This is a genomic window from Novosphingobium sp. 63-713, from assembly GCF_001898925.1.
In the GTDB taxonomy this organism is placed as follows: domain Bacteria; phylum Pseudomonadota; class Alphaproteobacteria; order Sphingomonadales; family Sphingomonadaceae; genus Novosphingobium.
In genome coordinates, this window is sequence record NZ_MKVS01000048.1 from 1 (window position 1) to 57,671 (window position 57,671).

Sequence of the window (57,671 nt, forward strand, 5' to 3'; positions counted from 1 at the left end):
TACTTCCGTCATGGCACTTCTCCTCCATTCTACCGGAGCAGATTAGATCGACTCCGCGGGGATGGAGAGCCGTCCACGACATCACTAGCAGACGGCTCGCTCCGATCGTCATTGAACTCCACCGAACGATGGTGCACTAACCTCGGTAACTGGAGGCCAATCTCTTGAACCATCAATCGCTTTCTAATTTCATCTGGTCTGTCGCAGACCTTCTGCGCGGCGACTACAAGCAGTCTGAATATGGGCGCGTCATCCTGCCTTTCACAGTCCTGCGCCGCCTTGATTGCGTACTGGCCCCTACCAAGGAAGACGTGCTGAAAGAGGCCGCGGCAGGCCGCCCCGATCCCTTCCTGATCCGTGCAGCACAGCATCAGTTCTTCAACCGCAGCCCGCTCGACCTGGCCAAGCTGGTGGGCGATCAGGATAACATCGGCACCAACCTCCTGTCCTACATCCAAGGCTTCTCGCCCGAGGTGCGCGACATCTTCGAACAGTTCGAGTTTGCCGCCCAAATCGACCGCCTTGCCAAGAACGGCCTGCTCTATCAGGTCACCGAACGCTTTGCCGGCATCGACCTCCACCCCGCCCGCGTCGACAACGGCCAGATGGGCCTCGCCTTCGAAGAGTTGATCCGCAAATTCGCTGAAATCAGCAATGAAACCGCCGGTGAACACTTCACCCCGCGCGAGGTGATCCGCCTCATGGTCAACCTCCTCTTCGTCGAGGATGACGAAGTGCTGACCAAGCCCAGCGTCGTGCGCTCAATCTATGACCCCACGGCGGGCACCGGCGGCATGCTCTCCATCGCCGAGGAATATCTGCGCGAACACAACCCCACTGCGCAACTCACAATGTGGGGACAGGAACTCAACCCTGAGTCCTATGCCATCTGCAAGGCCGACATGCTCATCAAGGGGCAGGACATCACCAAGATCGTGCAGGGCAATACTTTGTCCGACGATGGCCACCCCGCCGCCCGGTTTGACTACATGCTCTCCAACCCGCCCTTTGGCGTGGAATGGAAGAAGGTGCAGAAGGAAGTGCAGGACGAGCACCAGCGCCAAGGCCACAATGGCCGCTTTGGCCCCGGCCTGCCGCGCGTGTCGGATGGCTCGCTGCTGTTCCTCATGCATCTGCTGTCCAAAATGCGCCCATGGACGGAAGGCGGCTGCCGCTTTGGCATCGTGCTTAACGGCTCGCCGCTCTTCACCGGCGGCGCGGGCAGCGGCGAGAGCGAGATCCGCCGCTATGTGCTGGAAAACGACCTGCTTGAAGCCATCGTCGCGCTGCCTACCGACATGTTCTACAACACCGGCATCGCCACCTATGTCTGGATCCTGTCGAACAAGAAACCACCGGAGCGCAGCGGCAAGGTGCAATTGATCGACGCCAGCAGCTTTTGGCAGAAGATGCGCAAATCCCTCGGCTCCAAGCGCAAGGAGATGGGCGAGGCGCATATCGAGGACGTTACCCGCCTGTTCGGCCGCTTTGTCGAGGCTGAGCTGGCGACCGTGCTGGACGCCTCTGGCAAGGAAGTGTCGCGCCAGATCGTGGTTTCGGGCGATGCCGCGCCTGATGCGCCACAGGGGGGCAAGGTGAAGCTCGCGCCCCTCTCGCGCATCTTTCCGACGCAGGCCTTTGGCTATCGCACCATCACTGTCGAGCGCCCCCTGCGCGACGAGGCGGGCAAGCCGGTGCTGGGCCAGAAGGGCAAGGCCAAGGGCAAGATGCAGCCCGACAGCGCCCTGCGCGATACCGAGAACGTGCCGCTGGCCGAGGATGTCGAGGCCTATTTCAACCGCGAGGTTAAACCCCACGCGCCCGACGCGTGGATCGACCATGACAAGACCAAGGTGGGTTACGAGATCCCCTTCAACCGGCATTTCTATGTCTTTGAACCGCCCCGTCCGCTGGCCGAGATTGATGCCGAGCTGGCCGGTGTCACCGCGCGCATTCAGGCCATGCTGGCGGAGTTGGCCGCGTGAGCTTTCCCCCTTATGCCGAGTATAAGGACAGCGGCGTGGCATGGCTGGGCGCGGTGCCGGGGCATTGGGAGGTGATGCGCTTCAAGAACTCTATTGCCGATTGCCGCAATGGAATTTGGGGTGATGAAGCAATTGGTGATGAGAACGACATCATTTGCATTCGCGTCGCTGATTTCCATAGGGATGCCGGTTTGGTTGACATTTCTGATCCGACTTTTCGCAACGTTCGAGAACAGGATCGTCAAAGCAGATTGGTTGTCGACGGCGATCTACTGCTCGAAAAGTCGGGCGGCGGTGAGAAGCAGTTGGTGGGCGCGGTCGTAAGATACACCCATCCCGATCCAGCTATTTGTTCAAATTTCGTGGCACGTATGCGCCTTGCTGAAGGCATGTCATCATCGTTTTGGACCTATGCTCATGCAGCTGCTTATGCGGTTCGGCTGAACTATCAGTCGATCAAGCAAACGTCTGGCATTCAAAATCTAGATCAGACGCAGTATTTTGATGAACTGGCCGCATTCCCCCCTCTCGCCGAGCAGGAGGCGATTGCGGGGTTTTTGGATCGGGAGGTGGGCAAGATTGATAGCTTGGTGACCGAGCAGGAGCGCTTGATCGCGCTGCTGAAGGAAAAGCGCCAAGCGGTCATCTCCCACGCCGTCACCAAAGGCCTCAACCCCACCGCCCCCCTGAAAGACAGCGGCATCGAATGGCTCGGCCAAATCCCCGCCCATTGGGAGGTGGTTCGCCTTGGCAACCTCTATCAAGAGGCCGTGCGCACAGGCTCGGATGAGTTGCCGATCCTCAGTGTCTCGATCCATCGCGGCGTGTCCGACTACGAAATCCCCGATGAGGATATGGAACGCAACGTTGCCCGCAGCGAAGATCGCTCCAAGTACAAAAGGGTTCAGCCAAACGACCTTGTCTACAACATGATGCGCGCATGGCAGGGCGGCTTTGGAACGGTGCAAACGCATGGGCAAGTCAGCCCCGCCTATGTCGTCGCGCAGCCGACCCGTACCTTGCGGTCGGAGTATATCGAGGCCTTGTTGCGAACGCCTTGCGCGGTAGAGGAGATGCGCCGCCATTCCCGAGGCGTAACTGATTTCCGCCTTCGGCTCTATTGGGACGAGTTCAAAGACATCAAGGTGGCGTTGCCTCCGTCTGACGAAATTGACGCCATACTTGCGGCAGGTGCGGCGATCGTCGAACAGTTCACGGCACTGGAAGCGACATCCCAATCCGCCATCACCCTCTTGGCCGAACGCCGCGCCGCGCTGATCTCGGCGGCCGTCACCGGCAAAATCGATGTCCGCACCGTCGCCACACAATCCGCCGAAATGGAAACCGCATGACCCGCGCCACTGGCCGCAGCCTTGAACTGTATTACATCGACGGCCGCCCCGATGGCATGCTGACCGCCGAGATGTTCAACTGGACGGGGCATGTTCTTATGACCCCGCGCACCCAGATCGCCACCGCGCTGGCGCGGCCAGAAGCGAGCTATGCCGGGATCTACCTCTTGCTGGGCGAGCAGGACGGCGAACCGCTGGCCTATATTGGCGAGGGTGAGGACATTTCAGCCCGCATCCGTAGCCATGACGTGAAAAAGGACTGGTGGACAAGCGCCATCCTGATCACCGCCGCCGCCAACAAGCTGAACAAGGCCCATGTGCGCTATCTGGAAGCCCGCCTGATCGCCGAGGCCAAGAGCATCGGCCGCATGCCGCTGGAAAACAGCGTTGCCCCCAGCCTTCCCGGCTTGAGTGAGGCGGATCAGGGCAAGATGGAAGCCTTCCTCGAAAACCTGCTGGTGGTGCTGCCAGCCGTGCGGGTGGACATGTTCATCCAGCGGGCAAGGTCGGTGCCCAAGCCTGCTTTGGAGGCGCCAGTAGGGCCGCTGGCAGAGCCTGAGGCGCGGTTTGTGCTGGAAGCGAAGCGGGCTGGGCTGATCGCCCATGCCACGCTGCAAGGGGGCGAGTTTATCGTCGAAAGAGGCTCTATGGCGCGGTTGAACTGGGAAAGCGCGTGGGTGACGGGCTATGCCCAACTGCACGCCGAGTTGAAGCGCAGCGGTGTGATGGACGAAGCAGAGGGGCGTTGCGTCTTTGCCCAGAGTTATGCCTTCCAAAGCCCCAGCGCAGCGGCAGCAGTCATAGTGGGGCGTCCAGCCAACGGCACTACAGAATGGAAGCACGAGGCCAGCGGCATGACCTATCGTGACTGGGAAGCCAGCCGCATTGAAGCCGCGCAGATGGAGGAGCATCTGGCGCCTGCCTAGGTGCCGCAAATGCATTGAGTTCACCGAATGTCGAGAGGAATCTGTGTGGACAACGCTGATCCAGCCAACTCCGCTGCATATTGGGCAGTTATCGAACATCATCGGACGTGGATTGCCGGTGATGGCATACACTTTTTGCAGATCCACCGAGATCATGGCGGAACTATGCCGCTTAACATCGCGCAGAGAATTGCAAATGATTACGGCGTAATCCGCACAATTGGCTCTCATATGTCGGGCAATGACAAGCAGGCGCTCCCAAACCTCTTGAATCGGATTTCGCAGGCAGAGTGGCCAGATTGCCTTATTAAAAGAGCTGAAGTTTGCCTAAAAATTGCAAAAGAACATCGCGAGGTGCGCAAGGAGGAAGTTAATAAAAAGTCCCACGCGCCAGTGTCAGGTGTCACAAAAATCATGTGGTTCATCCGACCAAAAGGCTGGACGATGTTTGACCGTTTTGCGCGCATAGGCCTTATAGGCGGTCAGAATTCAGCCATGGCCTTTTACAAGCAATTGTCAAATAGCGGGTTCCTTGATTTGGCGTACGAAATAAATAACCTTTGCAGGTTTCATGGATTTAATGATCTTTGGGGCGAAAGAATAATAGATAAATTCCTCTTGGCGCGCGGTTCTTGGCCAAGTCGAGTGAATGGTTTCGACGGGGGACTTGCCGAAGCGAAGGTGGTGGGGAATTGGTATTTACACATGCAACACCCTGACGTCGAAAAGCGCCTTGTGTCGCTCGCAGCCGACGTTGCTCAAATTCTAAACGACACTTCACTGCCCATGAATTCTACCGATTTGAAATGAAGGCAATACGATGAGCCTGCACAAGGAAATCAGCTTCGAGGACGAGATCTGCGCCGATCTGGCGGCGGCTGGCTGGCTCTACGAAGTCGGCGCGGCGGCGCGTTATGACCGGGCCAGGGCGATCTTCGCGGAAGACCTGCAAAGCTGGCTGGAGGCGAGCCAGCCGCAGGTGTGGGAGGCTTTGAGCAAGGTCCATGGCCAAGCTGCGCTGGACGTCTTGAGCGACCGCATCCGCAAGTCGCTACAGGACCGTGGCACACTCGATGTGCTGCGCTATGGCGTCGAACTGATCGGGGTGAAGGGGCTAGTCAGCCTTGCGCAGTTTGCGCCAGCATCTGGCATGAACCCAGACATCGTCGCGCGCTATCAGGCCAACCGCCTGCGGGTCATGCGGCAGGTGCGCTATTCCAAGGCGAACGAGAACTGCATCGATCTCGTGCTGTTCCTGAATGGCCTGCCGGTTGCCACGGCGGAGTTGAAGACCAATTTTACCCAGACCGTGGGTGACGCCATCGACCAGTACAAGTTCGACCGCGCCCCCAAGGGCGAACCGCTGCTCAGCTTTGCCACTGGCGCTTTGGTCCATTTCGCCGTCAGCAACCGCGACGTGATGATGACCACCAAGCTGGAGGGCGGCGCAACGCGGTTCCTGCCGTTCAACCGGGGCAACAATGGCGGCGCGGGCAACCCGACGGACGGCACCGGCCACCCCACCGCTTATCTGTGGCAGGAGATCTGGCAGCGCGACAGTTGGCTCGAAATCCTTGGTCGTTACATGATCGCAAAGCGCGACAAGAAGAAGCAGATCAGCGGCATCATCTTCCCGCGCTATCACCAGTTGGACGGCACGCGCCGTTTGCGCGCCCAGATCCGTGCAGAAGGCGCTGGCGGCCGCTTTCTCATCCAGCACAGCGCGGGTTCGGGCAAGACCAACTCCATCGCGTGGACGGCCCACTTCCTCGCCGATTTGCATGATGGGGCCGACGCCAAAATTTTCTCGAGCGTGATCGTTGTGTCCGACCGCAACGTGATCGACGCCCAGTTGCAGGAAGCCTTGTTCGAGTTCGAGCGCACCAAGGGCGTGGTGGCCACCGTCACCAGCGACAGCGGCAGCAAGAGCGCTGCGCTGGCCGATGCGCTGGATAGCGGCAAGAAGATCATCGTCTGCACCATGCAGACTTTCCCCTTCGCCTTGGAAGCTGTGCGCGAACGCGCAGCAACCGACGGCAAGAAGTTCGCCGTCATCGCCGACGAAGCCCATAGCAGCCAGGCCGGTGAAACCGCCGCCAAGCTGAAGGCCGTGCTAACGCCTGAGGAGATCGAGGAAATCACCGACGGCGGCGAAATCAGCAGCGAGGACCTGCTGGCCGCCCAGATGGCAGCCCGCGCAGCCAAGGATGGCGTGACCTACGTCGCCTTCACCGCGACGCCAAAGACCAAGACGATGGAATTGTTCGGGCGTCGCCCCAATACCGACATGGCCGCCAGCGAGACTAACAAGCCTGCGCCCTTCCATGTCTACTCCATGCGGCAGGCCATCGAGGAGGGCTTCATCCTCGACGTCCTGAAGAACTACACACCCTACAAGCTCGCGTTCAAGCTGGCCAACGGCGGCGAGGAATGGGACGAGCGCGAAGTCGAGAAAAGTGCTGCCATGAAGGGCATCATGCGCTGGGTGCGCCTGCATCCCTACAACATTGCGCAGAAGGTACAGATCGTCGTCGAGCATTTCCGCGAGAACGTTGGCCCACTGTTGGGCGGCAAGGCCAAGGCGATGGTCGTGTTGGCCAGCCGCATTGAGGCCGTCCGCTGGCAGTTGGCCATCGACAGCTACATCAAGTCGCAAGGCTACCGCATGGCTACGCTGGTGGCTTTTTCCGGCGACGTGAATGACCCAGAAGGCGATGGAGAACCGCTGACTGAGACCAGCTCCAAGCTGAACCCCACGCTAAAGGGCCGTGACATTCGCGAGGCGTTCACCGATGAAGATGCCAAGATCCTGCTCGTGGCCAACAAGTTCCAGACGGGTTTTGATCAGCCGCTGTTGTGCGGCATGTATGTCGACCGGCGGCTGGCGGGTATTCAGGCGGTGCAGACCCTGTCGCGCCTGAACCGCGCCCACCCCGGCAAAGACACGACCTATGTCCTCGATTTCGTCAACAGCTCAGACGAGGTGCTGGAGGCTTTCCGCACCTACTACGACACCGCCGAGATTGCAGCCGCCACCGATCCCAATCTCATCTTCGACCTGCGCGCAAAACTCGACGCCTCTGGCCATTATGACAACCATGAGGTCGAGCGGCTGGTTCGGGTTGAACTCGACCCGCAGGCTACGCAGGGGCGGTTGATCGCCGCACTGGAACCTGTCGCGCAGCGTCTGCTGATCCAATACAAGGAGGCCTTCGCCCGCAGACAAGCGGCGCAGGCCCAGAAGGATCAGAAGGCCGCTGACGAAGCCAAGGATGAGGTCAATGTCCTGATCCTGTTCAAGAGCGACATGCAGAGTTTTGTCAGCCTCTACACCTTCCTGTCCCAGATATTCGACTATGGCAGCAGCGATGTCGAAAAGCGCTTCCTGTTCTACAAGCGCCTGATCCCGCTTCTGGAGTTTGGTCGGGAGCGTGAAGGGGTGGACCTCTCGGTTGTGAAACTGACTCACCATACTTTGAAAGACCTCGGCAAACGCAACATCAGCGTGGCAGGCGGAGATAAGCCGCAGTTGGCACCCATCACGGGGGTCGGCACGGGTGGCATACAAGACAAGCAGAAGGCTTTGCTGGCGGAAATCATCGCCAAGGTAAACGACCTGTTCGAGGGTGACCTGACCGATGATGACCAACTGATCTATGTGAACAATGTCATCAAAGGAAAGCTGCTCGAGTCCGAAACGCTGCGGGTGCAGGCTCAAAACAATTCAAAGGCCCAGTTTGCCGCCTCGCCCGCTTTGGCGAACGAGATCATGAACGCCATCATGGATGCGCTGACGGCCCACGAGACGATGAGCACCCAGGCGCTCAATAGCCCCCAGGTCCGTGAAGGACTAAAAGACATTCTGCTCGGGCCAGGGCAGTTATATGAGGCGTTGCGTAATGACACGACAGTCTGATGATGAGATTGTACCCGATCCGCTTGAGGCATTGATCCACCCAGCCAAGCCCTTACCAGAGACTCCGCTGATTGATTTGGTTCAGGCTTTAAGCTGGGTCACTTTTGGCAGCAATTTGTCTCACTCCGACATTTGTGATTTTGTTCTGAAAGACAAATCGCAATCAGGCGTTTCCAATGAGGAGAGGCTGAGCGCTTTTTTCAAGGCGGACATCGATGACGACAGCAATAAGCGCCCAGCTCATGTGGATGAATTGGCCAAACAGATATCGACCAATTGGCAGGATGTGTTGGAGGCTGTCCAAGCCGGGCGGATTGAGTTGCGAGGCCAGTATAGTGCCACATTTGATGCCGACGATGCATGCCTTGAACTTCCAACCGTCTTAACCCCAGATCAGCTTGCCACCTACTGTCAACTTGATGTGGCGGCAAACGCTCTGCGTCGCCACGTGGCCGGAACACCTGTGATTTTGCTTCCAGATGATCCTCTGGCATTTTCCAGGGAAGCAGTCGCGATTGATGGTCGTGACCTGCGCATGGCTGATGGATTTTTTATGATAAAAACTGAACGCCTGACGTTCATTAAAGAATTTTCTCCAAAACTCGGCCGCATTGGCGCCAAATTCAGAGGCGATGTTGATGCTGAATGTTTGGCCTGGCTGGAAACACAGATAAGGAATGATCCGAAAAACCTGAAAACCAAGGCGCAATTCTGTTGTGAAGCGTTGGAAAAATTTACCTGGCGACTGTCTGAGACGGCCTTCAATCGTCGGGTTTGGCCCGTTGCCGCATCACAGTTTGGCCGTAATCTCGCTGGTCGAAAGCGAAATCAAGACCGGTAAATCATGACTCCCACATAATCGCGACTCCTATTTTCAGCGTTCCCCAGTGTGCAAATCGGCCTCGTTCAATACTGAATGAGGCCGAACATGACGGACCATATCGATCCCCTCGCCTATTCCATCCGCGACGCATGCCTCGCCACCGGCTTGGGCAGAACCTACATCTACGAACTCATCAAACAAAAGAAGCTGCAAACCCGCAAGCTGGGCAAGCGCACGCTGATCCCGGCGGAAAGCCTGCGCCGTCTGATCGCAGGGGAGGATTGATCCCCATGCACCAGACAAACAAAACCCCGGCTGGCATTGCAGGCCAGACCAGGGCTTCGAGCGATAGCATTGCGGGCGTGTCGCATGTTTCCTTTAGCTTGGAAGCCCATCGGGCGCAATTTCTCATGCTGGCCTGTGCCGTGCGTCCAGAGATTGCCACCATGTTGGCCGCCGCTGTTTTCGGAGGTGGCCATGGCTGATTGGCTTGATGATGAATTGGCGCAGGCCGCCTGCGCTATTCGCCAGCCGCATCTTGACCGGCTGCGCGCCTTGGGCGTTCCGGCCAGCGCGATGCAGGCAAATTATCCCGCCTTTGGCGCGATGAGGGTGCAACCCCGATCTGGCGCGCTTTATGAGCCTTGTGAGGCGGGCAGGCCCGCGCTGATCGTGCCGGTGTGCGTTCCTATTCATGGCACCGGCCTGTTTGGCCAACCCATCACGCTATGGAAGCCGTTGGACCTCATCGCCTTTCGCGCTGATCATCCGGCAAGCTGGCGGTGGCGCATCGGCCAAGGCTGGGCTTTGGGCGCCGATGGGTTGGAGCATTGGGAAGGTCAGCCGATCCGCGCGGTGGCAACCCCGCTGGATTGGTTGCGCGCTGGGGGCGATGCCTTTTGCTTGCTGGATTGGGCCGATGACAGCCCGGCATGGCCGCTGCTGCGCTGCGTGGCGCACATTGTCGCCAGCGATGACCTGTTGGCGCAAAAGCTGGCCAAGGCCATTGACCGCAACGCGGCGCGCCCGCGCATCACGGTGGAGGCGCTGCGCCATGCCGCGTAACCTTGCCGATCTGGGCGGCAGCGATAATTTCGCCGCATGGCCCGACCCTGCCCCGCTGCTTGATGAATTGCCGCCGGTGCTTGCCTTTGCGCCTGCGCTCTTGCCCGGCCAGTTGCGCGATTGGGTGGTGGACATTGCCGAAAGGATGAATTGCCCGCTCGATCTGGTGGGCATTCCCGCGATGGTGGCCGCCGCCGGCCTGCTGGGGCGCCGCATCGGCATTCGCCCGCAACAGCGCACCACTTGGCTGGAGGTGTGCAACCTGTGGGGTGTGGTGGTGGCATCGCCGGGGCAATTGAAAAGCCCGGCGGCGGCGGAAGCCTTGGCCCCGATCAAGCGGCTGGAGGCGATAGCGGCCAAGGCCCATGGCGAGGCGATGGAGCGTCATGCGGTGGCCTGCGACCTGCACAAGCTGGTGTCCCGTGAAGCGGAAGGCGAGGCCAAGAAGCGCCTGAAAGAGGGCAACCAAGTCGCCGCCCTTGCCGCACTGGAAAATGCGCAAGCACCTGAACCACCCATCGCCCGCCGCTATCTGACCAATGATGCCACGGTGGAAAAGCTGGGCGAGATTTGCCGCGATAATCCCTTTGGCCTGATGGTTCACCGCGATGAGTTGCTGACCCTGTTTGTTGATCTGGACCACCCGGACAAGGCCACCGCGCGGGGATTTTTCCTGACCGGGTGGGGCGGACAGGACAGCTACACCTTTGACCGCATCGGGCGCGGGACGGTGCGCATCCCGGCGGTGAATTTCTCGCTGTTCGGCACAACGCAGCCCGCTAGGCTGGCGGGATATTTGCGCGAAAGCCTGCGCCGCATGGATGACGGCATGGCGCAGCGGCTCCAGCTTTTGGCATGGCCCGACTTGTCACCCCATTTTCAGGAGGTGGACCGCTATCCTGACCAAGCGGCGCGCGAGACTGCCTTTGCCTGTTTCGAGGAATTGGCCCGGCTGAACGTGAATGAGATAGGGGCGCAGCGCGATGAGTATAGCGGCGATGGTGCCGTGCCATATCTGCATTTCACCCCCGATGCCCAAGCGCTATTCAGCCAATGGTGGGCGGGGCTGGAGGCCAAGGTTCGCGGCGGGCAATTGCCGCCCGCCTTGTGCGCCCATCTGTCGAAATACCGGGGGCTGATCCCCCGGCTGGCCTTGATCTGTCATCTGGCCGGTGATGGGCTGGGGCCAGTCTCTCTGGAGGCCACGGCCCAAGCCTTGCAATGGGCCGACTATCTGGAGAGCCACGCGCGGCGGGCTTATGCCAGCCTTGCGCTGACCAACGCCGAGGCCGCACGCGCGATCTGGCGCCATATTGCCAAGGGCGATTTGGCCGATGGTTTCACCCTGCGCGATATTCGCCGCAAGGGCTGGGCCGGGCTGGGCAACAATGCACTGATCGAGGGCGGGCTGGAAAGGTTGGCCGATGCCGATTGGCTTGGCGCCGATGATGCCCCGGCCCAGCGCCAAGGCGGCAGGCCATCGCTGCGCTATCGCATCAACCCCAAGGCGTTGCAGCGGTGCCGCCCATGAAAGGGAGCCGACAAAACTGACGGAACTCCCTCACCTGCCGGTTTCGTCGGTTTTGTCAGTGACCCTTGGGGGCATTTTCAGATTTCAAACAGGCCAAAGGATATTGCTATGCCCAGAGGCAAGAAGGCTAAGCCCGAACCGAATGAGCCACGCAATGATGCCATGAGCGTGGCCAAGCAAAAGGATGAGAAGGACAGCATTGCGATTGCCAAGACAATGCTGGGGCTGCGCGATTATGCCGATGCCTTTCGCGATGTGGGCGACAAGGCCGCCGAGGGCGATCTGGAAATGGCCAGCCGGATGCTGACGTCACAGGCTTTGACGCTCGATTCCATCTTTGCCGAAACCGCGCGGCGCATGGCGCAAAACATGGGGGAGCATTTACCCGTCATGGAAATCTATGCCCGCATCGCCATGAAGGCGCAGACCAACAGTCGCGCCACGCTGGAGGCTTTGGCCAAGCTGCACCAACCGCGTGAACAGACCGTGCGCCACGTTCACGTGAATGAGGGCGGGCAGGCGGTGATTGCCGATCATTTCCACCGCCACGCAGGCCAGCCGACCGGGGAAGCAGAAAATGGACCATCAAGCGAACAACCCCATGCACCCGATAGAACCAGTGGAGGCGCGGCTGGCCAAGGCGCCGCGTTGCCAAGCCCGGACGCGGGCGGGAACGGCTTGCCAATCGCCAGCGGTGAAGCGCGCGCAACGGTGCCGGATGCACGGCGGGGGCAAGAATAACCAAGGCCGGGGCAGCGGCGCCCCTGCTGGCAATCACAACGACTTGAAGCACGGCGCAAGGTCTGCGGACACGCGGCGCATTCAGGCGATGATCCGCCAATGTGCTAAGATCATGGGGGATGATCTGGACCTGCCTTGATGCTGATTTGACCACCCTCGTTCGCCTGCAACCGGAGGTTTTGGGGGCATGATTGGGGGTATCACCCAGAAATCCTCCACCAAATATGACAGAAATCCGCCATTTCTAGCCCACTTTTCGATCCCCTCATCCGCACCATTTTCCTCCTTTCAAATCGCGGAAACCCCAGCGCTAAAACGAGGGGTAGTTGTCGGCCATGTCATTATGCGCCAGCGGCGGAATGTGATTCGACCGGAACCGGACATATTTGATCCATCGGCTGCAGCAGCTCTGGATATACTTTTCAAAAGAAGAGAGACAATCTGAGCAATGATCACCCGTGTGCGAAAGGGTACGATATTCTTCGCCATCAATGAATTGCCAGCCTTCGGGAAGGCCGTCTTCGTACAGATCATAAAAATGGTTATAGTTTGCGCGGCAATATACTGTCTTTCCACAAAAATCGCAGACACAAAACACCAAGACGCGCCTGACCATAGATTGCTCCATCCGTATATATCATGGAAATCGTCCCTCCCGATTCGTGAAAATCTTAATATGCACTCACCAGCCTGGTAAATACTTAGTCGATGAAATGAGTGCGCATATCCTTACCCATGATAATTCATTTTTTTGCTGTTAACCTTGACAGTCAACCGATCGCCAATACCCGAGCACCGCCGAACGCATGGCAAAAGGCCCGCCCCGCGTGATGCGGGACGGGCCTTTGTCCTAAACCGAAGCCGTCAGATCAGAAGTTGATCGCAGCATCGATGCCGAAGGTGCGCGGCGCGTTGAAGTTGCCGTAGTCACCCAGGATGTTGTTGACGCTGCCCGTGGTGGTGCTGGTGGTAGGCGCACCGGGCAGGCTGTTCGAGGGGTCGCGGCGGAACACATACTGCGTGTTGAACATGTTGCGCGACCACAGCGTGACCGTCAGCTTCTGGCCGGAGTCGCTGACCGGGATATCGGCCAGAGCGACGCGACCGTTGAACACCAGCGAGGCGTCATTGTGGGTCGCGAACTGGTCGAAGGCCTGCGTCGACTGCGAGTAGTTCGCGTCGATATGCAGCTTGGCCAGAGCGCCCGCGCCGCCCAGCGGAACTTCATAGTCAGCCGAGGCCGAAGCCGCGTTGCGGGGCGTATAGACGATGTAGAACTTCTGATACACGCCGGTTTCCGGGATATAGATCTTCGGAATGTCGGTGTAGGTATAGGCATAAGAAGCGTTCAGCGTCAGGCCGGGCGCCACGCGGGCGGTGATGTCGGCTTCGATACCGCGGATCTTGGTGATGCCGGGCGCGTTCAGCGTCTTGAGGATATTGATGTTGGTGGGTGTCGCCGTCGAGCTGTCGGTCTGGATCGAGCTGACGTCAACCTGGCTGTTCTTGCGGTCCATGATGTAACCGGCCAGGTTCACGCGAACCTTGCGGTCGAACAGGTCGGTCTTGAGACCCAGTTCATAGGCGGTCACGTCTTCCGGGTTGAACGGCAGATAGTTGGCGGTACGCGACGAGGCGCCGCCGGCGCGATAGCCGGTCGAGAACTTGGCATAGGCGTGAGCGTTCGAGGTCACGTCCCAGGCCAGCGTCGCCATCGGGTTGAAACGGTTCCAGCTCTTGTTGAGCGGGGTATAGCCGTTGTTGTTGGCGACCGTGGTGTTCACATCATAGTTCACGTTGCGGAACATGTGCAGCACGCCGGTCTTCTTGTCGTTGGTGTAACGACCACCGACCGTCAGATGCAGCGCATCGGTAAGATGATAGGTGCCCTGACCATAGACGGCATAGGACTTCGACCAGACTTCCGAAGCGCGGTCGATCGAGGCGAAGGGGTTGGTGAACACGTTCGAGTTCACGGTGTAGCCGGTCACAGCGCCCGAGCTGTCCGTGGTCCAGGTGTTCGAGTTAGGCGTGGCGGCATTGTCGCTCACATGCTCGTTGAAGTAGAACAGGCCGCCGACATAGTCGAGCTTACCAATGCTGCCCACAGCCTGGAATTCCTGGCTGAACTGGGCCTGCCACAGATTGGCGAGGCTGTAGCGGCTGAAACCGCCGTTGGCGGTGTAAACCGGAACGCGGTGGGCGCCGCCCGAGTTGTCCCACTGGGTCGCCGTCACCTGACGCCATGCGGTGATCGAGCGGATTTCCAGATCCGGCGAGACCTTCCACTTGAGCGAGTTGGTGTAGCCGCGCGTGGTGTCGACCGAGGCCTGCTGCGGCACGCCGATGTCGGCGGTGCTCATGCGGCTGGAACCGTTGATGGTGATGAGGCTGGGCAGAGACTTCACCGTACCGGTGAGGCCGGTATAGTTGGTGCCCGGCAGCGAGCAGGCGGGAACCGCCGACTGAAGACCGGCAACGCATCCGTTCGGGTTATAGTTCAGCAGCTGGCTGTAGAACGGGGTGTTCTTGTCCTGGCTGACGTCGAACGAGAAATCGTTGGTGATGTTGGCGGCGGGCTTCCAACGCACAGCGGCGCGCAGGCCCTTGCGGTCATAATAGCCCCAGCCCAGCTGACCCGGCATCGGGTTCTTGGTGATGGGCTCCTGATACTGCATCACGCCATCGAGCTTGACCGAGAAATTGTGGAATTCGGGCAGGTCGAGGTGGAGTTCGGCATTGTGCGAACCATAGTTGCCGATGCCGCCCTGAATGCGACCGCCGAACTTGCCCGAGGGAGCCTTGGCCACGATCGAAAGCGCGCCGCCTTCGGTGTTACGGCCAAACAGCGTACCCTGCGGACCCTTGAGGACTTCGATGCGCTCCAGATCGAACAGCGCGGCGTTCACGCCATGCTGACGGCCCAGATACACGCCGTCGATATAGATGCCGACGCCCTGTTCACGGGCGGGCTGGTTGGCGTCCAGCGGAACGATGCCGCGGATACCGATGGTCAGCGCCGAAACGCGCGCTTCAAACGGAGCCACGCGCAGCGAAGGCACCGCGCCGTCGCCCAGGTCGAACAGGCTCTGGACGTGACGCTTCTTGATTTCCTCGGCATTCACCACGCTGATCGAGATCGGCGTCTTTTGCAGGTTGGTTTCGCGCTTGGTCGCGGTCACCACGATGTCGGTCAGGCCCGAGGTGTCACCCGTGGGCGGGGCGGCGTCCTCGGCGGCGAAAGCCGGAGCGGACAACGCAAGCAGGCTCGCCGCAGCGAGGAAACGAGAAGCAGAGAACATATAACCCCCATCAAAGGCATGGCCAGCGGGAGGAAAGGGAGAGGAATTCCCATCCGGCCATTTGGTATTAAGGTGCAGACTGAGGCCGCCAATAGGTTGAGGGGGTTGCACTTTTTTGACGGGATTATGACACATCCATGACAAGGCCGAGTGATGCCCAAATGACACACAGCGCCCCGGCAAAGGGTGGCGAATCGGCGGAAATGCGCGACTTTCAAGGCGCCGCACCGGCACCGCCATGCCGATTTTCGCCCCGCTTCTTCACCTTTGGCGCGGAAAAATGACGATGGGTTAATCGCGAAAATTCCCCGCTCCACCCCTGTTTTGGCAATTTTTCGCCCCGGTTTCGCAGGCTTGGCGGAATGAAAAGGTGGCGGCGCCCAAAGCCTGAATCGGTATTAACCACCGGATGTAACCAAATACGGCAAATTCTATCTTCAATCCCTGCGTGCTATATATGTCAGGCTCGGGAACCAAGCGCCGATTCCCGGGTAGTGCGGATCAAATGGTCCACGGGGGAGGATAGCCATGCGCCGCCTTGCTTGTGTTGCAACTTCCGGGCTTGCCGCGCTGCTCGCATTCGGGTGGGCGCCCTTGTGCGCCCAAGCGGGCATATTGCACCAGGCTCTGCGCGGCGCGCATCTCTCTACCGATATTGTCAGCGAATCGGCCATGACCGCGCTGGCGCACAATGGCACCGAAACGCCGCTCAACCGGCGGATGGATGTGGCGGTCATCACGCTGGAGCGCCCTGTGCTGCACCCCACACTACAGGGGCGCGCGCTGTTGGGGCTGGATTTTCAGCATGCCGGGATCAAGGTGATCGACGCCAATGACTGGGCGGACAATCCGCAGGACCATTTCAGCCTGTCTCTGACGCGTGAGATCTTTGTGGGCGCGCATCTGGCCTATCCGCTGGCGCTGGCGGCCTTGCCGATGGGCACGCGGCTGTTTGCGGGCGCGGGGGCCTTGCGCACGCAATTGTATGACCGCGCCGTGATCGGCCCTGCCCTGCGCAACCGCGACCGGATGATGGAGGGATGGCGCCTGTCGGCAGGGGCCGATGCGCCGATGGGGCCGGGCCATCTGCGGCTGGAATATCGCCTTTCGCGCAGCAGCGACACCGCGCCGGGAGAAGTCGCCGCGCTGGCTGGCAGCGCGCGCGACCGTCTTATGCTCAGTTACAGCGCCAATTTTTAGGCGACCATTTCTAGGCCACTTGCGCGCTGCTCTGCCGGATCGCGTTTTCGATGCCCGCCGGGATGGCCGGATCGTCGATGGTTGGCGGACAGGTCCATGCCTCGCCATTGGCGATCTTGCGCAGCAGATTGCGCAGGATCTTGCCCGAACGCGTCTTGGGCAGCGCCCCCACCACATAGGCGGTCTTGAGCGCGGCCACGGCGCCCAACTCGCCCCGCACCCCCGCAATCACCCGCGCGGGCAGGCTGGCGTCGGCATCAAACCCGGCGCGCGGCACGACAAAGGCGATCGGCACCATGCCCTTGATCGCATCATCCGCCCCGATCACCGCGCATTCGGCCACGCCGTCCTGCGCGGCCACGATCTGCTCCATCTGCCCGGTGGACAGACGATGGCCCGCAACATTGATGATGTCGTCGGTGCGGCCCATGATATGAACGAAGCCATCGGCGTCGATATAGCCCGCATCGCCCGTTTCATACCATCCGGGGAAAGCGGCAAAGTTCTTTTCCCAGCCCGCCTTGTTGTTCCACAATGTGCGGAAGGCGCCCGGCGGCAAAGGCTCGCGCACGGCGACAAAGCCCGACTGATCGCGGCCCAGTTCCTTGCCATCGTCGCCCAGAATCGCAAATTCATAGCCCGGCACCGGAAAGCCCGCGCTGCCCGCGCGCCGCCGCGTGTCGCCAAGGGCATGGCAGGTCGCCACCCCCGGCCAGCCCAGTTCGGTCTGCCACCAATGGTCGATCACCGGCAGGGCGGAATGTTCCTCAAGCCAATGGATCGTATCGGGATCGGCCCGCTCGCCCGCCAGAAACACCGCCTGCAAAGGCCCGATGCCGATCTCGCGCAGGAAGGAGGCCGAGGGGTCCTCCTTGCGGATGGCGCGGATCGCGGTGGGGGCGGTGAAGAAAATCTTGACCCCGTGGCGCTGGATCGTGCGCCAGAAGGTGCCGGCGTCGGGCGTGCCCACCGGCTTGCCCTCGAACAGGACCGTCGTGGCCCCGACCAGCAGCGGCGCATAGACGATATAGGAATGGCCCACGACCCAGCCCACATCGCTGGCCGCCCAGAACACATCGCCCGGCCCCACGCCGTAAATGTTGGCCATGCTCCATGTGAGAGCAACCGCATGGCCGCCATTCTCGCGCACCACGCCCTTGGGGGTGCCGGTGGTGCCGCTGGTATAGAGGATGTAGAGCGGATCATCGGCCGCCATTTCGGCAGGCGGGGGCACGGGATCGGCGGAGGTTTCCCCGATCATCGCGGCCCAGTCGATGTCGCGCGGGGCGATGAGGTCGGCGGCCAGTACATCGCGCTGAAACAGCACCACATGGTCGGGCTGATGGTTTGATGTGCGCAGCGCCTCGTCCACCATCGGCTTATAGGCAATCTTGCGGCTGCCCTCGACGCCCCCGCTGGCGGTCAGGATCAGGCGGGGGGTGGCGTCATCGATGCGCTTGGCCAGTTCATGCGCGGCAAAACCGCCGAACACCACTGAATGCACCGCGCCCAACCGCGCGCAGGCCAGCATGGCGAACATCGTCTGGGGGATCATCGGCATATAGAGGATCACGCGATCCCCGCGCTCCACCCCAAGGCGGGCCAGCATCGCGGCCACGCGGCCCACTTCATCGGCCAGACGGGCATAGCTGTAGGTTTCAACCGTATCGGTGACCGGGCTGTCATAGATGATGGCGGCGGCATCACCGCGCCCGGCGGCAACATGGCGGTCAATCGCGTTGACGGCCGTGTTCAAGGATCCGTCAGGAAACCAGCCGCGCGCATCGTCCCATGCGCGCGACGGCTCCTTGCTCCATTCAACAGCCCCGGCAGCGCGGCTCCAGAAAGCTTCGCGGTTTTCGATGCTTTCTTGCCAGGCTGAAGTATAAAGCTCGCTCATGGCCATCCTCATGTTTATGAATTCTGGCCATGACTATCGCCTTATCGGATGGTTTTCGATAGAACGACCAAAGTCGGATCGCCTTCGAAAGCCTCGGGGGTAAAGCCCTTGTCGCGCTCGACCTCGATGGCGGCATGGTTGTCGCGGCTCTCGATCGAGATCACGCGGCGCACGCCCCGGCGCTCGGCTTCGCGCGCCAGCAGGTCGAGCAAAGCCCAGCCCACGCCGCGCCCGCGATAATCGGCATGGACCGAAACCGCCACTTCGCCCGTGTCGAGCTGGTTGTCGCAGGCCAGCAGGCCCGAACCGACCAGTTCGCCCGTGGTGTGTTCAAAGGCGATATAGCTTTCGCTGCGGAAATGATCGGCGTGAATCAAGGGGTCGAGCTGATCATGGCTGACATGCTCACCAGCCGCGAAGAAGCGGAAGCGACGGTCCTGTTCGGACACCGCGTCGAAAAAGGCCGAAAGCGCGGCTTCATCGGCCTCGGTGGCGGGGCGCACGTCCAGCACCACGCCATCGCGGGTGGTGAGCTGGTGGCTGATGGCGGCATCGGTGGTCATGGCAAGTCTCCTTGAGAGGCAGGATGGACGCGCCTTTGGGCGCAAAAGCAAAGTCGCGCCTTGATTTGGGCCAAATAGGCCAGATCAGGACGCGACTTTCAAGGGAGTAAGACCTAAGTATTATTCATCGATGATGCGGCGGAAAGTCTCGGGCAGGAAGAACAGGCCAAAGAAGAAGGTGGCCGCCGCCACGATCACCGGATACCAGAAGCCATAGTAGATATCCCCATTGGCCGCGACCATGGCAAAGCCGATGGCAGGCAGCAGACCGCCCAGCCAGCCATTGCCGATATGATAGGGCAGCGACATGGACGAGTAGCGGATCCGGCTGGGGAAGAGTTCGACCAGCATGGCCGCGATCGGGCCATAGACCATGGTGACCAGCAGGACGAGATAGAACAGGATCGCCACCACCTTGGGCTTGTCGATCTGGTCCGGGTCGGCCTTGGTGGGATAGCCCACCTTGGTCAGTTCACCCACAACCGCAGGCTTGGCTTCGACCGCAGGCTTGCCGCCCTCGGCCGCCTTGGCGGGCGTTGCCGGTTTGCCGACCAGCGCGGTGGTGAAGTCGGCAATCGCCTTCTTCTTGTCCTCGCCCGAAATCTGGGCAGGATCGGGGGCGATGATGGTCTTGCCGCCAATCGAAACGCTGGCCACCGAACCCGAAGGCGCGGCCACGTTTTCGTAATTGATCGCCGCCTTGGCCAGAGCGTTCTTCACGATATCGCAGCTGGTGGCGTCAAACTTGTTGGCGCCCACAGGGTCGAATTGCGAGGAACATTCGCCCGGATAGGCCATGACCTTGACCGGGGCATTGGCCTGCGCATGGGCCAGAGCCGGATTGGCCGCCTCGGTCAGCGCATGGAACACGGGGAACATGGTGAGAGCGGCCAGCGCGCAGCCGGTCAGGATGATGGGCTTGCGGCCGATCTTGTCCGAAAGCATGCCGAAGATCAGGAAGAAAGGCGTGGCCAGCAACAGCGCGGTAATGATCAGCGTGTTGGCGGTCAGGCCGTCAACCTTGAGCATTTTTTCAAGGAAATACATCGCATAGAGCTGGCCCGTGTACCAGACGACAGCCTGACCCGCGATGGCGCCGAAGAAAGCGATCAGCACGATCTTGAGGTTCGACCACTTGCCGAATGCGTCCTTGAGCGGAGCCTTCGAGCCGCTGCCTTCCGACTTGATCTTCTGGAACACCGGGCTTTCATGCAGCTTCAGGCGCAGCCACAGGCCCAGCACCAGGAACAGGCCCGAGATCAGATAGGGAATGCGCCAGCCCCATTGCTTGAAGGCTTCCTCGCCCACGCCCGTCACAGGCGAGCGCACGGTGATGACGATCAGCAGCGCCATGGCAAGACCGGCAGTGGCCGTGATCTGGATCCAGCTCGTGTAAAGCCCGCGCTTTCCGGCAGGCGCATGTTCGGCAACATAGGTGGCCGCGCCCCCATATTCGCCGCCCAGCGCCAGCCCCTGAAACATGCGCAGCACCACCAGCATGATGGGCGCCGCCACGCCAACCTGCTTATAGGTGGGCAGACAGCCGACGAGGAAGGTCGACAGGCCCATCACCGTGAGCGTGATGATGAAAGTATAGCGGCGCCCGAACAGATCGCCGATATGGCCAAACACCAGCGCCCCGAACGGGCGCACGATAAAGCCTGCCGCGAACACCAGCAGCGCCATGATAAAGGACGTGGTCTGATTGAGGCCGGTCAGGAACTGGGCCGCGATGATCGCGGTCAGCAGGCCGTAGAGATAGAAATCATACCATTCGAAAACCGTGCCCAGCGAGCTGGCGGTAATCACCAGTTTCTCGTCATGGGTGGCGACATGATGCTTTGGCAGTCTGGCTAGATCCTCTGCCGTTTCATGCAATACAGACATGACAGGCGCTCCCGTTATGGGTCTTTTGACCCGTTATGATTTGATTAGATCAGAAATTATAGCGTGCGGCAAACTCGAGCCGGTCAATGTTGCCTTTCTGGCCATTGACCAGTTCGCGCTGGCCGTGGCGATATTCGATGCCAAGGTCGATGGCCTTGACCGGCGAATAGAACAGGTTGACCGCGCCCGACCACGCCTTCTTGTTATAGGCGGCAATCGCGGTGGGGCTGAGCGAACCGTCATAGTCGGCGCTCTGCATCGACCCGATGACATTGACGCGCAGGGTGGGCGTGATGGCGATGCGCGCGGCGGCCAGCGCGGCAAACACCCGGACATCGGCCAGGCTGTTGGTGGCCGCGACATAGACCGCATCGGGGGCAAAATTCAGGCCCACATAGCGCCCGATGTTCTGGCCATAGGTGGCCGAGAAACGCAGGTCGCTGGTGCGCTTTTCATTGAGAAAGATCTTGCCCGCAACCGATCCGCCAAAGCCCGCGCGGGTGATCCCCGCCCCGGCGGCCTCGGTGCGCACCTGACGGCCCAGCGCGGCAAAGCTGATCTCGCCACGCCGCGTCATGTAATTCAGGCGGGCGGAAAAATCGGGCAGATGGTCAGTGCCGTTTTCCACCAGCGCGGCAGACCCTGCATTGGCCGTCGCGCTCTCGGGGTTTTCAACCGAAACGTGCAGCGTGGCCGCCTTGGAGAGCGGGGTGGAATAGCGCACCAGAGGCTGGCGCACGAAAACGGTGCCTTCGGTCGCGCCCACGAAATCGGTCGATTCGGGCAGGACGGCGGTGTTCTGGAACGTGGTCCAGTCCTGACCAAAGGTCCATTTGTCGAGCTGCACAAAGGCGCGGCGCAACGCCAGCGTATAGCCATTGGTGGTGCGCTGGCTGCCGCCGCCGGTCACATTGGCGGCTGCGCTGGCCGTGGTCTGGAAATCGGTTTCCAGATAGCCGCGCACCGTATGACCCGCCACCGTCGTGTCGAGGTTGAGCCAGATCCGCGTCTGCTTGGCCGAAAAATCGGTGTCGGTGCTCGACCGGCTGGTGGGTGTCACCACCGGGATCGCCTGAGGCAGATAGAAGTCGCGGCCCAGCGTGTTGGTGGCCACGGTGCCGCCGTCGAAATGGCTGTAATCGGCGTTGAACTTCAGGAAGCCGCCGATACGGATGTTCGTTGCGCCAACCCGCATCCCCTCGGGGGTCGGCTTCTTTTCCACCGCGGCCACGCGCTCACCGGTGGCCTTGGCCTCCTGCGCGGCGCTCTGGGCCACCTGCGTGGCGGTGTTGGCCTGGGTGGCCACGGCCTGGACGGCCTCGCCCTGCTGCTGGCGGGTGGCGGCGGCATCGGCCCGCAACTGGCTCACCTCGGCCTCCAGCTTTTCCAGCCGGGCCAGCAGGGCAGCCTCACGCGCGCTCAGCGCAGGGGCCGCCTTGGCCATCGCACCCACCGGCGCCGCCAGCGCGGACGCGCCCAGCAGAACCGCCATCGCGCGCGCCTTTCCCGAAAAAAGCGTCATCAATCCTCTCCATCCTTTTGGCCGTCCCTTCTTGCGGGGGACAGTCCGATCCGTGATGGAAAGATCACTCGTAACAGCCGTTACGATCTATCCCGACCAAGGTTTATTTGCCGACCTTGCATGTACGACCTTGGTAAGGGCTACGACTTGGACCATATTGGCCTAGTATTGTTCCAAAGAATGGGCTGCGCGAGGGGCTCCCTCACGTTACGTCCATCGGAACGAATTTTGAGAGGAGTGCTGAAACGTGGGCGAAGCCATCTATCCCGTCCCCGCCGAATGGGCCGAAAATGCCCTGATCGACGACGCGCGCTATACCGCCATGTATCAGCAGTCGGTGAGCGATCCCGACGCTTTCTGGGCGACCGAAGCGCAGCGCATCGACTGGATCAAGCCGTTCACCAAGGTCAAGAACACATCCTATCACGCGGGCGATTTCGGCATCCGCTGGTTCGAGGACGGCACGCTCAACCTGTCGGCCAATGCGCTGGATCGCCATCTGGCCACGCGCGGCGACCAGATCGCCATCCTGTGGGAACCCGACAGCCCGGATGAGGCCGAACGCCGCATCACCTATCGCGAGCTGCACGAAATGGTGTGCCGCTTTGCCAATGTCCTGAAGGATCAGGGCGTGGCGCGCGGCGACCGGGTGACGATCTACCTGCCCATGGTGCCCGAAGCGGCGGTGGCGATGCTGGCCTGCGCCCGTGTCGGCGCGATCCATTCCATCGTGTTTGCAGGCTTCAGCCCCGAGGCGCTGGCCGGCCGCGTCGAGGATTGCGGCAGCCGCATCGTCATCACGGCGGATGAAGGTCTGCGCGGGGGCAAGAAGGTTCCGCTCAAGAAAAACGTCGATGCCGCCGCCGCCCATGCGCCGGGCATTGAAAAGGTGATCGTGCTCAAGCGCACCGGGGGCGATGTGCCCATGGTGGCGGGCCGCGACATCGACTGGCACACGGCCTGCGCCGCCGCCTCGCCGGAAAACACCCCTGAGGAAATGAACGCCGAAGACCCGCTGTTCATCCTCTACACCTCCGGCTCCACCGGCAAGCCCAAGGGTGTGCTGCACACCACCGGCGGCTATTCGGTGTGGGTTTCGGCCACGCATCAATATGTCTTCGATTATCGCCCCGGCCAGATCTACTGGTGCGCGGCGGACGTGGGCTGGGTGACGGGCCATTCGTACCTGATCTATGGCCCGCTGCTCAACGGCGGCACCACGCTGATGTTCGAAGGCGTGCCCAATTATCCCGATCCCAGCCGCTTCTGGCAGGTGGTGGACAAGTATGAGGTCGAGATCTTCTACGGCGCCCCCACGGCCCTGCGCGCCCTGATGCGCGAAGGCGACGAATGGGTGAAGAAGACCAGCCGCCAGTCGCTGCGCGTCCTTGGCTCGGTGGGCGAACCGATCAACCCCGAAGCGTGGGAATGGTATCACAAGGTCGTGGGCGAAGGCCGCTGCCCCATCGTGGACACCTGGTGGCAGACCGAGACGGGCGGGACGATGATCACCCCCCTGCCCGGCGCCACGGCTTTGAAGCCCGGCTCGGCCTCGCGCCCCTTCTTTGGCGTGCAGCCGCTGCTGCTCGACAATGACGGCACGATCATGGAAGGTCCCGGCGACGGTTGCCTCGTCATTGCGGACTCATGGCCGGGCCAGATGCGTGGCGTCTGGGGCGATGCGGAACGCTTCTTCCAGACCTATTTCACCACCTTTGCCGGTTATTACTTCACCGGCGACGGCTGCCGCCGCGACGAGGACGGCTATTACTGGATTACCGGCCGTATCGACGACGTCATCAACGTCTCGGGCCACCGTATGGGCACGGCGGAAATCGAATCCGCATTGGTCGCCCATGAGCATGTGGCCGAGGCCGCCGTGGTGGGCATGCCGCATGAGATCAAGGGTCAGGGCATCTATGCCTATGTCACCTGCAACGCGGACGTCGAACCCGACGAGGCGCTGCGCAAGGAGCTGATCGCATGGGTGCGCCGCGAAATCGGCCCCATCGCCACACCCGACGTGATCCAATTCGCTCCCGGCCTGCCCAAGACCCGCTCGGGCAAGATCATGCGCCGCATCCTGCGCAAGATCGCGGAAAATGACGTCGGCAATCTGGGCGACACCAGCACGCTGGCCGATCCTTCCGTGGTCGATCACCTGCTGGCCAACCGCCCGCAACTGGCCAACGCATAAGGCAAGCCGCTGCAATAAGGAACGGGCCGCCAACGAAAGTTGACGGCCCGTTCATTTTTGGTGCGCGCAAACGCCGCAAGGGCTTGCCGCATGGGCCTGCGGGTCTATCATAAGGCGCAGAACCGACAGCCCGGCCTTGGTGGCGAGTCGGCAGCATCATTGCCTGAAAGCCTGCCTCACGTGACCCAGACCGTCCTTATTGCCGATGACCACCCGCTCTTCCGCCAGGCGCTCAGCCTCGCCGTCAATCGGGTCCTGCCGCAGGCGCGCATCGTCGAGGCCGGAACACTGACCGCCGCCGCCCGCGCCGCCGCCGAGGCCGCCGACCTTGCGCTCATCACGCTGGATCTGAAAATGCCCGGTGCGGTGGGCTATTCGGGCATTGCGCTGCTCCACGCCGAAAAGCCCGATGTGCCGATCCTCGTCGTCTCCAGCGCCGAGGGCAGCGCCGCGCCGCAGGAAGCGCGCGCATTTGGCGCCATCGGCTTCCTCTCCAAGGACAGCGACCTGTCCGCCATCGAAGCCGCGATCGCCGACACGCTGGGCGCTGCCGCCCCCGCCGCGCCCGACGTCCATGGTGAACTCGACACCATCCGCCGCGAGGTCGCGGGCCTGACGCCGACGCAGCTCAAAGTGCTGCTGGCCGTGCTCGACGGGCAGTTGAACAAGCAGATCGCCCATAACCTCGGCATCGCGGAGGCCACCGTCAAAGCCCATATGACCGCGATCATGCGCAAGCTCGACGTGCGGAACCGGACCCAGGCGGCGCTGGTGGCGCGGTCTTTGGGGCTGGATTTGAAGGGGTAAGGTTTAAGGGGGTTAGAAGTTGCCTCCGGCGGGCAAAGGGACTCGGTCCCTTTGCAATCCCGTTAATGGGGTGATGGTTTACCGCTGGCGTTGTTTGGGTTTTTAAAGCCTGCGGCGCAGAGAAGTCAGAATTAGCCGCGCCGCAGGCTTTCACATTCCAAACAGCGCGTCCGACACCAGACGCCGAACCCTTGGCACAACGCAGACAGTAACGGGAGCGCGAGGGTCCAGACCCTCGCATCTATCCTTCAAACCTTTTCAAACCCCCGCCAAAAACCCTTCGATCCCTGCCACATTCGCGGGCTTGGCCATCATCACCACGCCCATCGCCAAGGCCCGCTCACGGATCGCCGGATTGGTCTCGGCGGTGATCAGCATCGCGGGCAGCCCGCTTTGCTCGGCGCGCAGGCTTTCCACCACGCTCAGGCCATCCTCATCCGTATCCAGCCGATAATCGGCCAGCACCGCATCGACCGGCCCCTTGCGCAGGATGGCCCGGGCGGCATCGCCATCCTCGGCGCCGTGGGGATGGTGGCCCAGCGCGGTGAGCAGCGCGGCGGTCGCTTCGACGGTCAGCGGGTCATTGTCCAGCACCAGCACATTGAGCGCACGCGCATGGGCGGCCACGCTGCCGGGCGGAGGCGCGGCACTGGGCAGGCTCATCGTCACGGCATCCTGCGCAGCGGGCAGGGTCAGGCTGAAGCGGCTGCCGCGGCCCACTTGCGAGACGACCTCGATCCGCGCGCCCAGCAGGCGCGCGATCCGCCGCGAAAGCGCCAGCCCCAGCCCCAGCCCTTCGGCCTCGACCTCGCCAAGGCGGGTGAATTCACCAAAGATCGCCTCGCGCTGCTGCGGCGGGATGCCGACGCCGGTGTCGATGACATCGATGCGCAGTTCCTCGCCCTGCGCCGCCCCCTGTTCTCCCCCCTGCGCCTCATGCCGCCAGCGCGCGCCCACCAGCACTCCGCCATCGAGCGTATAGCGCAGGGCATTGGTGAGGAAGTTCTGGAGGAGCGAGCGCAACAGGCCCGGATCGGTGCGCAGCACCATCGGCCGCGCGCTCATCCGCGCCAGACGCAGTTCCAGCCCCTTCTGTTCGGCCATCGGGCGGAAATTCTCGACCAGATCGCGCAGGAAAGGCGCCAGCAACAGCGGCTCCGGCCGGGCCTGCACCCCGCCCGCATCCAACTTGGAAATGTCGAGCAGCGCGCGCAGCAGATCCTCCGCCGCGATGATCGCATTGTCCACCCGCCCCACCAGCACCCGCGAATGTTCGGGCACATCGCGCGCCAAAGCCGCCGTAAACAGGCGCGCGGCGTGCAATGGCTGCAACAGATCATGGCTCGCCGCGGCCAGAAATCGGGTCTTGTCCCGGTCGGCCTGCGCCAGACGCTGGTTCGCCTCGGACAATTCATGCGTCCGCTCGGCCACGCGGCTCTCCATCCCCGCCAGCGTGCGCTTCAATTCGGCGCGCACCTGCGCCTCGGCGGTGATGTCGATAAAGCTGGTGACATAGCCGCCGCCCGGCATCGGCCCGCCCACCATCTTGATGACCTGACCATCGGGGCGATAGCGCTCGAACGTGTATTCCTGGGCGCGGCCCAAATGGCGCAGGCGTTTTTCCACCTCATGCTCGACATCGGCCCCCGCGCCGAAATCGCCGCGCCGCGCATTGTGGCGAATGAGATCGGCCACCGGCGCGCCCACATAGAGCAGCCCCACCGGATAATCGAACAATTGCTCATAGCGTGTATTCCACGCCACCAGCTTCTGCTCACCATCGACCACGCTGATGCCCGCCTCGATGTTCTCAAAGGTGGCCGCCAGCAATTGCCGCGAAAAGGTCAGCGACTGCCCGCGCTCGTCCAGCAGGCGCGTTACGGCGGCAAGGCTCATCGTACCCCCCGCCATCGCGCTGGCCACCAGCGCGCGCGCGCTGCTGGCCCCCACCACGGCGGCGATCAGCTTGCGCGCGCGCTGGGCCGAGCGGCCGTCGATGGCCATGCCCCGCCGTGCATCGGCAAATTCGCGCTCGGCGCGTTCGTGGCCGATGAAACTGGCGGTCAGGTCTTTCAGGTCCGACAGGTCCGACACCTGCCGCTGCCACCCCATCAGCGAGGGCAGCGGATTGCCCGCCCCCCGCCGTGCCGAAACGGCCACAAACATCGCCAGATTGACCCCCAGCGACCACAGCACCCCATGCACCAGCGGCGGCGCATGGCCGATGCCCAGCAGCCGCAACGGATCGAGCGGCCCCGCCGCCAGCCACACCCGCCAGCCTTCAGGCAGGATCGGCGGCAGCGCCAGCGTGTAGAGCCACAGCACCAGCCCCGCGCCAAGGCTGGCCCGCGCGGCCATGCCGTCGCGGTTGCCGCCAAACACGGCCAGGATCATATGCGGCGTAAACTGCGCCATCGCGGCAAAGGCCACCAGCCCGATCGAGGCCAGCGTCTGGCGCGGAGAAACCAGTTCGGCCCAAGTCAACGCCAGCGCGATGACCCCCACGATCGAGGCCCGCCGCACCAGCAGCATCCGCCGCCCCAGCACGCCCGCTTCGGCACCAACCCCCACCCCGCCGCGCAGCAGCGAGGGAAAGATGAGATCATTCGACACCATCGCGGCCAGCGCGGTGGCGTCGGTAATGACCATGGCGGCCGCTGCGCTGATCCCGCCGATCAGGGCCGCCGCCGCAATCACCCCATGCCCCGAGGCCAGCGGCAGATAAAGCACGTAAAAATCAGGCGCCACCCCATGCCCCAGCGCGATAATCCCCGCCCATGCAATCGGCACGACCAGCAGCACCATCGCCAGCACATAGGCCACCACGCCCCAGCGCGCGCGCGGCAGATCATCGACATCGCGCGCCTCGACCAACGCCATGTAGAACTGGCGCGGCAGGACGAGGATCGCGCAGGCCGAAATCAGCGCGATCACCCCGGTTTCCAGTGAAATATCCTCGGCGCGGAAATGGCGGGCCAGTTGGGCCAGCCCCTGCTCCGCGCGCGCGCCATCGGCCTGCATGACGATGCCGATTGCCAGCGCGGCGACCACGAAAAGCGCCAGCAGCTTGATCCCCGATTCGAGCGCAATGGCATAGACCATGCCCTCCGACCGGCCCGAACGTTCAAACCGCCGCGCGCCGAACAGGATCGCAAACAGCGCCAGCAGCCCCGCCGCGCCCAGCATCGTGGGCGCGACAACCGGGTCGCCATTGCCGGTGATGATCGCCATGGCCGTGCCGATGGATCGCAATTGCAGCGCCATATAGGGCACGCTGCCCGCCAGCGCGATCACCGTGACCAGCCGCGCCACCACCACATCATGGCCGAAACGCGCGGCGATAAAGTCGGACGGGGTGGTCGCCTGTGTCTCGCGCAGGGTGGCCGAAAGGCGGCGCAGAAAACCGGGCGCCAGCGCCAGCAAGGCAATCGGCGCGAGGTAAATGGGCAGGAAATTCCACCCCTCGCGCACCACGCTGCCCACCGCGCCATAGATGGTCCAGCTGGAGCAATAGACCCCCAGCGCCAGCGTGTAGGCCCCAAGCCTGAGCCGTTTCAGCCCCGGTTGCGCCAATCGCAGCCGCCCGCGCGGCCTTTCGCCATAGGCCTCGGCCAGCGTGGCCACCGCAAAGAGCAGGCCGATCCAGCCCAATGCAAACAGCGCCGCCGTGCCCAAACCCATGACCAATCCCCCTATGGGCCGGTGTTAGCCCATGGAGGCGGGTGAAGCCAAGCGTCGATAGGGCCAGGCGCGGACTCAGGCCGCCTGCGTCATCTCCAGCGCGCCCGCAATCGCGGCAAGAAACTGGTCGGTGGCGTTTTCCCATGTAAAGCCCGCGCCGAACGCCGCCGCCCCGCCCCGCGACAGGCCCAGCGCGCGCGCCACCGCCGCGTCCAGATCATCGTCCAGCGCGGCGACAGGTTCGGGGGCCATCCCGCCCTCGCCCCGCCCATCCGTGCCCAGAATATCGAGCGGTCCGGCCACCGGATAGGCCGCCACCGGCACCCCGCAGGCCAGCGCCTCGATGATGACCAGCCCGAATGTGTCGGTGCGGCTGGGAAAGACAAAGCAATCGGCGGCGCGATAGGCCGCGGCCAGCGCCGCGCCGCTCCTGGGGCCGAGGAAATGCACATGGGGGTATCGCCGCTGCATCTCGGCCAGCGCCGGGCCATCGCCCACCACCACCTTGCTGCCGGGCGTGCTCAGTTCGCAGAACGCCTCAAGGTTCTTTTCCGGCGCCACCCGGCCCACGTTCAGCAGGATCGGGCGCGGCAGATCGGCCATATCCGCCGCCACCGGCCCATCGGCGGTGAACTGGGAATGGTCGATCCCCCGGCTCCAGCGCCGCGTCTGGGTCAATCCGCGCGCGGCCAGTTCCACGTCAAGGCTGGGCGTAGCCACCATGATCGCGCGCGATGCGCCATGGAAACGCTGCATCACCGGCCAGAACCATTCCGCCGACAGCCCCGAACGCAGCGCCAGATATTCGGGAAAGCGCGTGTGAAAGGCGCTGGTATAGGGCACCCCCCGCGCCCGGCACCATCCGCGCGCGGCCCAGCCGATCGGGCCTTCGGTGGCGATATGCACGATGTCGGGGCGATAGGTATCGAGCATCCGCCGCGCATTGAAACGCGGCGCCACGGCCAGCCGGATCTGGGCATAGCCGGGCATCGGCATGGTCAGGAACCGGTCGGGGGTAATCATCTCTACCTCCGCCCCGCGCCCGCGCAAATGCTCGACCGTCGCGGCCAGCGTGCGCACCACGCCGTTGACCTGCGGGAACCACGCATCGCTGGCGATAGCGATCCGGGGGGCGATCCGGAGAGCGGTCACGCAGGCACGCCCACCGGCATCGCCTCTTGGGCCACCGGGGCCTTATCGGCGGCATTCTTCTTCAATTCGGCCAGCCAGTCGATGATGCTCATCTGGCCCGCGAAATCCTCGACCAGCGCGGTGCAGCTTTCCACCCAGTCGCCGTCATTATAATAGGTGATCGCGCCGAACTGGCGGATTTCGGCCGAATGGATATGGCCGCATACCACGCCATCGACCCCCCGCTCGGCGGCGGCATGGGCGACGGCCTCTTCATAGCGGGTGATGAACTGGACCGCGTTCTTCACCCGCTTTTTGAGGTAAGCCGAGAGTGACCAATAGGGCAGATGCATCCGCCGCCGCACCGCGTTGAACGTGGTGTTGACCCGCAGCATCAGCTCATAGGCCTTGTCGCCCAGAAACGCGAGCCAGCGGTGATAAAGCACGATGGCGTCAAACGCATCGCCATGCACCACCAGCAAGCGGCGCCCATCGGCCGTGGTGTGGATCGCATCGAGCAGCAGTTCCACCCCGCCAAAGGTCAGGCCCGCATAGGGGCGCAGCATCTCGTCATGGTTGCCGCAGATGAAGACCACCCGCGTGCCGCGATGGGCCATCTTCAAAATGCGGCGCAGCACCTCATTATGCGCGTCCGGCCAGTACCAGCCCTTTTTCAGCCGCCAGCCGTCGATAATGTCGCCCACCAGATAGAGCGTCTCGGTTTCCACCGAGCGCAGGAAGCTGACCAGCATATCGGCATTGCAGCCGCGCGTGCCCAAATGAACGTCGGAAATCCACACCGTGCGATAGCGCCGCTTGGGCCGCAGCCCCTTGGGATCGGGCGGTTCGGGCAAATCGAGCCATGAGGCGATCCCGCCCTTGGCCGAAACGACCGGCCCGTCAACGCCCAGCGCGCCGGGATTGCCCCCCTCGCCAAACAGAAAAGCGGTCTGGGCCGGATCGAGCCCCGAAGCAAAAGCAGCGCGCGCCATGGCATTTCCCCGATAGAACCCGTTGCGCGCGGATTATATCAGGCAAATTGCACCGCCATGACGGGGCCAAGTCAGAACTGTGACAGAGCCGCGATTAGGGCAGATCAGCCGCAGTTTCCACGCTCAACCGATGCGGGGTCAGGCCCATCATCTCGGCCAGCACCCGCAGATCCTTGGCGCAAGCATCGGTATAGAGCGGGGCCATGGCGTGAGTCGTCGCCAGCACCAGCTTGCGCCCGGAAATCGTCAGCGAGGAGGCCTCCAGCACCTCGCCCGCCCCCGCGCAGAAGCGCCGCGCCAGCCGCGTGGCCATGCCCCAGATCACCGCCTCGCGCAGATCCTGCAACGGAGCCAGCCGGGGCAGCTCGGTCGGGATCTCGGCCTGACCGCTGTTGGCCAGCACGGCCATCGCGATCATCGCGCGCCCGGCCTCGTCCACGCCCAGCCAGCGTTTGCGCAGCGCCCATTGCGCGGCCTGTTCGGCGCGCAGATTGGGCTCCGAGCGCAAGGAGGCCAGCGCCAGCATCACCGCCGCGCGACGCAGATTGTCCGGCCCGGCATAGCCCAGCCGCGCGGTCCAGCGCGCCACCAGCTCGCCCGCCGAGGACAGGCCCGGCTGCTGCATCTCCACAAAGGCGATGACACCCGCCAGCAAGGGGTCCTGCCCCGCTGTTTTCGCGCCCATCGCGCCCGCCAGCAAACCTTCGCGCAGGCCCCAGCCCGAGAACACCACGCGCGAGGGATGCAATTCCTTGACCAATTGCCCCAGCAAGGCCCCCGCATCGGCAAGGCTGGCCAGACGCGAGGCCGAAACACCGTTGATCGGGCTCAGCGCATTGCCCCGCGCCGTCTTGGACTGGAGCGCACGCACCGCCGAGAGCACTTCCTCGGGCGAGAGTTCATAGGCATGGGGATCGTCGATCGGCCAGTTCACCTGCTCCATGGCGAAGCGGGCAAAGGCGCGCAGCGACCCGCCCACCAGATAGAGCACCTGCCCCGAATGGGCGTCCCAGTCCTGACCTTTCAGCATACGGTGGATGCGGCGGGCGAATTTATCGTTCCCATCCGCCCGCAGCGCCGCCAGACGCAAAGTGCCCAAAGGCAGCGTCACGCCATGGGTGCAGCGCCCGCCGCCCTTGGCATCGCCCTCGATATCAATCAGTTCGAGCGAACCGCCGCCCAGATCCGCGACAATCCCGCAGGCGCCCGGAAAGGCCGAGAGCACGCCGCGCGCGCTGGCCACGGCCTCTTCCTCGCCCGACAGCAGCCGGGGCGAGAGGCCAAGGGCGGCCACCTGTTCAAGAAATGCGCCGCCATTGGCCGCATCGCGCGCCGCCGCCGTCGCCACGGTCTGAACATCGTCCACCCCGCGCAATTTCAGCACGATGGCAAAGCGCGCCAGCGCCGCCAGCGCCGTGGCCATGCCCTTGGCCGAGAGCATCCCGCTTTCGGCCACGCCCTTGCCCAGGCGCGCGGTGACCTTTTCATTGAACAGCACCACCGGCGCGCGCACCGGCCCGCCATAGATGACCAGACGCACGGTGTTCGAGCCGATGTCGATGATCGCGCGCTGATCCTGCGCGGACGGAAAAGAAGCGGGGAGGCGAATCATAGCGTTCCGTTTTACGCCCGGCCCCGGCGCAGCGCCAGTTTGGGCACCTTGCGCCCAGACCCCAGCGATGCCCCGCGCCCCGACAGCGAAGGATTGGTCATGAAATAGCGATGCGCGTTAAAGGGCTGCTCACCCAGTTCCGCGCGGGTGTAATGGCCATCGGCGCCCAGCAGCCAGCTTTGCTCGCTGTCCAGCAGGTTGGCCATCATGACCTGATCGAGCACCTGATCGTGCACGGTCTTGTTACGGATCGGCACCAGCACCTCGACGCGGCGGTCAAGGTTGCGGCTCATGCCGTCGGCGCTGGAAATGAACACGCGCGCGCGCGGATTGGGCAGCGCCGCCCCGCCCGCAAAGGCCCAGACGCGGGTATGCTCCAGAAAGCGCCCGATGATCGATTTGACCGTGATGTTTTCCGACAATCCCGGAATGCCGGGGCGCAGACAGCAGATGCCGCGCACCACCAGCCGCACCTCAACGCCTGCGCAGCTTGCCTCATAGAGCCGGTCGATGAGCTGGCTGTCGGTCAACGAGTTGAGCTTGCCCCAGATCTGCGCCGGTTTGCCCGCGCGGGCATTGGCAATCTCGCGCTCGATGCTGCCATAGAGCCGTTCGCGCAAAGACACCGGCGCGACCGCCAGCAACGCGGTGCGGCGCGGCTCGACATAGCCGGTGATGAAGTTGAAGATCTGATTGGCGTCGCGCCCGATCGCCTGGTCGGCGGTGAAATAGGACAGGTCGGTATAGATGCGGGCCGTGATCGGGTGGTAATTGCCGGTGCCGAAGTGGCAATAGGTGCGATAGACCTGCGCCCCGTCGCTGTCCTTTTCGCTGCGCACAACCATGCTGATCTTGGCGTGGGTTTTCCAGTCGACAAAGCCGTAGATCACCTGAACCCCGGCATTTTCAAGCTGGCTGGCCCAGTGCAGGTTCTGCTCCTCGTCAAAGCGGGCCTTGAGTTCCACCACAGCGGTGACCGACTTGCCCGCCTCGGCCGCGGCGCACAGCGCGTTGATGATCGAGGACTGCTTGCCCGCGCGATAGAGCGTCTGCTTGATCGCCACCACTTCCGGGTCGGCGGCGGCCTGACGCAGGAAGTCGATGACGACCTCAAAGCTCTCATAGGGATGGTGAACCACCAGATCCTTTTCGCGAATGGCCGAGAAAATATCGCCATCATGCTCAAGGATGCGTTCGGGATAGCGCGGCGAATAGGGCGCGAATTTCAGCTCGGGCCGCTTTTCATCGACGATGGCCGACAGGCCCGCCATGTCGATGGGGCCGTGGCTGCGGATGATGATCGCATGATCCAGCCGCAATTGATCGCGCAGCAATTGCTCGGCCTCGGGCAGGAAATCGCCCTGAAGCTGGAGCATGATGACGCTGCCCCGGCGGCGGCGCTGGATCGCGGTGCGGAAATAGCGCACCAGATCCTCGGCATCTTCCTCAATTTCAATGTCGCTGTCGCGCAGCACGCGGAACACGCCATGGCCCAGCACCTGAAAACCGGGGAACAGGCTTTCCGCATTAAGCCAGATGACATCGGCGATCGAGACATAGGCCGCCTCATCATCGCCCGGAATGCGCACATAGCGCGGCAGGGCGGCGGGGATCAGCACCATTTCCATCACCTGCGCGCCATCGGCAATGCGTGTCAGGCTCATCATCACGCCCATGCCGCCATTGGTGACGAAGGGGAAAGGATGCGCCGGGTCGATGGCCTGCGGCGTGATGACGGGCAGGATGCGATCAAGGAAGTAATCCTTGAGCCAACGCGACTGCACCGGATCAAGGCTGCGCCCGCCCCGGTCGCCCACCACATGAATGCCCTCGCCCTCCAGCGCCTCGCGCAGTTCGAGCCAGATCTCCTGCTGCATCGCCTCCAGCCGCATCACCTCGTCGCGGATCGCGGCCAACTGGCGCGGCGGGGTCAGCCCGTCGATGGAAACTTCGGCAATATGGCGGCGCACTTGTCCGGCGAGCCCCGCCACGCGCACCATCAGGAATTCATCCAGATTGTTGCCCGAAATCGAGAGAAACCGCAGCCGTTCGAGCAGCGGATATTCCATCCGCCGCGCCTCTTCCAGCACGCGCTGGTTAAAGGTCAGCCACGAGAGTTCGCGGTTGAAAAAGCGGTCGGGAATGGCCTTGATCGCGGCCAGATCGCTGCTGATGGGCGGGGTTTCGGCAACAGAAGCGGCAAGAGCGTCCATGATATTCCTCGACAAGGTGGGCAGGCACAGGCCCGCCCTCCCGACATAAGGTTACACTAGGATGACAGGGGAATGCCGCAAGGGCAATAATGCCCCTTTATCCCCGCCCGCGATAGGAAGCGACGCCTTGCTCTGGCACCCACAGCCCCTCGGGCGCCGCGCCCGATTGCCAGAACACGTCGATGGGGATGCCCCCGCGCGGATACCAATAGCCCCCGATGCGCAGCCATTTCGGGCGCATTTCATCAAACAGGCGCTGGCCGATGCCCACCGTCACGTCCTCGTGGAAACCGGCATGATTGCGGAACGAGCCAAGAAACAGTTTCAGCGACTTGCTCTCCACAATCGTCTGATCAGGGGCATAGTCGATGACGATATGGGCAAAGTCCGGTTGCCCCGTAACGGGGCACAAAGACGTAAACTCGGGCGCGGCAAAGCGCGTCAGATAGAGGCTGCCCACGCGCGGATTGGGCACATAATCGAGCACCGCCTCGTCGGGCGATGCGGGCAGGCCGGTGTTCTGGCCAAGGAATTTGGGGGCAAGCGGCGCGTCATGGGAATTGCTCATGCCACCCCCATGCCACCGCCGCGCGCCCGAGACAAGCGGGCAGGCGGACAGGTGCGACTGGGAGCCGCCATTCCGAGTTAAGGCTTTGAACAGATCCGTATAGGTGCAAGCCCCAGCTAGGGTTAGCCCTCGCCCCGGCTTATCCCTCGGCTAACCCGTTTGGAGCGACAATGGGGCAATGCGCAAACTGTTCAGATCCGGCCGGACTCCATGGGCCGCGCCAATCCGCCTGAGCGCATTGGCGGGGGCAATGGTGGCGTCCGTTCCGCTGGGCGCCGCAGGCGCACAGGCGCAATCGCTCGACGTTTTTGGTACGCCCCCGGCCCCCACGGCCACGGCCAGCAGCGCATCCACGCCCAAGGGCCCGCAAATCGTTCCCGTGTTCAAGGACCCGGTCGGCAAAATCCCCGTCACCTGGACACCCCGCCCCAGCCCATCGCCCAAACGCAGCGAGCCCCCGCCCACGGCGGCTCCGCGTGTTCAGGCCAAAGCGAACACCCCCGCCGAAACGCCCCGCCTGCGCATCGCCCATGCGGCGCCCCCGGTCGCACGCGCCGCGCCGGTTGCACCTGCTTCGGCCGCAGTTCCGGTTGCCCCCGCTCCAGTAGCCAAAGCCACGCCCGTGGCCACGCCCGCTCCGGCTATTCAGGCGTCGCCCGCCCCGCCGCGCGCCGCCGCCCCACGTCCGGCGGCCCCGGTTTCGGCGGGCTCGCCATGGCGTGACAGGCTCTATCCGATCGGCATCGGGGTCGGGCTGACTCTGGAACTGGGCGCGTTGTGGCTGATCCTGCGCTGGCGGGCGAGGCGGAAAGGGCGGGAGCAGGGCGACGCCACGCCCGAACCCAGCCCCGTCAAGCGCCCCGCCCCATCCGCCCCCCCGGTCGACGAGGACCATGCCGCCACCATCGCGCGCATGTTCGATGAGGCCGTGGAGGCGGAGGCAGCGCAAGGCCCCGCGCCGACCGCAGACCGCCCGCTCGCATCCCCCTTTCTCGCGACCCATGCCGATGCACAGACCGCGCCCGAGTCGCCCATCACCAGAGCCCCGCCCCCAGAAATCCCGCGCCAGCCCGCCCACGCGGCCGCCCACGCCTTTCCCGCCGATGGCCCCGCGCCCGAAGCCATCACAATCGCGCCAAGGCCGGAGCCCGAGACAACGCCGCCACCGCGCGGCGTGTTCAAGCCATCGCCCCTGTTCAACCGCATCCAGTCCGCCGAACCGGCCAGACCCGTGCCCATCGCCCCGCCCGATCCGCTGGCCATCGGTTTTGAGGCGCTGCGATTGAGCACCAGCGCATCGCGGATCGAATTGCGGTTCCGCATCACGCTGCGCAACGATGGCGCAGGGCCGCTCGGCCCGATTCGGGTGGACAGTTGCATGAGCACACCCGAGGGCGATCTGCCCCATACCGCGCTGGCGCACAGTCTGGCCACGCTGATGCCGGGCGAAGAGGCCGCGATTGCCGAGGAATGGCGCGTGCCGCTGGCCAAACTGCCTGCTTTGCGGCTTGGCGCAATGCGTTTGCTGGTCGGGGCGGCGCGAATCTTTGCCACGGTCGAGGGCGCGGCGGCCCATCCTTTTCAGGACCGCACATTTTTGATCGGCTTGCCGGAGGAAGGGGGGCGGCTGGTGCCGATTCCGCTGGATGGCGGGGCGCATTTATACGACAATCTGCTGGTGCAAAGCATTGCACACGAGTAGGGATAGAGCAGCCTTTCGCACTTGCAATATAATGCTTTAGTTCAATACAAACTTCATAGCAGCGCGTTTCCCGACAAAACCGTTTGCGTCGATCACAATTCGAGCCTAGATTTTTCGCTTTCGCAGCGAAGGAGGAGCGCCGGCGAATGGAAAGCCTGGTGACAACCCAGTGGCTGGCTGATGATATGGAGGCGTGCGATCTGCGCATCGTCGACGCCAGCAGCCACCTGCCCGACGCGGGGCGCAACGCGAAGGATGAATATGAAACCGGGCATATCCCCGGTGCGGTGTTCATGGATCTGGCCGATCTGGCCGATCCGGGGGCGCGGATCGAAAACACCCTGCCCGGCCCGGAACGTTTCGCCAGCCGGATGCAGTCGCTTGGCCTTGGCGACGGCAGCCGCATCGTGCTTTACGACGATTCAGCCATCCACAGTGCGGCGCGCGCATGGTTCATGCTCAAACTGTTCGGGGCGCAGAATGTGGCGATCCTGGATGGTGGCCTTGCCAAATGGCATGCCGAGGCGCGTAAGGTGGAGGAAGGCGACAAGAAATTGCGCCACCGCCATTACACCGCATGGCAGGCCTCCGAAAAGCTGCGCGACAAGCTCTCCGTGCTGGCCAATATCGGCACGCGGGCGGAACAGGTGGTCGATGCACGCGGCGCCGCGCGTTTCGCGGGCAGCGCGCCCGAGCCGCGCCCCGGCATGGCGGCGGGCCATATTCCCGGCGCTTTCAATGTGCCCTATACGCTGATGTATCGGCCCGACGGCACGTTCAAGGACGCCAAGGGCATCCGCGAGGCATTTGAAAGCGCGGGCGTCGATCTGTCCCGCCCGATCATCGCCTCCTGCGGCAGCGGGATCACCGCCTGCGTGCTGATTTTCGCGCTGCATCTGATCGGCAAGGAAGATGTCGCGCTCTATGACGGCAGCTGGGCCGAATGGGGCGCCGACCCCGCCATGCCCAAGGAAACCGGCCCGGCGCAATATAACGCCGCCAGTCTGAAAACCGGGGCCTGACGATTTGGCCGCACCGGGCGTTTCGGTGCGGCAAATTGTCCCTATTGGCAAACTCAACTTTTCGCGGGGCAAAAAAACGGCCAAAGCAGCGCCATGGCCAAGAATATCGACACATCCTCCCTGCACACCGACACGCAACTGACGCTGGCGGGCCGCCGTCCGGAATGGACCGGCATCGAAAACCACCCCTCCGCCGTGGTGACGCCCGCCGTGTGGCGCGCCTCGACGCATCTCTATCCCGATATGGCGGCGCTGCGCGCGGGCCATGCCTATAATGAGGATGGGCGGTTCTATTACGGCCGTCGCGGCGCGCCGACGCAATGGGCGCTGGCCGAGGCGCTGACCCAGATCGAGCCGGGCGCGGCGGGCACGGTGCTTTATCCCAGCGGTCTGGCGGCGATTTCGGGCGTGCTGCTGGCGGTGTTGAAACCGGGCGATGTGCTGCTGATGACCGACAATGCCTATGAGCCGAGCCGGACGCTGGGCAATGGCATTCTGAAGACGATCGGCGTGGAAACGCGCTGGTTCGACCCGACCGATCTGGCCGGTTTCGAGGCCGCGATCTGCGAGCGCACCGCCGCCGTCCTGCTCGAATCGCCCGGCAGCCTGACCATCGACGTGCAGGACGTGCCCGCCATCGCCGCGATCTGCCGCGACCGGGGCATCATCAGCATCATCGACAACACATGGGCCAGCCCGCTCGGTTTTGCCCCCCTGCCCCATGGCGTCGACATCACGCTGATGGCACTGACCAAACACGCGGGCGGCCACAGCGACGTGATGATGGGCAGCGCCAGCGCCGGCCCCGAATGGTATGACCGGCTGCGCCGCCACGCCCAACAGATGGGCACCGTGGTCAGCCCCGATGACGCGGCACTGGTGCTGCGCGGATTGCGCACACTCTCGCTCCGGCTGGAACGCGAGACGGCCAGCGCGCTGACCGTTGCGCAATGGCTTTCAGCGCGCCCGGAAGTGGCGCGCGTGCTGTGCCCGATGCTGCCGGGCGCGCCGGGGCATGATCTGTGGCGCCGCGATTTCACCGGAGGCTGCGGGTTGTTCAGCTTTGTCCTGCGCGGGGGCAGCAGCGCGGCGCGCGATGCGCTGATCGATGCGCTCTCGCTCTTCGGGATCGGCTATTCATGGGGCGGGTTTGAAAGCCTCGCCACCCCGCTTGATCCTGCCCGCGTGCGTACGGCCAGCGCGTGGCCTTTGGCGGGGATGGAGGCGGAGGACCGCTTTGGCGTGCGGCTGTCGATCGGACTGGAGGATCCGCGTGATCTGATCGCGGATCTGGAGCAGGCTTTGGGGGTTTGGGCGGCCCAAGGGTAAGAATATGCCTCCGGCGGGCAAAGGGACTCGGTCCCTTTGCAATCCCATTATTGGGGGTTTTGATCGGAATGGTGGCGGCATAGGCAACGAAATAAAGCCTGCGGCGCGGCGGGGTTGCGCTGATAGGCGCCGCAGGCTTTAAAATTCAAACGCCGCGTCCGACACCCATCGGCCGAACCCAAAGCGCACCGCCGACATTAACGGGATTGCAAAGGGCCCCCGCCCTTTGCCCGCCGGAGGCAAAAACTCTCCCCTTTACTCCACCCACTCCCGCGCCAAAAACCGCCCCCCCGCCATCATCAGAACGGCGGCCAGCAGATAGAACCCCAGCCCCAGCAGGATCGCATGGCGCAGGGCATCATCGCCATAGGCGGGCGTCAGCATATCCGAGAGCTTGCCGATGGTGAGCGAGCCGAGGCCAACGCCGATCAGATTGTTAATCAAGAGAAAGCTGGCCGAGGCGGTGGCGCGCATCGGGGCGGGCACGAGATGCTGCACCGCCGTCAGCACCGGGCCGAGCCAGAGATAGACCAGCGCCTGAGGCAGGAGGAAAAGCCAGAAAGCGATCTGGGCCGAACCGGAATAGAGCCCGGCGGCAAACAGCGGCACGCCCAGCAGGAAGGACACCGCCGGCAGCCATCCATAGGCCGCGCGGCTGCGCCCGCCCAGCCAGTCGGCAAAGACGCCGCCCGCCATCACCCCTACTGTGCCGCCGATCAGCAGCAGCAGGCCGAAGAACTGCGAGGTCTGCACCAGATCCAGCCCGAACGAACGCCGCATCAGCGAGGGCAGCCAGAAGGCCAGCCCATAGCCCATCATCGAGCAGGACCCCGCGCCAAAGCCCAGCAGCCAGAAGCTGCGCTTGGCAGCGAGGATACGCAGAACGTCGAGCAGGGCTGGCGCCTTGACGCTCTCGGCTTTGGGCGGATCGCGCACCAGCAGGCCGAACAAAGGCGTGAACACCAGGCCCGCCAGCCCCACACCCAGAAAGGCCGCGCGCCAGTTGACCGCCGCCGCGACATAGCCGCCCAGCAGCACCCCCGCCGCCGAGCCCAGCGGAATGCCCAGCGAATAGACCGCCAGCGCCCGCGCCCGTTGATTGGCCGGAAAGGTGTCGGAAATCAATGCATAAGAGGGCGCAACGCCCCCCGCCTCGCCCACGCCCACGCCAAGGCGGCACACAAACATGGCCCAAAAGCCCGAGACCACGCCGCACAGAGCGGTAAAGGCGCTCCACACCGCCAACGAGGCCGCGATCACCCGCGTCCGGCCCCGCCGGTCCGCCAGCCAGGCCAGCGGCAGACCCATCGTGGAATAGAGCAGCGCAAAGGCAAAACCGCCCAGCGCGCCCAGTTGTGTATCGGTCAGATGCAGATCGGCCTTGATCGGCCCGGCCAGAATGCCAAGGATCTGGCGGTCAATGAAATTGAACGTATAGACCACCAGCAGCATGGCCAGCACAAATATCGGCTTTTGCGTGGCCGGGTTTTTCCGGGTCGCGGGGTCGGACATGTTTCTCTCCCAAGGGGCCTTGCGCATGTCCGGTAAACCTTGCGGGGTAAACCTTGCGCTTTGGGCCTGCTTGGGCATAATAGTGAAAAATGAATCACGCTTCAAATTAGAAAGCGGCAAGAGCGATGTCTGATACGAAAAACACCCCGGCGCCCACCCCCGTTCCCGGCGCGAACAAGGTGCCCAAGACCGAACGCGGGCGGCGCACCTTGCGCGCGCTGCTCAATGCCGCGGCCGAGGAATTTGGCGAAAAGGGCTTTCACGACGCCGCCATCAGCCAGATCACCGCGCGCGCAGGCGTGGCCACGGGCAGCTTTTACGTCTATTTCGACAGCAAGGAAGCGATTTTTCAGGCCCTTGTGCGCGATCTTTCGGGGCAGGTGAAGGATTTCGTCGCCCCGCGCATTGCCGCCGCCCCGGACCAGATCGCCGCCGAACAGGCAGGCCAACTCGCCTATCTGGAATTCGTACGCCAGCATAAAGAGATCTATCGCATCATCGACGAATCCGAATTCGTCGATCCGGCCGCCTACCGCGAACATTACACCAAATCGGCCACCCGCATCGCCTCCCGCCTGCAATCGGCGATGGAGCGCGGCGAGATCAGCGATGGCGATTGCGAGGTGCGGGCTTGGGCGCTGATGGGCATCAACGTGTTCCTCGGCCTGCGCTACGGCGTGTGGGGCGATGAGGCGCCCGAGGATGTCGTGCGCGAGGCGGGGCGCTTCATCACCGAGGGCCTCGCGCGGCGGGAGGAAAAGCCATGAACGACCATGTCACCCGCCACTGGCGCAGCGCCGAGGGGCTGAACCTGTTTGCCCGCGATTATGCCGGGGCGGGCGGCGAGGCGCGCCTGCCGGTGGTCTGCCTGCATGGCCTGACCCGCAATTCGCGCGATTTCGAAAATGTCTCGCCATGGATCGCGGCGCGGCAAAGGCGGGTGCTGGCGCTGGACATGCGCGGGCGCGGCCATTCCGAGCGCGACCCGGCGGAAAATTATGACATCGCCACCTATGTTGCGGATATTACCGCGCTGTTGACGCAATTGGGGATCGGCCGGGCGATCTTTGTCGGCACCTCGATGGGCGGGCTGATTACGGTGGAGCTGGGCACGCTCTATCCCGAACTGGTGGCGGGGGCAGTGATCAATGACATCGGGCCCCAGCTTTCGATGGTGGGGCTGGGCCGGATCGCGGGCTATGTGGGCCAGGGCAAACCTCTGCCCGACTGGCAGGCCGCCGCCGACGCCTGCGCGGCGATGAACGCCGATGTGTTTGCCCATTACGGTCCCGCCGACTGGATGGCCATGGCCCGCCGACTGTTCCGCGAGGAAGGCGGACAGGTCATCGCCGATTACGACCCCGGCATCGCCCGCGCGCTGGCCCGCATCGTGGCCGATCCCGATCCATGGGGCAAATGGCACCGCTTTGCCGATGCGCGGCCCGTGCTGGTGCTGCGCGGGACGGTGACGGATCTGCTGGACGAGGATGTGGCGCAGGCGATGGTGGCGGGCAAGCCGCGCGCTGTTCTGGCCCCGGTGGCGGGCGTGGGCCATGCGCCGATGATGGATGAGCCGGATGCGCGGGAGGCGATGGGGCGGTTTTTTGATCAGGTGGATTAAGGGGTAAATGCGAGGGTCTAGACCCTCTCGCTCCCGTTACTGTCTTCGTTGCGCTATAAGTTCGGCGTTTTGTGTCGGACGCGGCCTTAGAAAAATTAAAGCCTGCGGCGCCATTAAACAGCGCCGCAGGCTTTATTTTTCATGTTCGAGACACCAAGTCGGTCCATCCGGCACCACCCCATTATCGGGATTGCAAAGGGACTGAGTCCCTTTGCCCGCCGGAGGCATCCCTTCCCTTCTCCTTAGAAGTTCACCGTAGCCGTCGCAAACACCTGCCGCGGATTGCCCCAATAGGTGGTCAGCACGCCTTCCTTGCCCAGCGTGGGGATGAGCGCGCCGCTCGGGGTAGAGCCCAGCACCCCGGTGGTGGCATTGGCCGCGACATAGGTGTAGCCCGAGGTCTTGTAGCGCTTGTCGGCCAGGTTCTTGCCATAGACGCCCAGCGTCCAGCGGCCGCCCGGCGCGCGATAGACGAGGCTGGCGTCGAAGAGCGCATAGGCAGGCTGGTCGAGATAGGGATTGGGAATTTCGAACTGATAGGTCGTGCTCTTCCACGAGACGCCGCCCGACAGGTCAAGCGAACCGGCGGGCACCGGAATCGCATAGGTGGCCGAGGCGTTGCCGGTCCATGAGGGCGTGTTCTGCACCTTGCGGTTGGCGGCCACATCGGTGGGCTGGCCCGCGATCAGCGTAATATATTGCAGATATTTGGCGTCGATATAGCCCAGCGAGCCATTGAGCGAAAGCGCCCCCAGCTTCAGCCGCGCCTCGGCTTCCACACCCTGCATACGCGCCTTGCCCGCATTGGTCACCACGCCGCAGAAGGTCGCAGTGGGCGTCGGTACGCCATTGATGACAACAATCGTGGTGCAGGCCACCGAGCCGGGGATCTGCACATCCTTGTAGTCCATGCGGAACGCGGCCAGATTAAGCGCCAGCTTGCGATCGAACAGGCGGGTTTTCAGGCCGATTTCATAGCTGTCCACCTTTTCCGGGCGAAAGCTGAGGAACTGGCTCTGGCTGACCCCGGCGGGCGCGTTCACACCCACGCCGCGCGGGTCAAAACCGCCGCCCTTGAAGCCCTGGCTGAAGCTGGCATAGATCGTGTTGTTCGGGTCCGGCCGCCAGTTGAGCGACACACGCGGGGTGAATTTGGTGTAACTGGCGCTGCCCAGAACATTGGTGCTGGGCGCGCCCGCAGGGATGCCTGCCCCGCCGAAAGTGGGCGAACCGCCGCCCAGATAATTCTGACGCAGGATCTGGGCATAGCGCTTGTCCCAGGTATAGCGCCCGCCCGCCTCGATGCTGATCTGGTCGGTGATGTCATAGGACATGTTGACGAAACCGGCCATCGTGTCGGTGCGGATATTGGCGTCGGTGTAGGCGGTAAAGCCGGGCAGCGTGGTGAACAGGCGCACGTCAAACTGCGTCAGCGCCGTGGCATAGAGGTAATAGAAACCCGCCATGCCGTTGAACCGCCCCTTGCTGTAAAGCACCTGAAGCTCCTGACTCCACTGCTTGTTGCGGTAATAGGCAGGCACGTCGACGTCCTGCGAGGCAGTGGCGTCAAAGTCGATGGGCGAGGCCGAATCGTCCTTGCGGAAGGCAGTGATCGAACGCAGCGTCAGCGCCTCGGTCGGCTTGGCCTCAAGGAAGAGCGACCAGCCCCATGCCTTCACGTCCTGCTTAGGGCTGTTGAGCCCCGCCTGCGTATCGAACACATTGGCCAGCACCGGGGCGCCGCTGTACTGGCCCGGAATCTCGCGGTGGCCGCCGCGCGGGTTCGACATGTCATGGGTGTAATCACCGGTCAGGCGCGCGAAGATCTTGTCGCCATGCACCTCGATCGTGCCGCGTCCGGCCCAGATGTCCTTGTTATAATTCGACAGGCCCGTGGTCAGATTGCGCCCGAAACCGCCGCGCGTCAGCCGGGCCAAAGTGCCGCTGGCGCGGATCAATCCGTCCTTGGTGATCGGGCTGCTGATCGTGGCGACGCCATCGGCTTGGTCATAGCTGCCATAGGTGCCGCGCAGGCCCAGATGGAACTTGTCGTCGATCTTTTTCGTCACATATTTGATCGCGCCGCCGATGGTGTTGCGGCCATAAAGCGTGCCCTGCGGCCCACGCAGCACTTCGACGCGTTCGACATCGTAAATGTCCAGCACGGCGGCCTGCGGGCGGTTGAGATAGACGTCATCGAGATAGATGCCCACGCCCTGTTCAAAGCCCGAAACGGGATCCTGCTGGCCCACGCCGCGGATGAAGGCCGAGAGCGTCGAATTGGTCCCGCGCGAAGGCTCCAGCGTCACGTTGGGCACTTCATCGGCCAGCGAGGTGATGTCCGCAAAACCCTTGGCGGCCAATTGGTCGCCGGTCAGCGCGGTCATGGTGATCGGCACGTTGTTGAGCGATTCGTTGCGGCGGCGGGCGGTAACGATGATGTCGCCATTGCTCGCGCCTTGCTGGGCCATAGCGGGTGCGGGCAGTGCGCCGATGGCCACGCTGGCCATCAAAAGGACGGCGGACGGACGGATGCTCTTGCGGGCGTTCAGGGCCATGTTCCTCTCCTTGCGCGGCGATCTTTTGCGCCGGCGTCTGAGGGGGACAATATTGAAAGGTGAACCGCCTTTCAACTTTGAATTACGGGCACACCGAAAAAGCCCGCAAAAGCGTTGCCAAGGCGCAACATGAAAAGTGGTTCAGGTGTTCTCGCGCGGGCCTGCGGGCCGCTTGGGGCTGCGCCCCAGCATCGCGCCTATATAAAGATGCTGGACCAGAATATAGCCGACAATCGTCATCGGCGCGGCCAGCAGAACCCCCGGCGGGCCAAACAAGGTGCCTGTGGCGATCACCGTGAAAAGCAGCACGACAGGCGGCAGATCAACCGAGCTTTTCTGCACCATCGGCTGCACCACATGGCCCTGAATCTGCTGAACCAGCACAAACAGGCCGATGGTCCACAGGCCCGTGGACGGGCTGGCCGAAAAGCCGACCAGCACGCCGGGAATCGCAGCCAGCACCGGCCCCAGATAGGGAATGAAATCAAACGCCCCGGCCAGTATCGCCAGAGCATAGGCCGAGGGCACCTGCAGCAGCAGCAGCCCCACCAGCGTCAGCACCGCGATGAACAGGCTGGAGGCCATTTGCCCCTTGAGCCACAATTGCAGCCCGCGCCCGCAATCGTCGAGCGCGTCGGCCATCAGGCCCTCGACCGAGCGCGGTAGCAGGCGCAGCACCCCGCCGCGATAGAACGCCGGATCGGCGGCAAAGAAGATGCCCCCCACAAACACCACCGCCACATCGGCCACCACCCCGCCGACCGAGATCACGAAACCGCTGGCGCGCTGAAAGATCGAGGACAATTGCTCACGCGCCACCTTGGCCATTTCGGACAGGTTATAGTCGATATGCCAATGGTCGAGATAGGCCTGCGCGGCATCCACCGCCTGCGGCAACTGGCGGCCAAGTTCGACAAACTGGCCCGAAACCAGCCCGCCGAACATCCAGCCCAGCCCCGCAAAAATCGCCAGCAGGGACAGCACCGCCAACCCCACCGCCGCCCCGTCGCCCAGCCGCAGGCGCAGAAAATGCCCCGCCAGCGAGCGCAGCACGACGGCCACCACCACCGAGGCAAACACCAGAATCAGCAGATAGGACAATTCCACCACCAGCGCCGCCAGCGCCACGATGAACAGCAAGGCCAGCGCCTTGCGGGTAAAGGCAATCAGATCATCGTCGCGCATGGAGCCCCGTGACTATTGGTGTATTTCCCGGCGCTTATGCCACAGCATCGCGCCAAGGCACGAGATTTATCAGGCCCGGCAGCGCAAATGGTCGACCAGCGCCTCGGCCGCGGCGGCAATTTCGCTCCATGCCGCGGCGAAATCCTCGGCCCCGCCATAATAGGGATCGGCCACCGAATGGCCCTCGCGCCCCGGCAGATGGTCGAGCAGCAGCGCCAGCCGGGCCGAGGCGTCAGCCGGGGCCAGACGGCGCAGGTCGGCCAGATTGGCCTCGTCCAGCGCGATGATATGGCTGAAATGCCGGAAATCGGCGCGCTCGACCTGGCGTGCGCGCAATCGGGTGATGTCCACACCATGCCTTGCGGCCTCGGCGCGGGCGCGCGGATCGGGCGCTTCGCCAATGTGCCAGCCGCCGGTCCCGGCCGAATCGACATGCACGGCAAAGCCCGCCCGCGAGGCAGCGGCGCGAAACGCGCCCTCGGCCAAAGGCGAGCGGCAAATATTGCCCAAACAGACAAAAAGGACTGAGGCTTCCGACACCATTGAGGCGCAGATTAACCGGGATTCCGGCCCTTGTCACTCGCCGCGAGGCGCAGAATCGCGCGATTTGTTAAATTGTGGTCCCAATTCGGGACGGGCGCGGAAAGTCTTACCTAAAAGGTTGGATACGCGTTCTACAAAAACCAGACAGGCGAAACCTCGCACCCATGCGCCTGATGCAAGATCTCGCCCATCGAGCATTGCCAATATCGCCCCGCCTGCTTCAGGACGACTTTGGCGTCAATAACTCAATTCACGAAGTAGACAATAGGCCAGCGACAAAGCGCACAGCACTTTCGACGAATGGAGTGGCCCTGGAAAAAGCCCCCGTGTACCGGGGCGAGACGCGATGCAAACAGGCGCTTTTCATCGCGCCAAACCCCGTCTAGGCCCCGAATCGTGACCCAATCCGCCCCCCTCCATCCGGTGCAGATGCGCCATCCCGATCTGGCCCGCCTGGTCGAGCATTTCTATGGTCAGGCGCGTCAGGACCCAATGCTCGCGCCGGTCTTTGCGCGGATCACCGACTGGCCCCACCATTTCCGCGCGCTGTCCGCCTTTTGGGCCACGCAGTTGCGCGGGCGCGGCCTTTATCGCGGCGTGCCCATCGCCGTGCATCATGCCATGAAGGACCAGTTGACCCCGGCCATGTTCGACCGTTGGCTGGCCTTGTGGGACGCCTCCACCGCGCAGGTGATGGAGCCGCAGGATGCCGCCGCCCTGCAGGCCCATGCCCGCCGCATCGCCGCGGTGATGCAGAAGGCGATGTTCGAGTGAACGCCGCCCTGTGGGCCATGCTGGGCTGTTTTCTGGCCGGGATCGGCGCGCGCGACCAAATGCTGGTGGCGGCGTTGACCACGCGGCTGGGGCGTCATGGCGGCCTGCTGATGATGGGGGCGATCACGGGCGCGCTGGCCTGTGCATTTGCAGCATGGTTTTCCGGCGAGATGGCCGCGCAGATGACCTATCCCGCGCGGCTGGTGCTGGCCTGTTTCGCGCTGATCGCGGCGGGCGGCGAAGCGTTAATGTTTCGCCCCCGTTTCAAGGCCAAGGAACCGACCCGCTCGCTGTTCGCCGCCGCGCTGGTTTTGCTGATGCATCAGGCGGCCGATGCGGCACGGTTCATCGTGCTGGCCTTGGCGCTGGCGGGCGATGCGCCGATCCCGGCGGCGGCGGGCGGCGCGGTGGGCACGGGCTTTGCGCTGTTGCTGGGGTGGTTGGCCTCGGAGGCGATGCTGGACGCGCAGGGCGGGATTGTCCAGATCCGGCGCTGGGCGGGCGCGGTGCTGCTGGGGCTGGGTGTGGGCCTGTCAGGATGGATATGGTTGGGATTTAACGGCTAATCGCCCAGATCCGGCGCCAGATAAATCGCCCCAACCAATTACAATGGCCACATTGATCCATTTTTCCAATTGAACCAAACGCGCTAGACATCCCTTAACACAGCAAGGCCCCAATGCTGCGAGGCCTGATATTCAGCAAGGGATGCGCAAGATGAACGATCACAACGCCAAGACCGCCCTCACCCACAGCCTCAACGGCTTGCTGGCCGATCTCTTCACGCTCTATCTGAAAACCAAGAATTTTCATTGGCATGTCAAAGGGCCGCAATTCCGCGACCTGCACCTCCTGTTCGATGAGCAGGCTGGCGCGATCTTTGCGCTGACCGATATTGTGGCCGAAAGGGTGCGCAAGAACGGCGGCGCGGCGCTGACCGGGATCGGCGCGATTGCCTCGGCCTCGCGCATTGCCGATCAGCCGCGCGCGGACCTGAGCGCGCAGGAGATGATTGCCGAATTGCGCGATGACAATATCCGCCTTGTCGAAGCGATCCGCGAGGTCAAGTCCGCCGCCGGCGCGGCAGGCGACAATGCCACCGAAGGCTTTGCCGATGACTGGACCGATCAGGCCGAAACCCGCGTGTGGTTTCTCTCCAGCCTGTTGGGCTGAAAAAGCGGCTCTGCCCGCCGCCCCGCGGGCAGAGCCTTTGCAGGATCAGATCTTCTTGACGATGCGACGCAGCGACTGCGTCATCATGTTCACCTTTTCCTTCTTGGTGATGTATTTCCAGGCGCCGTTCTTGCCCGCGCGGAACACATCCATTTCCGCACGCGAAGAGGTCAGCACCACCGAGGGAAAATCCACCTGAATCCGCGCCTTGAGATCGGCCAGCAAGGCAAAGCCGTTCATGCGCGGCATCGAGAGATCAACCAGCGCCAGATGCGGTACAAAGTTGCGCGCATCGACGATTTCCAATGCCTCAATCCCGTCAATGGCCCGGACGACCGATTTGACCTTGGGAATGTTCTTGAGCGCCTCAAGGATGATATAAGCATCGGCATCGTCATCTTCGACCAGAAGAATATCGATGCGTGCTTCATCCGTGCCGGCGGTCTTTTCCTGAACAGGATTGGGGCTTGCTTCTGGATTACGTTCCTTTTCAGCAACATTGGAAAGACGATCGTTCAAAACATGCTCAACCAGCATTACTTCCTCCATAAGCCCCCGATTAGATCAGGTGCGAAAAGGCGAACCGGCTATTTGCTGCCAATCTGCTATTTCGCATAAACAAAACCTATCTCTTTCTGATTATTATGTCCTTATGTAAGACTTAGTAAAATATACTCAGTTTACAATTTGTTCACGTTCCGGATTCTTGTTAACACAATCAATTGCATCGATTTACCATCGCAAAAGCGCCATCGATCAAGCCGGTCGAAATTGGATCAATTCTTATCGAAATCTGGCGTCATTACTTAGGGATGCCCCCTGATTTATGTGTCGATGCATAGGTTTGCATCCACACTCCGCCGCTTTGCCCTTGTCGCCGGCGTTTGCTATTCACCGTTCATGCCCCATGTCATCATCAACCAAGGCGCCAGCGACAGCGCCATCGCCGACTGGCTTGCCCAGCATCTGTCCGACGCACTTGCAGCACATTCTGGCGAAATCGCCATTTCGCTGCCAGGAGGATCGACTCCGTTTCCGATCCTTGCCGAATTGGCGCGTCAGGGCCTGCCTTTTGATCGAATCGCAGTCTGGCCGGGCGATGATCGCGTGGTGCCCGAGGATCATGCCGCCTCCAATGTCGGCCGCATCCGCGCCGCGCTCGAACCTCTAGGCGCGCGCATCGTCCCGCTGGTCGAGGGCGCAGAGCCTCCGCGTTTCGCGCTGGTGTGGCTGGGCATGGGGCTCGACGGCCATATCGCCTCGCTCTTTCCCAACACCGACCCCCGGCCCGATGCCCCGGCGCGCGTGCTGCGCCTGACCCCCGATCCTCTGCCGCCCGAGGCGCCCTTTGACCGCCTTTCCCTGACTATCCCCAGCCTTGTCGCCACCGAGGCGCTGCTGTTCGTGGCGCGCGGTGCGGAAAAGGAAGCGATCCTGCGCGCGGCCATCGCTGGCGAACATGATCTGCCGGTGGCCCGCCTGCTGAACGCGGCGCAGGCGCCCGTCACCTGCTTTACCTGATGCCTGCAGGCGCGCCATGCTCGGCCTGATCGCCGAGGCGATCCTGGCGCGCCTGCCCGCGCCGCTGCACCGCGTCGCGCTGCGCGGGGCGCATGGGCTGCGCAAGACATGGTGGCGGGTCCGGCGGCCCAATATCGAAGGCTGCCGGATCCTCGCACTCGATGAAGCCGGGCGCGTGCTGCTGGTCCGCCACTCCTATGGCAAGCCCGACTGGATGGCCCCCGGCGGCGGCATGAAACGCGGCGAGGACCCGATCCCCGCCTCCATCCGCGAATTTTCCGAGGAACTGGGCTGCGCTTTGATCGACGCGCGCGTGGTCGATGTGGCCCGCGATACGCTGCACGGCGCGGGCAACAAGGTGCATATTGTGATCGGCCAGTGCCTTGGCACACCCCGGCCCGACCTTCGCGAAATCACCCATGCGGCGTTTTTTGCGCCCGATGACCTGCCCGATGACCTGCTGCCTGCGCTGCGGGGGCGGATTGAGGTTTGGGTGTTGGGGTAAGGGAAGGAAGGGTAGGTGCGAGGGACATCACCCTCGCATTCACTCTTCCTCCTAAAACAACACCATCTGCCCACCACCCTCCACCGGCGGCGGCGCCTCTGCCGCCTCGAACCCCGACAGCGTCACCCCCATTAACCGCACCGCCAAAGGCAGCGGCAACAGATCATCGAGCAATTCGCGCGCGATACCGGCAAATTCCTCGCGCCCGTCGACAAAACGGTCCAGCGTGCGCGCATGGGTGCGGATCGAGAAATCGGACAGGCGCAGTTTGAGCGTCACCGTCCGCCCCTGCGCCTTCGCCTTTTCAATGTCCTGCCAGACCATCTCGATGATCCCCTCCAGCACTTGCCGCAGGCCCGGCCCGGTGGAAATGTCGCGGTCAAAGGTCCGCTCGCCGCCAAGGGATTTGCGCGGTCGGTTGGGTTTGACCGCGCGCAGGTCGATCGCCCGCGCCGCGCGATAGAGGTAATCGGCCAGCGACCCAAAATGCTCGCGCAAAAACACAATGTCGCGCGCGCGCAGGTCCGCCCCCGTCTCAATCCCCAGCGCGGCCATCTTCTCCGCCCCGCGCGGCCCCACACCATGAAACCGCCGAACCGGCAGCACGGCGACAAAATCCGCCCCCTCGCCCGGCCGGATCACGCATAATCCGTCGGGCTTGTTTTGATCGCTGGCGATTTTGGCGAGGAATTTGTTGTAGCTGACCCCGGCGCTGGCGGTCAGGCCGGTTTCCGCCTTGATGCGCGCGCGGATCAGCTCGGCAATGCGCGTCGCGCTGCCGATGCCTTTGATATCCTGCGTCACGTCCAGATAGGCCTCGTCCATCGCCAGCGGCTCGACGAGCGGCGTATATTCGCGGAAAATCGCGCGGATCTGCTGCGAGACCGCGCGATAGGCCTCAAACCGCGGCGGTTTGAAGATCAGCGCAGGGCACAGCCGCGCCGCGACCACGCTGGGCTGGGCCGAGCGGACGCCGAATTTGCGCGCCTCATAGCTGGCCGCGGCCACCACGCCGCGCTCGCGGCTGCCCCCCACGGCCACGGGCAGGCCGCGCAGTGAAGGATCATCGCGCTGCTCAACGCTGGCAAAGAAGGCGTCCATATCGACATGGATGATCTTGCGCAGACCGGGCGCGCTGATTTCCTCATCCTGATGCGGGGCCGATTCCATGGATGCACGATAATGCCCCGGCGCGCATTTGGCACCGGGGCATCGCGGGATTTGAACATAAAAAGAACAAATCAGCGCTGGGCCAGCTTGCTTTCCTTCAGCTTGGCCGCAAAATGGGTGGTGGCCTTGTCCAGCGCCTCTTCGCGGCAGGTTTCGTAAAGGGCGCGGGCCTTGAGCCGGTCAGGCAGGTCGGACATTTCATCGCACACCATATTGGCGGCGGTGGCCAGACGCTTGCGCATCACATGGCGGCCCTGCTCGGTCGACAGGTCGAGATCGGCATAGGAGACCCGGATGGTCGGCGCATCGCCTTCCAGCTTTTCAAAGGTCACCGGAACAGACATGGTGGAGGAAGCAGGCGCGGCCGCATGAGCGGGCATGACGAAGGTGAACGTGGCAAGGCCCAGCGCGGCGGTGGTGGCAAAGCTCAGGGCAAAGGGGCTGAGAGCGGTGGTGCGGAAGATGGACATGGTCGGTATCCTTCTGATCAATTGTTGGCGTGGTTCAAACCGGCTCTGACCGGATGCCAGAAGGATTGCAGAGGGCGTGCCAATTTTAAAAAATATCTATATTTCTGATGTTTAAAAATTTTCGCCCAAAGTCACCCCTTGAAATCTGCCAAATCATCCGCATATATTCCCACTTATCAGCGTAATTTTCACCATGTGATTTGTTCACGCCGGGGCTAGCCATTTTGGCGCCATGCGGCCATGGTGGCCCCATGACTTCTCCTTCCCCCGGGCCTGCCGACAAGAAGATCGGCGGGCTGGAATTCATTCTCCTCATGGGTCTGGTACAGGCGCTGCAAGCGCTGGCGGTGGACTCGATGCTGCCCGCGCTTGGCGAAATGGCGCGCGAACTGGGCTCGCGCGATCCCAACGAGCGTCAGCTTGTCGTGGGCGTTTTCCTGATCTTCAGCGGTCTTGGCTGCCTGGTGCCCGGCGCGCTGGCGGATCGCTTCGGCCGCCGCCCGGTGCTGCTGGGCTGTATCGCGGCCTATGTGACCTGTTCGGCGGCTTGCGGTCTGGTGAAAAATTTCCAGCAATTGCTGGTGCTGCGCGCGATGGTGGGTTTTGCCTGCGCGGGGCTGGCGGTGCTGCCCGCCGCGATCATCCGCGATCTGCATGAAGGCGACCGGATGGCGCGGATGCAATCGACCGTCTCGATGGTCTTCATGATCGTGCCGATGATCGCGCCCAGCGTGGGCCAGGCAATCCTGCTGATGGCAAGCTGGCGCTGGATCTTTGGCGTGATGGCGCTGATGGGCACGGCGCTGGCGATCTGGATCTCGCTGCGCCTGCCTGAAACGCTGCGCCGCGAATATCGCCAGCCGATCAGCCTGCCCAACATCGGCCGCTCGATGATCGAGGTGACGACCACCCGCGCGGCGCTGGGCTATGTGTTCGGCATGGCGCTCATCCAGTCGGCCATGTTCGGCTATATCAACTCGTGCCAGCAATTGGTGGGCGAGCATTTCGGGGCCGGAACGCGCTTTCCGCTGATCTTTGCGGGCATGGCGATGGTGATGGCCTGCACAAATTTCATCAATTCGCGCATCGTCATGCGGTTTGGCGCCCGCCGGGTCAGCCATACCGCGCTGGTCGTCTATATCGCCACCAGCGCGCTGCAATTCTATATGGCGACGCGCCCGGATGAGACGCTGTGGCAATTCGTGCCGATGATGACGCTGAACATGTGCCTGCTGGGCTTTCTGGGGGCCAATTTCTCCTCGATCGCGCTCCAGCCCTTTGCCCGCAAGGCGGGGGCGGCCTCCTCGGCACAGGCGTTCATTCGCATGGTGCTGGCCTCATGGCTGGGCGCGCTGATCGGGCAGGCGTTTGACGGCACGGCGCGGCCTTTGGCGGCGGCGCTGCTGACGGCGGGCTGCGGCTGTCTGGCGCTGATCCTTTACAGCGAGAAGGGCGAATTGTTCCGCCGCCGCAATCCCCCGGGCACCACCTATCCCATTGCCTGAACGGGCGGCCGGAAATTCCGGGCGACCACGCCCCCTTTGCATTTTGCAAAAGAGCGCGCGGTCCAGCCAATCGGCGGGGTTGAACGACTTGTACCATATTGGATCATAAATGATGGTTAATTTTAACTTAACTCGCAGCCTTAAATAATAAATAAGGCAAACTTACAGATATTTAACCCCTGTTTGAACGGCATTTCGCCCAAAACAGAACAGGGGTCACAGGCATGAGCGTAAATATTATCCTGATTCTGGCTGCTTCAGGACTGATCGCTACATCGGCAACCGATAAGGTTCGCCCGACAGAAGCACTACCCAAAACCGAAGTAAACGCAGCACCATCGCATAACGAACCTGCGGGGCGTAATCATCCCGTCGGAACCGAATGGGCGCGTGAGAAGTTTTACCACAACGCTTCCCACGCCCTTGAGCATTTGCCTCACCCCAATCCGCATGCCTGCGGGTCGCATGGCGTAGCCATTTCGCCCTGCTGATAATTATAAAAATCGGGTCAAACCATTACGAAAGCCCCGCCTGGACCGGCGGGGCTTTTTGCAGGTCCAAGCCCCGCCAATCCGGTTAGACGCGCGCCACCGCCTGCGCCAGCTCGCCCCGGCGATAGGGCACCAAGGGCACCTGTTCCGGCGCCCCCGCCATCGCGCCGATCAGCCCGCCGCCCAGAAAACGCAATTTCTCGAATCCGCTGGTGGACACCCGGCTTTCCCATGCGCGCGGGCCGCGCGCAGCCACCTTGCGGGCAATCGCGCCATAGATCCCCGCTGCCGACAGCACCGCCCAGCGGCAGCGAAAAGGCAGACGCGCCGCCCCCGCCCGCGCACTGGCCTCATAAAGCTGCGCGGTGGCACACATGCGCGCGACCATCGCGGCCAGCGCCTCCCGGTTGCGGGGCGCCATCAGCTCGCCCTCATCCACCCCCGCTTGCGCCAGCCAGTCGGCGGGCAGATAACACCGCCCCGCCGCATGATCCTCGGCAATGTCGCGGGCGATATTGCCCAATTGAAAGGCAATGCCCAGATCGCTGGCCCGGTTGAGCGTATCGCCATCCTCCGGGTCCACCCCCATCACCAGCGCCATCAGCACGCCCACCGCGCCCGCCACATGATAGCAATAGCCCAGCATATCCAGCTCGGTCCGGGGCCGCCATCCGGCCGCATCCAGCGCAAATCCGGCAATCACATCGCCGGTATGCACCGCATTGATCCCGCATTCCGCAGCCACCACGCCCAGCGCGTCAAAAGCGAAATGCCCGGTCGCATCCCCACCCAGCGCCCGCGCGGTCAGGCGGCGGATCTGCTCCAATCGCTCGGCCGCGCCGGCCTGCGCTCCCAACGCCCCGCCATGATCCTGATCGTCGGCCAGATCATCGCAAGCCCGGCACCAGGCATAGAGCAGCCAGACCCGTTCCCGCGTGGCCGCATCGAACAGTTTCGAGGCAGCGGCAAAGCTCTTCGACCCGCGCGCGATGCTCTCGCGCGCGGCCTCCACCAATGCCCCCCGGTCAAGGCTCACAGCGTCTTGGGGTCCATGCGGATGATCTGCTCGCCCGGCTCATGCGCGGCCATGCGGTCCAGCAACAGGTCCAGTTCGCGCTCGGCCAGAATGATGCCCTGATGCGCGGGGCGGATAAAGCCGACCTCGCCCATGTGCCGGTTAAACGCCAGCAAGCCATCGTAAAAACCATAAGCGTTGAGCAAGCCCACCGGCTTCTGGTGATAGCCAAGCTGCGCCCAGCTCACCGCTTCCCACAGCTCGTCCATCGTGCCGACCCCGCCCGGCAGGGTCAGGAAACCGTCCGAAAGCCGCTCGAACTGCGCCTTGCGCTCATGCATCGTCTCAACCGTGATCAGTTCGGTCAGGCCCGTATGCTCAACCTCGACATGGGCCAGCGCCACCGGGATCACCCCGATCACTTCGCCCCCCGCCGCCATCGCCGCATCGGCCACCGCGCCCATCAGGCCCAGCCGACCGCCGCCATACACAAGCCCGATCCCGCGCCTTGCCAGCTCGGTGCCCACTTCCTGGGCCAGTTCGATGTAACGGGGATCGGCGGGAGTGGCAGAGCCACAATAGACTGCAATGCGTTTCATACCCCCACTTTAGCGAATGCTCCGCCATTGGCCAGACGGTTGATGGGGGGCTAGGTTTTTTTAGGAAAGGTTAGGTTGAGATGCCTCCGGCGGGCAAAGGGACTCGTCCCTTTGCAATCCCGTTAATGGGGTGGCACGTGGTTGGTATGGATGTATCTGCGGTATGAGTTGAAAGCCTGCGGCGCGGCAAGGTCACACTGATTGGCGCCGCAGGCTTTATATTCAAATACCCCCAGCACAAGGCAGCCCCAATGGCGCTACGCAGACAATATCGGGATTGTTAAGGGCCCCCGCCCTTAACCCGCCGGAGGCATCTCTCTACCCCGCCCGCTTCAACCGATAGGCATGCAACCCGGCCGCCACCGCCTTCAGCTCGGCATCCAATTCGCCCAGCAGCCGCTTTGCCGCCGGCCCTTCGTTGCGGCCGAGAGCGGTTTCGGCCCTTTGCGCCATGATGCGGATGCGTTGCATACCCAGCAGGCCCGCGTTGCCCTTCATCCGGTGCAGCCGCTTCATCATCGGTGAGGCAGGCTCATCCATCACCGCGATCTGGTCATTTTCGTCCAGAAACCTTTGCAGTGAATTGAGAAACAGCGTCTTGTTATCCGCCAGCCTTTCGCGGGCATCGTCAACATCGATCCCGTCGATGACCGGCCATTCGTCCGCCGCCTGTGCTCCGCCCTCGCCGTTGCGGGCGATATCGGGTTCGGCATGGCCGGTGGCCACCTTTTGCCGGATCACCTCGATCAGCGTCTTGGCGTCGAAAGGCTTGGTGATCAGCCCGTCCATCCGCGCCAGCGTGGCGTCGCGATCATCGCAATGCGCCGCCCCCGCCGTCAGCGCCACCACGGCGGGCCGCGCCGAACCCAGCGTCCATTCGATCTGGCGAAAGGCTTCATAGCCATCCATCACCGGCATTTGAATATCCATCAGGATGACGTCGAAGCCTCCCCTTTCGGCAATCACCTTTTCCACCGCCCGCGCGCCGTTTTCGGCCGTGGTGACGATCGCGCTTTCCAGTTCCAGCACATGGCGGGCCACTTCCAGATTGATCTCACTGTC

General features: G+C 63.0%; 48 protein-coding genes (1 of these 48 running past the window's edge). 27 read left to right on the forward strand and 21 right to left on the reverse strand.

Annotation, left to right across the window (positions count from 1 at the left end; translation table 11 throughout):
- Positions 1 to 164 precede the first annotated feature (164 nt).
- The 12 genes from BGP00_RS22420 (at position 165) to BGP00_RS25435 (ending at position 12,478) form a co-directional block, all read left to right on the forward strand.
- Positions 165 to 1,985: a class I SAM-dependent DNA methyltransferase gene (locus BGP00_RS22420; RefSeq protein ID WP_292691657.1), complete on the forward strand. Its 1,821-nt coding sequence runs from the start codon at positions 165 to 167 to the stop codon at positions 1,983 to 1,985.
- Entirely contained in the window at positions 1,982 to 3,337 is a 1,356-nt protein-coding gene (locus BGP00_RS22425; RefSeq protein ID WP_292691659.1) for a restriction endonuclease subunit S, read from the forward strand. The genes BGP00_RS22420 and BGP00_RS22425 overlap by 4 nt, the downstream gene beginning before the upstream one ends.
- Positions 3,334 to 4,263, forward strand: coding sequence for a GIY-YIG nuclease family protein (locus BGP00_RS22430; RefSeq protein WP_292691661.1), 930 nt, complete (start codon positions 3,334 to 3,336; stop codon positions 4,261 to 4,263). The genes BGP00_RS22425 and BGP00_RS22430 overlap by 4 nt, the downstream gene beginning before the upstream one ends.
- A 45-nt stretch (positions 4,264 to 4,308) precedes the next feature.
- Positions 4,309 to 5,073, forward strand: a complete 765-nt coding sequence (locus tag BGP00_RS22435) for a hypothetical protein (RefSeq protein WP_292691663.1) — start codon at positions 4,309 to 4,311, stop codon at positions 5,071 to 5,073.
- Between the two features lie 10 nt (positions 5,074 to 5,083).
- The gene (locus BGP00_RS22440) at positions 5,084 to 8,179 is read left to right on the forward strand and encodes a type I restriction endonuclease (RefSeq protein ID WP_292691665.1); all 3,096 of its coding nucleotides are present in this window, start codon (positions 5,084 to 5,086) and stop codon (positions 8,177 to 8,179) included.
- Positions 8,163 to 9,020: a hypothetical protein gene (locus BGP00_RS22445; RefSeq protein ID WP_292691667.1), complete on the forward strand. Its 858-nt coding sequence runs from the start codon at positions 8,163 to 8,165 to the stop codon at positions 9,018 to 9,020. The genes BGP00_RS22440 and BGP00_RS22445 overlap by 17 nt, the downstream gene beginning before the upstream one ends.
- A gap of 87 nt (positions 9,021 to 9,107) precedes the next feature.
- Entirely contained in the window at positions 9,108 to 9,287 is a 180-nt protein-coding gene (locus tag BGP00_RS22450) for a helix-turn-helix domain-containing protein (RefSeq protein WP_292691668.1), read from the forward strand.
- Between the two features lie 5 nt (positions 9,288 to 9,292).
- Entirely contained in the window at positions 9,293 to 9,487 is a 195-nt protein-coding gene (locus BGP00_RS22455; protein WP_292691670.1) for a hypothetical protein, read from the forward strand.
- On the forward strand, positions 9,480 to 10,067 hold the full coding sequence (locus tag BGP00_RS22460; RefSeq protein ID WP_292691672.1) for a hypothetical protein: 588 nt from the start codon (positions 9,480 to 9,482) through the stop codon (positions 10,065 to 10,067). The genes BGP00_RS22455 and BGP00_RS22460 overlap by 8 nt, the downstream gene beginning before the upstream one ends.
- Complete coding sequence (locus BGP00_RS22465; protein ID WP_292691674.1) at positions 10,057 to 11,598, forward strand: YfjI family protein; 1,542 nt, start codon at positions 10,057 to 10,059, stop codon at positions 11,596 to 11,598. Before BGP00_RS22460 ends, BGP00_RS22465 begins: the two co-directional genes overlap by 11 nt.
- Positions 11,599 to 11,706: 108 nt before the next feature.
- On the forward strand, positions 11,707 to 12,339 hold the full coding sequence (locus BGP00_RS22470; protein WP_292691677.1) for a hypothetical protein: 633 nt from the start codon (positions 11,707 to 11,709) through the stop codon (positions 12,337 to 12,339).
- Positions 12,230 to 12,478 (forward strand): HGGxSTG domain-containing protein, encoded by a 249-nt coding sequence (locus BGP00_RS25435; protein ID WP_366522346.1) that lies wholly within the window; start codon positions 12,230 to 12,232, stop codon positions 12,476 to 12,478. Before BGP00_RS22470 ends, BGP00_RS25435 begins: the two co-directional genes overlap by 110 nt.
- Positions 12,479 to 13,208: 730 nt before the next feature.
- Here BGP00_RS25435 and BGP00_RS22475 read toward each other — a convergent pair.
- The gene (locus BGP00_RS22475; RefSeq protein WP_292691679.1) at positions 13,209 to 15,641 is read right to left on the reverse strand and encodes a TonB-dependent receptor; all 2,433 of its coding nucleotides are present in this window, start codon (positions 15,639 to 15,641) and stop codon (positions 13,209 to 13,211) included.
- A 615-nt stretch (positions 15,642 to 16,256) separates the two neighbouring features.
- Here BGP00_RS22475 and BGP00_RS22480 point away from each other — a divergent pair.
- A complete protein-coding gene (locus BGP00_RS22480) occupies positions 16,257 to 16,841 on the forward strand; it encodes a hypothetical protein (protein ID WP_168602311.1) in 585 nt (194 codons plus the stop codon).
- Positions 16,842 to 16,851: 10 nt separating this feature from the next.
- On the opposite strand, the gene BGP00_RS22485 is transcribed toward BGP00_RS22480, so the two are convergent.
- The 4 genes from BGP00_RS22485 to BGP00_RS22500 form a co-directional block, all read right to left on the reverse strand.
- On the reverse strand, positions 16,852 to 18,741 hold the full coding sequence (locus BGP00_RS22485) for an AMP-binding protein (RefSeq protein ID WP_292691682.1): 1,890 nt from the start codon (positions 18,739 to 18,741) through the stop codon (positions 16,852 to 16,854).
- A 41-nt stretch (positions 18,742 to 18,782) separates the two neighbouring features.
- Positions 18,783 to 19,304 (reverse strand): GNAT family N-acetyltransferase, encoded by a 522-nt coding sequence (locus BGP00_RS22490; RefSeq protein ID WP_292691683.1) that lies wholly within the window; start codon positions 19,302 to 19,304, stop codon positions 18,783 to 18,785.
- 120 nt (positions 19,305 to 19,424) lie between these two features.
- Entirely contained in the window at positions 19,425 to 21,191 is a 1,767-nt protein-coding gene (locus BGP00_RS22495; protein ID WP_292691684.1) for an MFS transporter, read from the reverse strand.
- A 49-nt stretch (positions 21,192 to 21,240) separates the two neighbouring features.
- Positions 21,241 to 22,713: a DcaP family trimeric outer membrane transporter gene (locus BGP00_RS22500; RefSeq protein ID WP_292691686.1), complete on the reverse strand. Its 1,473-nt coding sequence runs from the start codon at positions 22,711 to 22,713 to the stop codon at positions 21,241 to 21,243.
- 247 nt (positions 22,714 to 22,960) lie between these two features.
- Here BGP00_RS22500 and acs point away from each other — a divergent pair, with 247 nt between their 5' ends.
- Both acs and BGP00_RS22510 read left to right on the forward strand, forming a co-directional pair.
- Positions 22,961 to 24,910, forward strand: coding sequence for an acetate--CoA ligase (gene acs, locus BGP00_RS22505; protein ID WP_292691688.1), 1,950 nt, complete (start codon positions 22,961 to 22,963; stop codon positions 24,908 to 24,910).
- Between the two features lie 180 nt (positions 24,911 to 25,090).
- The gene (locus tag BGP00_RS22510; RefSeq protein WP_292691689.1) at positions 25,091 to 25,717 is read left to right on the forward strand and encodes a response regulator transcription factor; all 627 of its coding nucleotides are present in this window, start codon (positions 25,091 to 25,093) and stop codon (positions 25,715 to 25,717) included.
- A 258-nt stretch (positions 25,718 to 25,975) separates the two neighbouring features.
- Here BGP00_RS22510 and BGP00_RS22515 read toward each other — a convergent pair whose 3' ends face one another.
- The 6 genes from BGP00_RS22515 to queF form a co-directional block, all read right to left on the reverse strand.
- Positions 25,976 to 29,398: a PAS domain-containing hybrid sensor histidine kinase/response regulator gene (locus BGP00_RS22515; protein WP_292691691.1), complete on the reverse strand. Its 3,423-nt coding sequence runs from the start codon at positions 29,396 to 29,398 to the stop codon at positions 25,976 to 25,978.
- A gap of 75 nt (positions 29,399 to 29,473) precedes the next feature.
- A complete protein-coding gene (locus BGP00_RS22520; protein WP_292691693.1) occupies positions 29,474 to 30,550 on the reverse strand; it encodes a glycosyltransferase family 1 protein in 1,077 nt (358 codons plus the stop codon).
- Entirely contained in the window at positions 30,547 to 31,521 is a 975-nt protein-coding gene (locus BGP00_RS22525) for a UDP-2,3-diacylglucosamine diphosphatase (RefSeq protein ID WP_292691695.1), read from the reverse strand. The genes BGP00_RS22520 and BGP00_RS22525 overlap by 4 nt, the downstream gene beginning before the upstream one ends.
- A gap of 94 nt (positions 31,522 to 31,615) precedes the next feature.
- The gene (locus BGP00_RS22530) at positions 31,616 to 33,133 is read right to left on the reverse strand and encodes an exopolyphosphatase (protein WP_168602303.1); all 1,518 of its coding nucleotides are present in this window, start codon (positions 33,131 to 33,133) and stop codon (positions 31,616 to 31,618) included.
- Between the two features lie 11 nt (positions 33,134 to 33,144).
- Positions 33,145 to 35,346, reverse strand: a complete 2,202-nt coding sequence (locus tag BGP00_RS22535) for an RNA degradosome polyphosphate kinase (protein WP_168602302.1) — start codon at positions 35,344 to 35,346, stop codon at positions 33,145 to 33,147.
- A 97-nt stretch (positions 35,347 to 35,443) separates the two neighbouring features.
- Entirely contained in the window at positions 35,444 to 35,914 is a 471-nt protein-coding gene (gene queF / locus BGP00_RS22540) for a preQ(1) synthase (RefSeq protein WP_183625084.1), read from the reverse strand.
- Between the two features lie 250 nt (positions 35,915 to 36,164).
- On the opposite strand from queF, the gene BGP00_RS22545 reads away from it, so the two are divergent.
- The 3 genes from BGP00_RS22545 to metC all read left to right on the forward strand — a co-directional run bounded on the left by BGP00_RS22545 (position 36,165) and on the right by metC (position 39,967).
- Positions 36,165 to 37,616, forward strand: coding sequence for a hypothetical protein (locus BGP00_RS22545; protein ID WP_292691699.1), 1,452 nt, complete (start codon positions 36,165 to 36,167; stop codon positions 37,614 to 37,616).
- A gap of 146 nt (positions 37,617 to 37,762) precedes the next feature.
- Positions 37,763 to 38,638, forward strand: a complete 876-nt coding sequence (sseA, locus tag BGP00_RS22550) for a 3-mercaptopyruvate sulfurtransferase (protein ID WP_292691701.1) — start codon at positions 37,763 to 37,765, stop codon at positions 38,636 to 38,638.
- 93 nt (positions 38,639 to 38,731) lie between these two features.
- The gene (gene metC / locus BGP00_RS22555) at positions 38,732 to 39,967 is read left to right on the forward strand and encodes a cystathionine beta-lyase (protein WP_292691703.1); all 1,236 of its coding nucleotides are present in this window, start codon (positions 38,732 to 38,734) and stop codon (positions 39,965 to 39,967) included.
- Positions 39,968 to 40,222: 255 nt separating this feature from the next.
- On the opposite strand, the gene BGP00_RS22560 is transcribed toward metC, so the two are convergent.
- Entirely contained in the window at positions 40,223 to 41,479 is a 1,257-nt protein-coding gene (locus BGP00_RS22560; RefSeq protein ID WP_292691705.1) for an MFS transporter, read from the reverse strand.
- A gap of 125 nt (positions 41,480 to 41,604) precedes the next feature.
- On the opposite strand from BGP00_RS22560, the gene BGP00_RS22565 reads away from it, so the two are divergent.
- Positions 41,605 to 42,246, forward strand: coding sequence for a TetR/AcrR family transcriptional regulator (locus BGP00_RS22565; RefSeq protein WP_292691707.1), 642 nt, complete (start codon positions 41,605 to 41,607; stop codon positions 42,244 to 42,246).
- Complete coding sequence (locus BGP00_RS22570) at positions 42,243 to 43,100, forward strand: alpha/beta hydrolase (protein WP_292691709.1); 858 nt, start codon at positions 42,243 to 42,245, stop codon at positions 43,098 to 43,100. Before BGP00_RS22565 ends, BGP00_RS22570 begins: the two co-directional genes overlap by 4 nt.
- Positions 43,101 to 43,342: 242 nt before the next feature.
- Here BGP00_RS22570 and BGP00_RS22575 read toward each other — a convergent pair whose 3' ends face one another.
- From BGP00_RS22575 to BGP00_RS22585, 3 genes are all read right to left on the reverse strand, one after another.
- Complete coding sequence (locus BGP00_RS22575; RefSeq protein ID WP_292691943.1) at positions 43,343 to 45,652, reverse strand: TonB-dependent receptor; 2,310 nt, start codon at positions 45,650 to 45,652, stop codon at positions 43,343 to 43,345.
- A 147-nt stretch (positions 45,653 to 45,799) separates the two neighbouring features.
- Positions 45,800 to 46,843, reverse strand: coding sequence for an AI-2E family transporter (locus BGP00_RS22580; protein WP_292691711.1), 1,044 nt, complete (start codon positions 46,841 to 46,843; stop codon positions 45,800 to 45,802).
- A gap of 69 nt (positions 46,844 to 46,912) precedes the next feature.
- Positions 46,913 to 47,386, reverse strand: coding sequence for a low molecular weight protein-tyrosine-phosphatase (locus BGP00_RS22585; RefSeq protein WP_168602293.1), 474 nt, complete (start codon positions 47,384 to 47,386; stop codon positions 46,913 to 46,915).
- A 396-nt stretch (positions 47,387 to 47,782) separates the two neighbouring features.
- On the opposite strand from BGP00_RS22585, the gene BGP00_RS22590 reads away from it, so the two are divergent.
- The 3 genes from BGP00_RS22590 (at position 47,783) to BGP00_RS22600 (ending at position 49,333) form a co-directional block, all read left to right on the forward strand.
- The gene (locus tag BGP00_RS22590) at positions 47,783 to 48,160 is read left to right on the forward strand and encodes a group III truncated hemoglobin (protein WP_292691715.1); all 378 of its coding nucleotides are present in this window, start codon (positions 47,783 to 47,785) and stop codon (positions 48,158 to 48,160) included.
- On the forward strand, positions 48,157 to 48,726 hold the full coding sequence (locus tag BGP00_RS22595) for a hypothetical protein (protein ID WP_292691717.1): 570 nt from the start codon (positions 48,157 to 48,159) through the stop codon (positions 48,724 to 48,726). Before BGP00_RS22590 ends, BGP00_RS22595 begins: the two co-directional genes overlap by 4 nt.
- A gap of 151 nt (positions 48,727 to 48,877) precedes the next feature.
- A complete protein-coding gene (locus BGP00_RS22600; RefSeq protein WP_168602290.1) occupies positions 48,878 to 49,333 on the forward strand; it encodes a DNA starvation/stationary phase protection protein in 456 nt (151 codons plus the stop codon).
- 45 nt (positions 49,334 to 49,378) lie between these two features.
- Here the strand turns inward: BGP00_RS22600 and BGP00_RS22605 are convergent, their stop codons facing one another.
- Positions 49,379 to 49,870, reverse strand: coding sequence for a response regulator (locus tag BGP00_RS22605; protein ID WP_168602289.1), 492 nt, complete (start codon positions 49,868 to 49,870; stop codon positions 49,379 to 49,381).
- Positions 49,871 to 50,233: 363 nt separating this feature from the next.
- Between BGP00_RS22605 and BGP00_RS22610 the strand changes: the two genes are divergently transcribed.
- Complete coding sequence (locus BGP00_RS22610; RefSeq protein ID WP_168602288.1) at positions 50,234 to 50,854, forward strand: 6-phosphogluconolactonase; 621 nt, start codon at positions 50,234 to 50,236, stop codon at positions 50,852 to 50,854.
- Between the two features lie 16 nt (positions 50,855 to 50,870).
- Positions 50,871 to 51,359: an NUDIX domain-containing protein gene (locus BGP00_RS22615; RefSeq protein WP_292691718.1), complete on the forward strand. Its 489-nt coding sequence runs from the start codon at positions 50,871 to 50,873 to the stop codon at positions 51,357 to 51,359.
- A gap of 51 nt (positions 51,360 to 51,410) precedes the next feature.
- On the opposite strand, the gene dinB is transcribed toward BGP00_RS22615, so the two are convergent.
- Positions 51,411 to 52,529, reverse strand: coding sequence for a DNA polymerase IV (gene dinB, locus BGP00_RS22620; RefSeq protein ID WP_292691720.1), 1,119 nt, complete (start codon positions 52,527 to 52,529; stop codon positions 51,411 to 51,413).
- Positions 52,530 to 52,600: 71 nt separating this feature from the next.
- Positions 52,601 to 52,999, reverse strand: a complete 399-nt coding sequence (locus tag BGP00_RS22625; RefSeq protein WP_168602285.1) for a UrcA family protein — start codon at positions 52,997 to 52,999, stop codon at positions 52,601 to 52,603.
- Positions 53,000 to 53,250: 251 nt separating this feature from the next.
- Here BGP00_RS22625 and BGP00_RS22630 point away from each other — a divergent pair, with 251 nt between their 5' ends.
- Positions 53,251 to 54,504 carry a multidrug effflux MFS transporter gene (locus BGP00_RS22630; protein WP_292691723.1) on the forward strand — a complete coding sequence of 418 codons (1,254 nt, stop codon included), beginning with the start codon at positions 53,251 to 53,253 and terminating at the stop codon, positions 54,502 to 54,504.
- 224 nt (positions 54,505 to 54,728) lie between these two features.
- Entirely contained in the window at positions 54,729 to 54,995 is a 267-nt protein-coding gene (locus tag BGP00_RS22635) for a hypothetical protein (RefSeq protein WP_168602283.1), read from the forward strand.
- An 85-nt stretch (positions 54,996 to 55,080) separates the two neighbouring features.
- Here BGP00_RS22635 and BGP00_RS22640 read toward each other — a convergent pair whose 3' ends face one another.
- From BGP00_RS22640 to BGP00_RS22650, 3 genes are all read right to left on the reverse strand, one after another.
- Positions 55,081 to 56,031, reverse strand: coding sequence for a phytoene/squalene synthase family protein (locus BGP00_RS22640; RefSeq protein WP_292691725.1), 951 nt, complete (start codon positions 56,029 to 56,031; stop codon positions 55,081 to 55,083).
- Positions 56,028 to 56,609, reverse strand: a complete 582-nt coding sequence (locus tag BGP00_RS22645) for a TIGR00730 family Rossman fold protein (RefSeq protein ID WP_168602281.1) — start codon at positions 56,607 to 56,609, stop codon at positions 56,028 to 56,030. Before BGP00_RS22645 ends, BGP00_RS22640 begins: the two co-directional genes overlap by 4 nt.
- A 318-nt stretch (positions 56,610 to 56,927) precedes the next feature.
- Positions 56,928 to 57,671, reverse strand: partial view of a response regulator gene (locus BGP00_RS22650; RefSeq protein WP_292691728.1) — the 3' end only. The gene runs 1,281 nt beyond the window's last position; only the last 744 of its 2,025 coding nucleotides appear in the window; its start codon lies off the right edge, out of view; its stop codon occupies positions 56,928 to 56,930.

Excerpts from the sequence above, each read along its gene's own strand:
- BGP00_RS22465 (WP_292691674.1), top strand. The coding sequence starts at position 10,057 with ATGCCGCGTAACCTTGCCGATCTGGGCGGCAGCGATAATTTCGCCGCA.
- BGP00_RS22570 (WP_292691709.1), top strand. The coding sequence starts at position 42,243 with ATGAACGACCATGTCACCCGCCACTGGCGCAGCGCCGAGGGGCTGAAC.
- BGP00_RS22475 (WP_292691679.1), bottom strand. The coding sequence starts at position 15,641 with ATGTTCTCTGCTTCTCGTTTCCTCGCTGCGGCGAGCCTGCTTGCGTTG.
- BGP00_RS22440 (WP_292691665.1), top strand. The coding sequence starts at position 5,084 with ATGAGCCTGCACAAGGAAATCAGCTTCGAGGACGAGATCTGCGCCGAT.
- BGP00_RS22615 (WP_292691718.1), top strand. The coding sequence starts at position 50,871 with ATGCTCGGCCTGATCGCCGAGGCGATCCTGGCGCGCCTGCCCGCGCCG.
- BGP00_RS22630 (WP_292691723.1), top strand. The coding sequence starts at position 53,251 with ATGACTTCTCCTTCCCCCGGGCCTGCCGACAAGAAGATCGGCGGGCTG.
- BGP00_RS22560 (WP_292691705.1), bottom strand. The coding sequence starts at position 41,479 with ATGTCCGACCCCGCGACCCGGAAAAACCCGGCCACGCAAAAGCCGATA.
- BGP00_RS22635 (WP_168602283.1), top strand. The coding sequence starts at position 54,729 with ATGAGCGTAAATATTATCCTGATTCTGGCTGCTTCAGGACTGATCGCT.
- BGP00_RS22495 (WP_292691684.1), bottom strand. The coding sequence starts at position 21,191 with ATGTCTGTATTGCATGAAACGGCAGAGGATCTAGCCAGACTGCCAAAG.
- BGP00_RS22610 (WP_168602288.1), top strand. The coding sequence starts at position 50,234 with ATGCCCCATGTCATCATCAACCAAGGCGCCAGCGACAGCGCCATCGCC.
- BGP00_RS22470 (WP_292691677.1), top strand. The coding sequence starts at position 11,707 with ATGCCCAGAGGCAAGAAGGCTAAGCCCGAACCGAATGAGCCACGCAAT.
- BGP00_RS22545 (WP_292691699.1), top strand. The coding sequence starts at position 36,165 with ATGGTGGCGTCCGTTCCGCTGGGCGCCGCAGGCGCACAGGCGCAATCG.
- BGP00_RS22455 (WP_292691670.1), top strand. The coding sequence starts at position 9,293 with ATGCACCAGACAAACAAAACCCCGGCTGGCATTGCAGGCCAGACCAGG.
- BGP00_RS22605 (WP_168602289.1), bottom strand. The coding sequence starts at position 49,870 with ATGCTGGTTGAGCATGTTTTGAACGATCGTCTTTCCAATGTTGCTGAA.
- BGP00_RS22600 (WP_168602290.1), top strand. The coding sequence starts at position 48,878 with ATGAACGATCACAACGCCAAGACCGCCCTCACCCACAGCCTCAACGGC.
- dinB (WP_292691720.1), bottom strand. The coding sequence starts at position 52,529 with ATGGAATCGGCCCCGCATCAGGATGAGGAAATCAGCGCGCCCGGTCTG.
- BGP00_RS22535 (WP_168602302.1), bottom strand. The coding sequence starts at position 35,346 with ATGGACGCTCTTGCCGCTTCTGTTGCCGAAACCCCGCCCATCAGCAGC.
- BGP00_RS22490 (WP_292691683.1), bottom strand. The coding sequence starts at position 19,304 with ATGACCACCGATGCCGCCATCAGCCACCAGCTCACCACCCGCGATGGC.
- BGP00_RS22625 (WP_168602285.1), bottom strand. The coding sequence starts at position 52,999 with ATGTCCATCTTCCGCACCACCGCTCTCAGCCCCTTTGCCCTGAGCTTT.
- BGP00_RS22445 (WP_292691667.1), top strand. The coding sequence starts at position 8,163 with ATGACACGACAGTCTGATGATGAGATTGTACCCGATCCGCTTGAGGCA.
- queF (WP_183625084.1), bottom strand. The coding sequence starts at position 35,914 with ATGAGCAATTCCCATGACGCGCCGCTTGCCCCCAAATTCCTTGGCCAG.
- BGP00_RS22430 (WP_292691661.1), top strand. The coding sequence starts at position 3,334 with ATGACCCGCGCCACTGGCCGCAGCCTTGAACTGTATTACATCGACGGC.
- metC (WP_292691703.1), top strand. The coding sequence starts at position 38,732 with ATGGCCAAGAATATCGACACATCCTCCCTGCACACCGACACGCAACTG.
- BGP00_RS22515 (WP_292691691.1), bottom strand. The coding sequence starts at position 29,398 with ATGGGTTTGGGCACGGCGGCGCTGTTTGCATTGGGCTGGATCGGCCTG.
- BGP00_RS22645 (WP_168602281.1), bottom strand. The coding sequence starts at position 56,609 with ATGAAACGCATTGCAGTCTATTGTGGCTCTGCCACTCCCGCCGATCCC.
- BGP00_RS22530 (WP_168602303.1), bottom strand. The coding sequence starts at position 33,133 with ATGATTCGCCTCCCCGCTTCTTTTCCGTCCGCGCAGGATCAGCGCGCG.
- BGP00_RS22585 (WP_168602293.1), bottom strand. The coding sequence starts at position 47,386 with ATGGTGTCGGAAGCCTCAGTCCTTTTTGTCTGTTTGGGCAATATTTGC.
- BGP00_RS22485 (WP_292691682.1), bottom strand. The coding sequence starts at position 18,741 with ATGAGCGAGCTTTATACTTCAGCCTGGCAAGAAAGCATCGAAAACCGC.
- BGP00_RS22460 (WP_292691672.1), top strand. The coding sequence starts at position 9,480 with ATGGCTGATTGGCTTGATGATGAATTGGCGCAGGCCGCCTGCGCTATT.
- BGP00_RS22450 (WP_292691668.1), top strand. The coding sequence starts at position 9,108 with ATGACGGACCATATCGATCCCCTCGCCTATTCCATCCGCGACGCATGC.
- sseA (WP_292691701.1), top strand. The coding sequence starts at position 37,763 with ATGGAAAGCCTGGTGACAACCCAGTGGCTGGCTGATGATATGGAGGCG.
- BGP00_RS22580 (WP_292691711.1), bottom strand. The coding sequence starts at position 46,843 with ATGCGCGACGATGATCTGATTGCCTTTACCCGCAAGGCGCTGGCCTTG.
- BGP00_RS22565 (WP_292691707.1), top strand. The coding sequence starts at position 41,605 with ATGTCTGATACGAAAAACACCCCGGCGCCCACCCCCGTTCCCGGCGCG.
- BGP00_RS22500 (WP_292691686.1), bottom strand. The coding sequence starts at position 22,713 with ATGACGCTTTTTTCGGGAAAGGCGCGCGCGATGGCGGTTCTGCTGGGC.
- BGP00_RS22525 (WP_292691695.1), bottom strand. The coding sequence starts at position 31,521 with ATGGCGCGCGCTGCTTTTGCTTCGGGGCTCGATCCGGCCCAGACCGCT.